Origin of the sequence: Balneola sp., from assembly GCA_003712055.1 — a bacterium.
Lineage (GTDB): Bacteria > Bacteroidota > Rhodothermia > Balneolales > Balneolaceae > RHLJ01.
Map to the genome: position 1 here is coordinate 230,686 of RHLJ01000002.1, position 57,671 is coordinate 288,356.

The 57,671-nt window shown below is 40.2% G+C and carries 55 protein-coding genes, 1 tRNA gene and 1 riboswitch (2 of these 57 only partly in view); of the genes, 27 read left to right on the plus strand and 29 right to left on the minus strand.

Features of this window, described 5'->3' with window-relative positions; translation table 11 throughout:
- Window positions 1-764, plus strand: the 3' portion of a protein-coding gene (locus ED557_05995) for a hypothetical protein (GenBank protein ID RNC84528.1). 526 nt of this gene lie to the left of the window's left edge; 764 of the gene's 1,290 nt are visible here — the last part of the coding sequence; the start codon falls outside the window, past its left edge; its stop codon occupies window positions 762-764.
- Between the two features lie 3 nt (window positions 765-767).
- Here the strand turns inward: ED557_05995 and ED557_06000 are convergent, their stop codons facing one another.
- From ED557_06000 to ED557_06035, 8 genes are all read right to left on the minus strand, one after another.
- Window positions 768-1,472, minus strand: a complete 705-nt coding sequence (locus ED557_06000) for an SDR family oxidoreductase (GenBank protein RNC84529.1) — start codon at window positions 1,470-1,472, stop codon at window positions 768-770.
- A 205-nt stretch (window positions 1,473-1,677) separates the two neighbouring features.
- Window positions 1,678-3,900: a T9SS C-terminal target domain-containing protein gene (locus ED557_06005; GenBank protein ID RNC84530.1), complete on the minus strand. Its 2,223-nt coding sequence runs from the start codon at window positions 3,898-3,900 to the stop codon at window positions 1,678-1,680.
- Between the two features lie 52 nt (window positions 3,901-3,952).
- On the minus strand, window positions 3,953-5,806 hold the full coding sequence (locus ED557_06010) for a T9SS C-terminal target domain-containing protein (protein ID RNC84531.1): 1,854 nt from the start codon (window positions 5,804-5,806) through the stop codon (window positions 3,953-3,955).
- Window positions 5,807-5,902: 96 nt separating this feature from the next.
- Window positions 5,903-6,949: a homoserine O-acetyltransferase gene (gene metX / locus ED557_06015; GenBank protein RNC84532.1), complete on the minus strand. Its 1,047-nt coding sequence runs from the start codon at window positions 6,947-6,949 to the stop codon at window positions 5,903-5,905.
- An 89-nt stretch (window positions 6,950-7,038) separates the two neighbouring features.
- The gene (locus ED557_06020; GenBank protein RNC84533.1) at window positions 7,039-7,569 is read right to left on the minus strand and encodes an OsmC family peroxiredoxin; all 531 of its coding nucleotides are present in this window, start codon (window positions 7,567-7,569) and stop codon (window positions 7,039-7,041) included.
- Between the two features lie 96 nt (window positions 7,570-7,665).
- Window positions 7,666-8,994 carry an O-acetylhomoserine aminocarboxypropyltransferase/cysteine synthase gene (locus tag ED557_06025; GenBank protein RNC84534.1) on the minus strand — a complete coding sequence of 443 codons (1,329 nt, stop codon included), beginning with the start codon at window positions 8,992-8,994 and terminating at the stop codon, window positions 7,666-7,668.
- Between the two features lie 109 nt (window positions 8,995-9,103).
- A riboswitch (SAM riboswitch) is annotated at window positions 9,104-9,225 on the minus strand.
- 284 nt (window positions 9,226-9,509) lie between these two features.
- Window positions 9,510-10,397 (minus strand): GTPase Era, encoded by an 888-nt coding sequence (locus tag ED557_06030; GenBank protein ID RNC84535.1) that lies wholly within the window; start codon window positions 10,395-10,397, stop codon window positions 9,510-9,512.
- A gap of 8 nt (window positions 10,398-10,405) precedes the next feature.
- Window positions 10,406-11,143, minus strand: a complete 738-nt coding sequence (locus tag ED557_06035) for a pyridoxine 5'-phosphate synthase (GenBank protein ID RNC84536.1) — start codon at window positions 11,141-11,143, stop codon at window positions 10,406-10,408.
- A gap of 79 nt (window positions 11,144-11,222) precedes the next feature.
- Here ED557_06035 and ED557_06040 point away from each other — a divergent pair, with 79 nt between their 5' ends.
- Window positions 11,223-11,774, plus strand: coding sequence for a hypothetical protein (locus tag ED557_06040; GenBank protein RNC84537.1), 552 nt, complete (start codon window positions 11,223-11,225; stop codon window positions 11,772-11,774).
- Here ED557_06040 and ED557_06045 read toward each other — a convergent pair.
- Window positions 11,769-12,971 (minus strand): glucose-1-phosphate thymidylyltransferase, encoded by a 1,203-nt coding sequence (locus ED557_06045; protein RNC84538.1) that lies wholly within the window; start codon window positions 12,969-12,971, stop codon window positions 11,769-11,771. The genes ED557_06040 and ED557_06045 overlap by 6 nt on opposite strands.
- An 86-nt stretch (window positions 12,972-13,057) precedes the next feature.
- Between ED557_06045 and glmS the strand changes: the two genes are divergently transcribed.
- Both glmS and ED557_06055 read left to right on the plus strand, forming a co-directional pair.
- Complete coding sequence (glmS, locus tag ED557_06050) at window positions 13,058-14,893, plus strand: glutamine--fructose-6-phosphate transaminase (isomerizing) (GenBank protein RNC84539.1); 1,836 nt, start codon at window positions 13,058-13,060, stop codon at window positions 14,891-14,893.
- Window positions 14,894-15,253: 360 nt separating this feature from the next.
- Window positions 15,254-15,601, plus strand: coding sequence for an Hpt domain-containing protein (locus tag ED557_06055; GenBank protein RNC84540.1), 348 nt, complete (start codon window positions 15,254-15,256; stop codon window positions 15,599-15,601).
- Here ED557_06055 and ED557_06060 read toward each other — a convergent pair.
- On the minus strand, window positions 15,598-16,041 hold the full coding sequence (locus ED557_06060) for a GNAT family N-acetyltransferase (protein ID RNC84541.1): 444 nt from the start codon (window positions 16,039-16,041) through the stop codon (window positions 15,598-15,600). The two genes, ED557_06055 and ED557_06060, sit on opposite strands and share 4 nt — an antisense overlap.
- A gap of 71 nt (window positions 16,042-16,112) precedes the next feature.
- Here ED557_06060 and ED557_06065 point away from each other — a divergent pair, with 71 nt between their 5' ends.
- On the plus strand, window positions 16,113-16,442 hold the full coding sequence (locus ED557_06065) for a phage holin family protein (protein ID RNC84542.1): 330 nt from the start codon (window positions 16,113-16,115) through the stop codon (window positions 16,440-16,442).
- Window positions 16,443-16,510: 68 nt separating this feature from the next.
- Here ED557_06065 and ED557_06070 read toward each other — a convergent pair whose 3' ends face one another.
- Both ED557_06070 and ED557_06075 read right to left on the minus strand, forming a co-directional pair.
- The gene (locus tag ED557_06070) at window positions 16,511-17,518 is read right to left on the minus strand and encodes an isocitrate/isopropylmalate dehydrogenase family protein (GenBank protein ID RNC84543.1); all 1,008 of its coding nucleotides are present in this window, start codon (window positions 17,516-17,518) and stop codon (window positions 16,511-16,513) included.
- 80 nt (window positions 17,519-17,598) lie between these two features.
- Window positions 17,599-18,765, minus strand: a complete 1,167-nt coding sequence (locus tag ED557_06075) for a sorbosone dehydrogenase family protein (protein ID RNC84544.1) — start codon at window positions 18,763-18,765, stop codon at window positions 17,599-17,601.
- A gap of 56 nt (window positions 18,766-18,821) precedes the next feature.
- On the opposite strand from ED557_06075, the gene ED557_06080 reads away from it, so the two are divergent.
- The 3 genes from ED557_06080 (at window position 18,822) to ED557_06090 (ending at window position 19,456) form a co-directional block, all read left to right on the plus strand.
- Window positions 18,822-18,956 carry a hypothetical protein gene (locus ED557_06080; GenBank protein ID RNC84545.1) on the plus strand — a complete coding sequence of 45 codons (135 nt, stop codon included), beginning with the start codon at window positions 18,822-18,824 and terminating at the stop codon, window positions 18,954-18,956.
- Between the two features lie 120 nt (window positions 18,957-19,076).
- Window positions 19,077-19,304 carry a DUF3253 domain-containing protein gene (locus ED557_06085; protein RNC84546.1) on the plus strand — a complete coding sequence of 76 codons (228 nt, stop codon included), beginning with the start codon at window positions 19,077-19,079 and terminating at the stop codon, window positions 19,302-19,304.
- 11 nt (window positions 19,305-19,315) lie between these two features.
- Complete coding sequence (locus tag ED557_06090) at window positions 19,316-19,456, plus strand: DUF2256 domain-containing protein (GenBank protein ID RNC84547.1); 141 nt, start codon at window positions 19,316-19,318, stop codon at window positions 19,454-19,456.
- Here ED557_06090 and ED557_06095 read toward each other — a convergent pair.
- The 8 genes from ED557_06095 to ED557_06130 all read right to left on the minus strand — a co-directional run bounded on the left by ED557_06095 (window position 19,453) and on the right by ED557_06130 (window position 26,042).
- A complete protein-coding gene (locus ED557_06095; protein ID RNC84548.1) occupies window positions 19,453-20,178 on the minus strand; it encodes an SDR family NAD(P)-dependent oxidoreductase in 726 nt (241 codons plus the stop codon). The genes ED557_06090 and ED557_06095 overlap by 4 nt on opposite strands.
- On the minus strand, window positions 20,175-21,413 hold the full coding sequence (locus tag ED557_06100) for a hypothetical protein (protein ID RNC84549.1): 1,239 nt from the start codon (window positions 21,411-21,413) through the stop codon (window positions 20,175-20,177). The genes ED557_06095 and ED557_06100 overlap by 4 nt, the downstream gene beginning before the upstream one ends.
- Window positions 21,410-22,396 carry a biotin/lipoyl-binding protein gene (locus ED557_06105; GenBank protein ID RNC84550.1) on the minus strand — a complete coding sequence of 329 codons (987 nt, stop codon included), beginning with the start codon at window positions 22,394-22,396 and terminating at the stop codon, window positions 21,410-21,412. The genes ED557_06100 and ED557_06105 overlap by 4 nt, the downstream gene beginning before the upstream one ends.
- Window position 22,397: 1 nt before the next feature.
- Complete coding sequence (locus tag ED557_06110) at window positions 22,398-23,075, minus strand: DUF4956 domain-containing protein (protein RNC84551.1); 678 nt, start codon at window positions 23,073-23,075, stop codon at window positions 22,398-22,400.
- 86 nt (window positions 23,076-23,161) lie between these two features.
- The gene (locus ED557_06115; GenBank protein RNC84552.1) at window positions 23,162-23,710 is read right to left on the minus strand and encodes a hypothetical protein; all 549 of its coding nucleotides are present in this window, start codon (window positions 23,708-23,710) and stop codon (window positions 23,162-23,164) included.
- A gap of 78 nt (window positions 23,711-23,788) precedes the next feature.
- Window positions 23,789-24,394: a polyisoprenoid-binding protein gene (locus ED557_06120; protein RNC84553.1), complete on the minus strand. Its 606-nt coding sequence runs from the start codon at window positions 24,392-24,394 to the stop codon at window positions 23,789-23,791.
- 131 nt (window positions 24,395-24,525) lie between these two features.
- Window positions 24,526-25,125, minus strand: coding sequence for a DNA-3-methyladenine glycosylase (locus ED557_06125; protein RNC84804.1), 600 nt, complete (start codon window positions 25,123-25,125; stop codon window positions 24,526-24,528).
- Window positions 25,126-25,133: 8 nt separating this feature from the next.
- Complete coding sequence (locus tag ED557_06130; GenBank protein ID RNC84554.1) at window positions 25,134-26,042, minus strand: YihY/virulence factor BrkB family protein; 909 nt, start codon at window positions 26,040-26,042, stop codon at window positions 25,134-25,136.
- Between the two features lie 165 nt (window positions 26,043-26,207).
- Between ED557_06130 and mutS the strand changes: the two genes are divergently transcribed.
- The 3 genes from mutS to ED557_06145 all read left to right on the plus strand — a co-directional run bounded on the left by mutS (window position 26,208) and on the right by ED557_06145 (window position 30,413).
- Entirely contained in the window at window positions 26,208-28,877 is a 2,670-nt protein-coding gene (mutS, locus tag ED557_06135) for a DNA mismatch repair protein MutS (GenBank protein ID RNC84555.1), read from the plus strand.
- A 72-nt stretch (window positions 28,878-28,949) separates the two neighbouring features.
- Window positions 28,950-29,345, plus strand: a complete 396-nt coding sequence (locus ED557_06140) for an endonuclease domain-containing protein (GenBank protein ID RNC84556.1) — start codon at window positions 28,950-28,952, stop codon at window positions 29,343-29,345.
- Between the two features lie 174 nt (window positions 29,346-29,519).
- On the plus strand, window positions 29,520-30,413 hold the full coding sequence (locus tag ED557_06145; protein RNC84557.1) for a GntR family transcriptional regulator: 894 nt from the start codon (window positions 29,520-29,522) through the stop codon (window positions 30,411-30,413).
- A gap of 93 nt (window positions 30,414-30,506) precedes the next feature.
- On the opposite strand, the gene ED557_06150 is transcribed toward ED557_06145, so the two are convergent.
- Window positions 30,507-30,923, minus strand: coding sequence for an OsmC family peroxiredoxin (locus ED557_06150; GenBank protein RNC84558.1), 417 nt, complete (start codon window positions 30,921-30,923; stop codon window positions 30,507-30,509).
- A gap of 768 nt (window positions 30,924-31,691) precedes the next feature.
- Between ED557_06150 and ED557_06155 the strand changes: the two genes are divergently transcribed.
- On the plus strand, window positions 31,692-32,651 hold the full coding sequence (locus ED557_06155; GenBank protein ID RNC84559.1) for a hypothetical protein: 960 nt from the start codon (window positions 31,692-31,694) through the stop codon (window positions 32,649-32,651).
- A 38-nt stretch (window positions 32,652-32,689) separates the two neighbouring features.
- Here ED557_06155 and ED557_06160 read toward each other — a convergent pair whose 3' ends face one another.
- A complete protein-coding gene (locus tag ED557_06160) occupies window positions 32,690-33,427 on the minus strand; it encodes an SIMPL domain-containing protein (GenBank protein ID RNC84560.1) in 738 nt (245 codons plus the stop codon).
- Window positions 33,428-33,797: 370 nt separating this feature from the next.
- Between ED557_06160 and ED557_06165 the strand changes: the two genes are divergently transcribed.
- Window positions 33,798-34,574, plus strand: coding sequence for an SDR family oxidoreductase (locus ED557_06165; protein RNC84561.1), 777 nt, complete (start codon window positions 33,798-33,800; stop codon window positions 34,572-34,574).
- A gap of 394 nt (window positions 34,575-34,968) precedes the next feature.
- Here the strand turns inward: ED557_06165 and ED557_06170 are convergent, their stop codons facing one another.
- The gene (locus ED557_06170) at window positions 34,969-36,318 is read right to left on the minus strand and encodes a DUF3179 domain-containing protein (GenBank protein ID RNC84562.1); all 1,350 of its coding nucleotides are present in this window, start codon (window positions 36,316-36,318) and stop codon (window positions 34,969-34,971) included.
- A gap of 93 nt (window positions 36,319-36,411) precedes the next feature.
- On the opposite strand from ED557_06170, the gene ED557_06175 reads away from it, so the two are divergent.
- Together ED557_06175 and ED557_06180 are read left to right on the plus strand one after the other, a co-directional pair.
- Window positions 36,412-37,296, plus strand: coding sequence for a DUF488 domain-containing protein (locus ED557_06175; GenBank protein RNC84563.1), 885 nt, complete (start codon window positions 36,412-36,414; stop codon window positions 37,294-37,296).
- The gene (locus ED557_06180; protein ID RNC84564.1) at window positions 37,297-38,109 is read left to right on the plus strand and encodes a hypothetical protein; all 813 of its coding nucleotides are present in this window, start codon (window positions 37,297-37,299) and stop codon (window positions 38,107-38,109) included. It begins immediately after the preceding gene.
- 16 nt (window positions 38,110-38,125) lie between these two features.
- On the opposite strand, the gene ED557_06185 is transcribed toward ED557_06180, so the two are convergent.
- The 5 genes from ED557_06185 to hisF form a co-directional block, all read right to left on the minus strand.
- The gene (locus tag ED557_06185; protein ID RNC84565.1) at window positions 38,126-38,608 is read right to left on the minus strand and encodes a hypothetical protein; all 483 of its coding nucleotides are present in this window, start codon (window positions 38,606-38,608) and stop codon (window positions 38,126-38,128) included.
- A gap of 198 nt (window positions 38,609-38,806) precedes the next feature.
- Window positions 38,807-39,871 (minus strand): galactose mutarotase, encoded by a 1,065-nt coding sequence (locus ED557_06190; GenBank protein ID RNC84566.1) that lies wholly within the window; start codon window positions 39,869-39,871, stop codon window positions 38,807-38,809.
- 571 nt (window positions 39,872-40,442) lie between these two features.
- A complete protein-coding gene (gene hisE / locus ED557_06195) occupies window positions 40,443-40,781 on the minus strand; it encodes a phosphoribosyl-ATP diphosphatase (protein ID RNC84567.1) in 339 nt (112 codons plus the stop codon).
- A 265-nt stretch (window positions 40,782-41,046) separates the two neighbouring features.
- Entirely contained in the window at window positions 41,047-45,486 is a 4,440-nt protein-coding gene (locus ED557_06200; GenBank protein ID RNC84568.1) for a glutamate synthase large subunit, read from the minus strand.
- A gap of 573 nt (window positions 45,487-46,059) precedes the next feature.
- The gene (gene hisF, locus ED557_06205; GenBank protein ID RNC84569.1) at window positions 46,060-46,815 is read right to left on the minus strand and encodes an imidazole glycerol phosphate synthase subunit HisF; all 756 of its coding nucleotides are present in this window, start codon (window positions 46,813-46,815) and stop codon (window positions 46,060-46,062) included.
- Between the two features lie 98 nt (window positions 46,816-46,913).
- Here hisF and ED557_06210 point away from each other — a divergent pair, with 98 nt between their 5' ends.
- From ED557_06210 to ED557_06230, 5 genes are all read left to right on the plus strand, one after another.
- The gene (locus ED557_06210; GenBank protein ID RNC84570.1) at window positions 46,914-47,771 is read left to right on the plus strand and encodes a hypothetical protein; all 858 of its coding nucleotides are present in this window, start codon (window positions 46,914-46,916) and stop codon (window positions 47,769-47,771) included.
- Between the two features lie 71 nt (window positions 47,772-47,842).
- Window positions 47,843-47,916: transfer RNA gene (locus ED557_06215), tRNA-Met, on the plus strand.
- Between the two features lie 186 nt (window positions 47,917-48,102).
- Entirely contained in the window at window positions 48,103-49,263 is a 1,161-nt protein-coding gene (locus ED557_06220; protein RNC84571.1) for a cytochrome P450, read from the plus strand.
- A 6-nt stretch (window positions 49,264-49,269) separates the two neighbouring features.
- Entirely contained in the window at window positions 49,270-49,581 is a 312-nt protein-coding gene (locus tag ED557_06225) for a 2Fe-2S ferredoxin (protein ID RNC84572.1), read from the plus strand.
- Between the two features lie 59 nt (window positions 49,582-49,640).
- Window positions 49,641-50,546, plus strand: coding sequence for an alpha/beta hydrolase (locus ED557_06230; protein ID RNC84573.1), 906 nt, complete (start codon window positions 49,641-49,643; stop codon window positions 50,544-50,546).
- Window positions 50,547-50,553: 7 nt separating this feature from the next.
- Here the strand turns inward: ED557_06230 and ED557_06235 are convergent, their stop codons facing one another.
- The gene (locus ED557_06235; protein ID RNC84574.1) at window positions 50,554-51,408 is read right to left on the minus strand and encodes an AraC family transcriptional regulator; all 855 of its coding nucleotides are present in this window, start codon (window positions 51,406-51,408) and stop codon (window positions 50,554-50,556) included.
- 130 nt (window positions 51,409-51,538) lie between these two features.
- Here ED557_06235 and ED557_06240 point away from each other — a divergent pair, with 130 nt between their 5' ends.
- The 7 genes from ED557_06240 to ED557_06270 form a co-directional block, all read left to right on the plus strand.
- Window positions 51,539-53,611, plus strand: coding sequence for a hypothetical protein (locus ED557_06240; protein ID RNC84575.1), 2,073 nt, complete (start codon window positions 51,539-51,541; stop codon window positions 53,609-53,611).
- A 205-nt stretch (window positions 53,612-53,816) separates the two neighbouring features.
- Window positions 53,817-54,200 (plus strand): hypothetical protein, encoded by a 384-nt coding sequence (locus ED557_06245; protein RNC84576.1) that lies wholly within the window; start codon window positions 53,817-53,819, stop codon window positions 54,198-54,200.
- Entirely contained in the window at window positions 54,200-55,408 is a 1,209-nt protein-coding gene (locus tag ED557_06250; GenBank protein RNC84577.1) for a nucleoside 2-deoxyribosyltransferase, read from the plus strand. Before ED557_06245 ends, ED557_06250 begins: the two co-directional genes overlap by 1 nt.
- Window positions 55,398-56,000, plus strand: coding sequence for a 7-cyano-7-deazaguanine synthase (locus tag ED557_06255; GenBank protein RNC84578.1), 603 nt, complete (start codon window positions 55,398-55,400; stop codon window positions 55,998-56,000). Before ED557_06250 ends, ED557_06255 begins: the two co-directional genes overlap by 11 nt.
- Window positions 56,001-56,004: 4 nt before the next feature.
- On the plus strand, window positions 56,005-56,553 hold the full coding sequence (locus ED557_06260; GenBank protein RNC84579.1) for a hypothetical protein: 549 nt from the start codon (window positions 56,005-56,007) through the stop codon (window positions 56,551-56,553).
- Between the two features lie 8 nt (window positions 56,554-56,561).
- Entirely contained in the window at window positions 56,562-57,044 is a 483-nt protein-coding gene (locus tag ED557_06265) for a hypothetical protein (protein ID RNC84580.1), read from the plus strand.
- Between the two features lie 94 nt (window positions 57,045-57,138).
- Window positions 57,139-57,671, plus strand: the 5' portion of a protein-coding gene (locus ED557_06270) for a hypothetical protein (protein RNC84581.1). Its footprint extends 55 nt past the window's final position; only the first 533 of its 588 coding nucleotides appear in the window; it begins with the start codon at window positions 57,139-57,141; the stop codon falls past the right edge of the window.

Sequence of the window (57,671 nt, forward strand, 5' to 3'; positions counted from 1 at the left end):
CAACTACTGTTATTCAAGCATCGGGAAAAAATGTAGGTCTTGGAGTTGGAAATTTGCCTTCTCCCGGGGAATATGAATTGCCTGCTTTTATTGAATATCCAAGTAAAACGACCACTCTTTCTTCGGTTGTTACATCGTGGCCGCTCACAAATATAACATTGAATCCCTCTGATTACGATGGAGCTTATATACCTTCAATTACCGTTAAGAGCGATTATATCTTAAACATTAACACGGGTTCTGAGGACAGGGTGCTGTATGTAGGGGACTTTAATTTAACTCAAGGTACCGTAAACATAACTGGATCCGGAAATCTTACACTTATTGTGGAGGATGATTTGATTGTAAGTGGAAGCAGTAAGATGAATCAAAATGGAGATCAAAGCAGGCTTTTTACTTACTATGGAGGGGAAGATGCATTGAATTTTTCCGGCTCGACAACATTTAACGGAAGTATTTATGCAGAAACGGCGGATATTACAATAGGTGGTTCCGGAGGGATTCAGGGTCATGTAATAACTGGCGGAAATAATGTGAAGGTTTCAGGTGCAGCTGTAGCAAATACAAGAATCCTCTATGCTCCAAATGCTGACGTGGAGGTAACAGGTTCGGGAAGTATCAAAGGGGCTATCGTGGCAAGTACATTTACCTCTTCAGGATCAGGCGAGGTTGAATTCTCCGGTGAACTTTCTTCCGAATTACCAGAGCTTGAGGTAGAAGATGGTGGGGGATTTAGTGGCTATGCGATTTTATCCTGGCACTAAGAACTACCAGTTAATCTCTTTTCCATCTCTGAAGAATCCACCCGTTGGGTCATTATCTTTCAAAGTTGCAGCCCAAACAATTCCGGAAGCTCCTTCTTTAACAGATCGGGGAGCGGCTTGTCCACCCATATCAGTTCTGACCCAACCAGGGCAAACGGAGTTGACTAAGATACCTTTACTTCTGAGTTCTGCAGCTAGTTGTTTGGTGAGAACATTCATGGCTGCTTTGCTAGCGGAATAGGCGGGGGTACCAGGAGACATATCCAGAAGGGAACCGGCGCCACTGCTTACATTTACAATTCGGCCATGTTCACTTTTTTGAATGAGGTCAAGAAGGCCAACGGCAACTTTCCATGCTCCTATGAAATTAGTATTGATGGCTTCGTTCACAATATCCCAGTTTGGGTTAGTTGCTTTATTGGCCATATCATAATGGATACCGGCGTTGTTAACCAATACATCAAGTCTACCATATTTGCCCGCAATAAATCGGTTTAAACTTGAAATGCTATCCAGGTCGTTCACATCTAAAGGCCGAAAATGAACATCATATCCCTGGGTTCTGAACTGTGAAGCTGCCGCTTCTCCTTTTTCAGAATTCCTTCCTGTCAGTACTACGGAGTATCCAAGGTTGGCAAGTTGATTAACAGTTTCAAGTCCCAGACCACGGTAGGCCCCGGTTACTACAGCTACAGGTTGTGATGACATAATTCTTTTTATTGTTTTTTTATGAGCTGGATAAGTATTCAAGTCATCTCGGACTTGATCCGGGATCTGTAAAGGAATGCTTCAATTGCCTTCACAGATTCCGGCTTATGCCGCGGAATGACCACCTTAGTGTTTGCTCAATTTTTTTGGAATCAATTTAATTCCATATCTGTCATTTCGAAGGAGTGAAGCGACAAGGAAATTATTATTTCACAACCATAAACTTTTTCGTCAGTGTAGTGTGACTTCCGACTACCCGAATGAAGTACATTCCTGATGAAAGATTTGAGGTATTGATTTGAAGAGAAGAACTATGGGTAACTCTTCTGCTAATCACCTTTTGTCCCAGAATGTTATAAACTTGAATTTCTTCTATTCCGGAAAGCCCATTTAGAGTTATTCTCAACGGAGTACCACGTTGAACCGGGTTAGGATAGCTTTGAATCTGGTTGGTACTTTCAGTATGAGGAGTAACTTCATTACTCACCGAAATACCATTAAAAAAGTTTACTGCATAATTGAAGGCCTCAATACCAACCTGCTCCCCAATAATTCGCCCAGGGATATCATCGGCTGGAGGGTGAATGCCACCCCAAATTCTGGATAAACTGGTTTGATCAGAAGCGTCCCGGTAGGTTGCCCATTGCAAGGTGAGGTCCACGCTAGGGCCATCTTCAAAAACAAGGAATTCATTTTTGGGAGCATGAAATTCTCCTATTCCTCCCGGAAAGAATTCATCTCCGGTAAGAAGCGTCATGACTTCAGCCGCTGCTCTCGAAAAAGTGGAATGGCCGGAAATATAACCAGCAAAAGGAGGGGTCACGAAAGTCGGGCGTTGATAGCTCCACCATTCACCCGCAGGTATCCAGGAAACTCCTGCAGTTGATGTATCAGGATCAATGATGTATCCGGTATTATGACCTCTCCATGCTTTCACTTTTATAGTTCCAATAAGTTCTACACTATCTCGAACTGTAACTAAAGAATCTCCTTCTTCTATTAACTCAATAAAACCTTCGATAAGAGGAATTCCATTAGGATTATAATTTGGAAGTTCCGGATCAGAGCTTTGTCCCTGATCGGTCATATGACGTAATGCAGAAATGGGTCTGATGTAATCATACCATCCTTTAATCCCCCAGGCGGCTATAGCAGCATCATGCATAGCTCCTCCTAAAAGGAAATAGGATTTTATATCCCACTCCAAATCACTTAGTGTTTCTCCGGTTCCTTCGAATTTCTTTTCCAGAAGGGGATGATCATTCACGTAATTCAAAATAGTGAACCAGTGCCCTGGTGGAGTTTCAGAGTCTGGACCATCTGCCCAAAACTCGGCAAGGACTCTTGCATAATCTGCACGAGGTACTATTTGCGGTTCATAAGCTTGTCCGGTAGCTGGGTTCATATCCCAACCCGTTCCGGGATCGCCACCTTCAATCAGGTCATAATATTGCTGGTATTCTTCAAAAGTCTCAGGAAATGTCGGATTGTTACCAATGGCCCCCGGAGAAATGTCCCACATAACTCCATCAGAGGGGTCAAGATGAGAAGACCAAACAGAGACTAGAGAAAATGTCCACTTATAACGCTCTGAGTCGTCTACTCCACTTACATCCAAAAGAGGAGCTGGACCGGGATCATGATATACCCAATAGTCAAATCCGTCTCGCTCATAAATGGTGACATCTTCCTGTTGTAATGAGAAAGGAACGACTTGCCCCCATTCAGCTCCCAAAAACCTTGGAGTTTCTGTTGGTATAGGGTTCCCAGACTGATCTATAAAAGAACCAAAGGTGAGAGGTTGCCATCGGTTCGGGTCAATGATATCCGGATTTCCTGGAAAGACGGGATCAAGGGAGTTATCACGATAGGTATTTACAGGTTCGTAGAAGATGTTATTGTAGCCGAATTCTTCATTAGAACCATCTTGTGCACCAAAGTTTATAATCTGTTCTGCAATGAAATTACCTAATGCTGCAGGATTGTTATTACTGAGATCAGAAGATGTAAAGTTTATGTCATAGCCCAGCTCACTCATCAATAAATCAAAAGAAGCCAGAGAAGTATCAGCACCTGGAGAGAACTCGAATCTTTTAGAAAGTATACGATACACGGCATAGCTGATCGCTTCTTCTAACTCTTCTTCAGTGTTAATATTGAAGCCGTTCGGATAGTCGAAATCAAAATCTCGGAAGCTGTTTCCCAGGAAAAAAGGGGTGGCCGTTTCATCATATAAGGCCCAGGCATCATACATCGCAGCAGAAACATGGAATAAGTTCCGGGCGTGCACGGTAGGTCGTGCAAAGTCATTTCGAATGGCATCCAGCAGTACCTCATTCCATTGACGTGGAACACTATGTTGCGCCTGTATTTCCCCAAAGAGAAAGAGAGCTATAAGTAAGAATAGAGCAGGGGTTCTTTTCAAGATTCCAAGTTGAGATGATGGTTCTAAAAGTAGTGTGTGGATGAATAAGCGTCAACTACTTGAGGTACAACAATCTGGAAGTTTGGATATACCCTTTTTGGGTTGAAATTTTGTAGAAATAAACACCGGAAGGAATGGCACCAGGTTGCCAGTTTATTTGTTGCCTGCCCGCATTGAATGAGGAAGTTTGTTGATAAACGACCTGACCCAATGTATTGAAAACCTCAAATCGAATAGTCTGCCTCAAAGGGAGCTCGAATAGAATGTTGGTTCCACTATTGAATGGGTTAGGATAATTACCTATGAGTTTAAATTCCTGAATCTGCTCAGTCTCTCTTTCCGGATTTGTGGAGGTAACAAGCGTTCCCCCTTCTATAATTCTGATCTGCTGGTTTACGTCAACATCAACAAAGGTGTCTGTATTACCTCCGGGCCAAATAACCTGCAAGCTATCTACGGATTCAAATTCTGCCATTCCGAAATGAACAGGTAAAATATTCTGGCCATAGAACTGGGCTCCATGATAAAATTTGGTTTGAGATTCTTCTCCATAAAAAGTGATGACTTTGGAGCCGAAACCATTTCTGTTCGATTCTACTCCTTCTAAAGCCACACTCAGCCAGTTACCTGTTGCATGAGTATTTCGATACAGGATAGGGTCATCGAAAAAGTTGGAGACCAGGATATCCAGAAAACCATCATTGTTCTGATCAAAAATAACATGAGTTCTTGAAACCATGGAATCCGCTACTCCGGCCTCTTCTGCTTTGTTTTCGAACAGAATTTGATCTTTTGTTGAAGTGTTGATGTACAGAAAATTATCATCATCGTCATCGAAATAGCCGTTTGATATAAAAAGATCTTCCCAGGTATTGTTGTTTAAATCGGCGAAGCTTGCTCCCCATCCCCATTCAGCCAACATAGTCCCGGATTCCTGTGCAATATTTTCAAAAGAGTTGTTACCTGAGTTCAGGAAAAGAGGGTTTCTTCGTAGTTCAACACTTCCATCTTCGGTTACATTGGTAACATAAATATCAGGAAAGCCTTTTTTATTGATATCAGCAATAGCTAAGCCCATTCCTTCTCCCTGATCGTTTATCCCATAAGTGTTGGCTGTATCTTTAGAAAAAGTTTTATCTCCATTATTGATATATAATGAATTGGCTCCGAAGTCATTGGCTACATATAAGTCGGGCAGGGAGTCATTATTGACATCAAGAGGTATGGCCATATAAGACAGTCCATTATCATTCAAGAAACTCTCTTGAGATATATCGACAAACACATCGTTGCCCATGTTCTCATACATTCTGTTTGTTCGGTCTTTATTATCAATTGCACGATCTCTCCTTATCGTTACATATAGATCTAAATCGCCATCGAGGTCAAAATCCCACCATAAAGCATGAGAACTTAGCTGTGTTTCAAGTCCGGCAATTTGAGCAAATTCAGAAACATCGCTAAAGCTTCCGTCTCCATTGTTTTTGAATAGTTGGTCTTTCCCCGAATAGTAAACGAAAATGTCAGGATATCCATCATTATTAAAGTCTCCCCAGGAAGCCCCAATGTTATAACCCATTTCACTCCATCTTGTTTGACTAATGCCCTTTAACTCAGATGAAATGGTTCTGTTAACATATTCCCCGTTTTCAAGGGAGAATAATCGATTCCATGTTCTGGCATCTCCCCCCCAGGCAGAATCTCTGACCACAAAATAGATATCTAAAGAGCCATCAAGATTATAATCAGCTATGGAAATCCCGTTAGTACCAATATCTGAATCCATAATGAGACCAATAGGGTTTGAATAGGGAATGTCAATCCTTTCGAATATTTGTGCTTGTGTAGATGGAGCAAGGAATACTCCGGTCACAATAACGAACAAATTGAGAAGCACTTTTTGACTCATGCGTCCAAAATACCAATAAATACTAATGTACACACTGTGTAGCTTCAGGGTTTAATGGCTATACTGCTGTAGGTATTAAGAATTAAAAACTATTCCCTAGGCATCTATAGCATCCACCTCAGATTTAAGAAAAGAAGTTAGGAAGTCATTGATCTGGTCGAACTCAATTAAAAAAGCGTCGTGCCCGAATCCAGAAGTAATTTCCCGGTATATCGAATTTGGAATGAGGTCTACCAGTTCTTTTTGTTCCGATACCGGATAAAGTCTGTCTGAATCTACGCCTATAACTAGTGTAGGAACAGATAAACTCCCAAGCACTTCTTCAAAAGGTCCTCGGTTCCTGGATACATCATGGGTGTCCATTGATTTTGTAAGTCTATCATAGGAAAGAGCATCGAATCTACCTACCAATTTTTGGCCCTGATATTCTAGGTACGATTCTACTTCAAAAAGATCCTTCTCAGTATTTCTATCTCTTGAGAACTTATATTCATAATTGGATGGAGCCCGGTAGGTAAGCATTGCCATTGCCCGTGCAGCTGCTAATCCTGCCTGAGGTGGGTCATTCTTATCATAATCTCCACCATTCCATTTTGGATCAGCGTATAAAGCCATGCGTTGGGCGTGACTAATTCCAATTGCCCATGGTGAGTGTGATTTCCCCATCACCATAAGACATAACTTATTCACCCGATCATCCATCAATGCAAATTCAAGGGCTATCATGCCTCCCATTGATCCACCGATTACAAGTTCAATCCCCTGGGTGCCTAGCCCGTTTAACAGATGTTGTTGAAATCTTGCAATATCACGGATAGAGAATACCGGAAAATCTTTCTTATAAGCTTTCCCTGTTTTCGGGTTGATTGACCAGGGTCCTAAGGAACCATAACAACTTCCGGGAATATTAATGCATATAACGAAATGCTTATTTAAATCAATGGGGCTCTTTTCCCAAAACAAACCTTGAAACCATTCTTCAAGATTGGAATTTCCAGTCAAGGCATGAATGACTAATACCACATTGGATTTATCCTCATTAAGAGTGCCCCAGGTCTGGTATGCTATCTCGGGGTTATCGAATGAAAAGCCCGATTCAGTGATGAATGTGTGTTCAAGAATATATGTATTGAGTTTGCTCATTGATGATTTAAGTATTGGCTTAACAAGGTCAGAAAACTGACCTTGCCAAGCTTTTCATTCATAACGCTACTGCGATGAATGAGTGAGTGTTAATTAACATATACAACCTCTCCATTTACGGGAACCGGATTGGCGATTATATCTAATACAGGGCACCGTTCAGAAGAAAAATTCTTTAAGAGTTGGAGTTTTGCCGGATCTGTTTCATCTGTAGAAATAACAGTTTTGTATTTCACCTGATTAAAACCAGGGCGCTCATCAGAAAGATTAAAAAACCCCTGGAGATCAAGATCACCTGAGGCTGTAACCTTAACAGATTTAAGGCTAATACCGAGCTGCCCGGCATAGGCCTTGATAACTATTTCCTGGCAAGATGCTAATGCACCAAGTACATACTCGACAGGATTAGGTGCTTCATTTTCTCCACCGAGACTTTTGGGTTCATCCACGATAAACTGAAAATCTCTGACGTTGATTTCAGATCTGAAACCCTGCTCTAGTATCGAATCCACAGAAAATGTGACATCCTTCGCGGAAGGGTTTTCTTTTACATGGCTGATTACGTTGCTGATGGTCTCGTTCAGTCGTTCATCCACTTCATTAGTTGTTAAAGTGCTCATAGTGTGTATATTTTAAGGTTGTTGGATCATTTGCAGGTTTCTGCAAGTGGTTTTATGCAGGATGCGGAGGGGCTAACTCCGCATCCTTTTTTTATTTCAAGTAAGTACAGCTGTTGTTTCAAAGGCTTTTTCAAAATCTTCGATGATATCATCTATATGCTCAATTCCTACAGAAACACGGATTAAATCTGGTTTAACCCCGCTCGCTGCTTGCTCAGCTTCCGATAGCTGTTGGTGTGTAGTTGAAGCAGGGTGGATTAGTAGAGTTTTGGCATCTCCAACATTGGCCAGGTGACTTCCAAGCTTTACACTGTTGATGAATGATTTAGCGGTATCGTAGCCACCTTTAACACCAAAAGTAAGCACGGAGCCGAAGTGACCAGGCGTTAGATATTTTTTTGCCTGCTCGTGGTAATCGTGATCAGGTAGTCCCGTAAAGTTTACCCACTCCACAGCTTCATGGTTTTTTAACCACTCTGCTAATTTTAGTGCATTTTCATTATGACGTTCTACTCTCAGAGAAAGAGTCTCCAGGCCTTGTAAGAGCAGGAAGCTATTAAATGGAGATTGAGAAGATCCAAAATCACGAAGTCCCTCAACTCTAGCACGGATAGCAAAAGCTATGTTTCCAAAAGGCCCATCGGTTCCAAATACTTCCCAGAAATTTAGGCCATGGTATCCAGGAGATGGTTCCGTGAATAACGGGTATCGGCCATTGCCCCAGTTAAAATTTCCACCGTCTACGATTACACCGCCTATGGAAGTTCCATGCCCGCCAATCCATTTTGTAGCAGAAGCAGTAACTACGTTTGCTCCATGTTTGATTGGCTGTACAACAGCTCCTCCGGCACCAAAGGTATTATCAACAACGAGGGCGATTCCATATTTCTCCCCAAGAGCAGCAAGACCTTCAAAGTCGGCGATATTTCCTCTTGGATTACCTATAGATTCAACATAAAGGGCTTTGGTATTATCGTCGATTAACTTTTCAAATTCTTCAACAGTATCCTCGGCAGCAAAACGCACATCGATACCTAGTCTTGGAATAGTAACCTTGAATTGGTTATAGGTACCACCATAGAGGTTTTGAGTTGAAATGATATTATCACCGGCCTTGGCCAGGTTAGAAATAGCCAGGAACTGTGCAGCCTGTCCTGAAGAAGTAGCAAGTGCAGCTACTCCTCCTTCCAAAGCGGCAATGCGTTGTTCAAACACATCGGTAGTAGGATTCATGATTCTGGTATAAATGTTTCCAAACTCTCTTAATGCAAAGAGATTAGCTGCGTGCTCTGAATCATTGAAGTTGTAGGAGGTAGTTTGATAGATCGGTACAGCTCGGGAGCCTGTTGTTGGATCTGGTTGCTGCCCTGCATGAAGTTGTAGGGTTTCAAATCTTAGTGTTCGCTCGTTTAGTTCGTTGCTCATGGTTCTATTAGTTTGTGAGTGATGTTTTATTTCGTTTTAAAAATTTCGCGCATAAAAAAAGCCTCATTCGAGATGAATCCGAATGAGGCTTTTGAACCAGTAATTTTCGAACTCATCTTTCCCAGTGCGGCTTAAGTACACTGAGCAGGATGTAGCACCTTTTCTCGATTTTCATCGAGACGGTTGCCAAGGCTTCGCAGGACCTGATCCCTCCACCTTTCTTAATGAGAATGCAATATGTGTTAAAGAACGACTGAGATTAACTCCCAACAAAAAAGCCCTTCTGATATTGCATTCAAAAGGGCTTTTTCGTGTTTATCTAAACATGTATACCAAAACCCTTATGTATGCGATTTACACATACACATACAACGGCATGCGGGTTTGTTTGCGGTATATTGGGTCGAAAATTTCATCGCATAAAGCTTACGAGAAGAATTTTTAGCATGCAATACCAGGAAGGAAATTTTTTACAAAAAAATTTTTCGGGTCAAAAACTGTCAAAAAGGAGAGACCTATTTATACCCTAGATTTCTAACCATATGCTCATTCTCACGCCATTTTTCCCTGACTTTAACATGTAAATCAAGAAAGACTTTGCGGTCGACAAATTCTTCGATCGACTTTCTTGCTTCGGTTCCAAGCTGCTTAATTGCCTTTCCCCCTTTGCCAATAATCATCCCCTTTTGAGATTTACGATTTACAATTATCTCAGCATTGATGTAGTCCAAGTCCTCCCTTTCTTCATACTGAATTACTTCAACCGTTGCAGAATAAGGAAGCTCTTCATGGTATTGAAGAAAGAGTTGTTCCCGAATCAATTCTGAAGCAAAGAACCGTAGGGGGTGTTCACTAAGTTCATCTTTTGGGTAAAACGGAGGGCCGGGGTGCAAGCTTTTTTTGAGCGATTCCATAAGTCCTTCAAGTCCAATACCCGTTAAAGCTGATACAAAAATCGTATCGGTAAACTCAAAATGACTTTGAAGTTCTTTAGCTAAAGACTCGGCTTTTCCTTGTTCATGAAGGTCAATTTTATTAATGATTAAAAGAACGGGCTTTCTAAGGTTCTTTAGTTCAGAAAAAGCGTGATCTGGGAATTTTGAATCGCCTGCATCCACAATGAAAAGTACTATATCGGCGTCCTTTTCAGCTTTTTCTACAAACCGCATCATTGCTTTTTGTAGTTCATACTTGGGGTTGATAATACCGGGGGTATCCAGGAAGATGATTTGGACATCATCTTCAGAAAAAATGCCAATGATTTGATGCCGGGTTGTTTGAGCCTTATGCGTAGCAATGGAAAGCTTGGTTCCAAGGATATTATTCATCAAGGTAGATTTGCCTGCATTTGGCTTACCAACAATGGCTACGTAACCTGATTTATGAACAGTTTCTTTATTCACAGATAGGCTCAGGATTTTACATCGGAGTATATGCTCATGATTTCAAGATAAGCTTTAACTGTTTTAGGAAGACCCCAGAATAAAGACTTACTTATCAAAGCATGACCTATGCTCACTTCATTTAAGTGAGGAACCACGTCCAGAAAAACAGGCAGGTTGTCCAGGTTCAGGCCATGGCCAGCATTTACCTTTATCCCCAGTTCATGAGCTTGAATAGCAGCTACTTTCAAGCGCTTTAGCTCTTCAATCTGTTTTTCTTTACTTGGGGCATTTGCAAAAGTACCCGTATGTAATTCTATTGCATCTGTTTGTAACTTATGCGCGAGCTCAATATCCCTTGGATTTGGATCCAAAAAGAGCGAGATCTCAATTTCGGTTTCTCGTATCGATGAGAATACTCTGTTCTGAAAATCACTAAATACAGTTTCCATATTTAAACCCCCTTCTGTAGTGAGCTCTTCTCTTCCTTCAGGTACCAAGGTACATAGATGAGGGTTTGTGTCTTTAAGAATGGAAATCATTTCATCAGTTGCAGCCATTTCGAAGTCAAGGGTTCCTTTAACTGAGTTTTTAAGCGCTCTAACATCTTCGTCCTTGATATGCCTGCGATCACCACGCAAATGAAAAACGATACCAGCTGCACCGGCTTCTTCACATATTTTAGCTGCTTCGGATGGATCGGGATAGCCTTCTCCACGGGCATTTCTTAAAGTAGCTACATGATCGATGTTTACTAATAGTTTCATAAAAGGAAGTTAAAAAAAATCGAATAGCATTTGGAAAATAAGGATTCGTGGTTTTATTTTTTGCTTCCAAAGTGATGCTATGAAAATTCAAGTCTTGCTAGTACTCATTGTTGGGCTATTCACCACCTCATGCGGGATGGTTAAAAGGGGTACTATACCCTGGGAAGAAAGGGCAAAAAAGGAAGCAGAACGCCCAATAGTAGCAACATCAGATACTCCTGAGGAAACACCGGAGCCTCCAAGAAATTTATCAAAAGATGAAAGAGCTATTAAGAGCTCACTAGATGTAGCATTTAAGGATTGGCAAGGAGTGCCATATTTGTTAGGAGGGACAGGGTATGAAGGTGTAGACTGCTCTGCATTTATGCAGGTCGTTTTTGAAGACTATTTTGAGATTGAATTACCCAGAAATACTCGTCAACAGATGAAAGTTGGAAAGTCAGTGAAAAAAAATAAAATCAGGCTTGGGGATATGGTGTTCTTTAAAACTGGCAGAGATACTTACCATGTAGGTGTAATGGTAAACAATGAGCAATTCATGCATGCCTCAACAAGTTCGGGTGTTATGATTTCCGGTCTTCAGGAAAGATATTGGGCAAATGCCTATTTGACTACCCGTCGTATTCTATAACTCTCTTTCATTAAAAACCTTGAGCATCATTTCCTGATACTCAGAAGTCAAATCTATCCCTCTTCGCTTCATCATAGCTGACATAGCTTCGAGTGCTTTCTCAAATTGGTAAACTTGAAATTCATCCTTTCCGCTCCAGCTAAAAGAGGGAATATATTTCGGAGGAAAACCCGAATGAAAGATATTTGAACATACCCCAATAACAGTTCCGGTATTTAGTTGGGTATTGATAGCCGTTTTTGAATGATCACCCATGATGGTGCCAAGAAACTGAACACCATCGTCATAAAGCTGCTTTGTTCTCCAATTGCTAATAGAAACTTTGGAATAGTTATTCTTCAAATTAGAGGTATTTGTATCTGCACCCAGATTACACCATTGTCCAAAAATAGAATTCCCTACATAGCCATTATGGGCTTTGTTTGAGTATGAATGGAAAATAGAATTATGAACCTCACCAGCTATTTTGCAAATAGGTCCTATGGTTGTCCCACCATAGATTCTTGCCTGCATTTTAACAGTAGCATTATCGCAAACGGCAACCGGGCCTTTGATAATTGATCCGGCTTCAAGAGTAACACCATCTCCGATAAAAACTGGTCCATCATCAGCAAGTATAATACAGCCAGGTTCTATTTTGGCTGAATCAGAAATATAAATTTGGGAAGAGTTTGAATAACTAAGAAGCTTTTCGAATTGAGATGAAGTAGTCGAAAGAAGATCCAGGCGTTGTATATCTTCTTCAATTTGATGCGTGTTAGCAGATAGTAAATCCCATAGAAAAGTTATAGAACTAAGCTCAGAGCTCGTCTCATTTGGTACAAGGCTACTCAGGCTTATTCTGCCATTTTCGATCCAATCCAAAGATTGTTTGGCATCAACTTTAGCAGCTACCAGAGTATCACCGTCAACAATACATTCACTGGTATTCAATGATTGAATCTCGGAGATGAGGCCAGTAGTAGGGAAATACCGTTCATTCACCCAAATACATGCGGACTCTGTAGAGAGCTTATTGGATCCAAAAATATCTTCAAAATAATCTTCATCAAGAGAAGCAGATTTTTTTTGATTGAGGGCTAGCTCCCATTTTTCCTCGATAGTAAGAATACCGATTCTTAAATCACGAACAGGTCGAGTAAGTGTTAATGGTAAAAAATGATCTGAAAAGTCATCTGAAAAAAAACACAGCTGCATGAAAAGAGTATTTATGGAACTTTTAATCAGGGTTTAGTTTTAAAATACATTAATTTAGGCCATCAACTAAGTAAAAAAAGAAGTTTATGTGTGGAATTGTAGGGTATATCGGTGATAAGCAAGCTAAAGATGTAGTAATAAAAGGGTTAAAAAGACTTGAATACAGAGGTTATGATTCGGCCGGAGTTGCCATTCTAAATGGTTCATTGAATGTGAAAAAGTGTAAGGGTAAGGTTGTGGCCCTTGAAAATCTTTTGAGTGATAATGAGGATGGAACTATAGGTATAGGCCACACGCGTTGGGCTACTCATGGAGAGCCTAACGATATCAATTCACATCCACATACCAGTACTTCTGGTAAAATTGCACTTGTCCATAATGGCATTATTGAGAACTATAATATTTTAAAAGAGAAGCTTCAGGAAGATGGTTATGAATTCTATTCTGACACAGATACTGAGGTAGTTGCCAAGCTAATTGAGAGTATCATGAGCATGGACCCTTCTTTAGATTTTGTAAAGAGCGTTCAGCTTGCTCTGGCGCAAATAAGAGGCACTTATGGTCTGGCGATTTTACACTCCGATAATCCAGGAAAAATAATTGTGGCTCGAAAGGGATCTCCACTCCTGATTGGAGTTGGAGACGGAGAAATGCTTATCGCTTCAGATGCTTCTGCTGTAGCTGAGTATACCGATAAAGTTGTTTACCTCGATGATGGAGAACTCGCGATAATCACCAAAGATGATTATCAAGTAATCAATTCAGAAGAGGTTGAGATGACCAAGGAAGTCCATGAACTTGCTATGACTCTCGATGAAATCGAAAAAGGTGGCTTTCCATTTTTCATGCTTAAAGAAATCTTTGAGCAGCCCAAAACAATTTCCGATACACTAAGAGGGAGAATCAATGTTGAGAATGGCACTATTACTTTGGGAGGATTATCAAAAGTAATGGACCTGTTGGTAAATGCTAATCGAATTATTATTGCGGCTTGTGGAACTAGCTGGCATTCTGCCTTGGTAGGAGAATACCTATTCGAATGGTTAGCCAAAACGAATGTTGAGGTAGAATACGCTTCCGAGTTTCGCTACAAAGACCCGCTTATCGGAGAAGGGGATGTTCTGTTTGTTATTTCTCAAAGTGGGGAAACAGCAGATACTCTTGCTGCACTTAGAGAAGCAAAAGAAAAAGGAGCAGCAGTATTTGGTATAGTTAATGTGGTAGGATCTACCATTGCAAGGGAAACGGATGGTGGAGTTTATCTTCATGCAGGACCCGAAATTGGGGTAGCTTCTACAAAAGCATTTACTGGTCAGGTAACCGTACTTACCTTAATTGCTTTATTACTTGCACAACATAAGGGAGTTATTAGTGAGGAATATTCTCGCAGGATTATTACTGCTCTCTCTAAAATTCCTGAGCAGATTAAAGAAATTCTTGAAAATAGTTCCGAAATAGAGAGAATAAGTAACCTATTTACTTATGCTCCGAATTTCTTGTATCTGGGCAGGTCATATAGTTTTCCAGTTGCATTGGAAGGAGCTCTAAAACTTAAAGAGATTTCATACATTCACGCAGAAGGATATCCGGCAGCCGAAATGAAGCATGGTCCAATTGCCCTTATTGATGAAATGATGCCCGTTGTGGTTATTGCCTCAACTAAGCATACCAATGATAAAATGGTTAGTAATGTAGAAGAGGTGAAAGCAAGAAAAGGAAGGATTATTTCTATCACTACTCCTTCAAACAAAGAGGTAAAAGAAATTGCAGAGTTTAACGTGCCAATTCCTGAAACTGAAGATGTGCTATCACCCATTTTAAGTGTTATTCCTCTCCAGCTTCTCTCATATTATGTAGCTGTGAATAGAGGATGCGATGTAGATCAACCTCGGAATCTTGCCAAGAGTGTTACTGTAGAGTAAAAAAAGAAAAATATACGATTCTCCATTAGTTAATATTTAATAAAGCTTTAGATTGGGTCTTTTCCAAAAAAAGCACTTTATTGCCTAATAAAAGCCTGTGGATAACTTGTTTTTGGCTTAAAAATTTAGTTTTATCGCCTTCTCTAATTCTCTGTGAAGGACCAATGAAAAACTGGAAGAAGATAATCTTCAAGATTGTTGTATTAGTACTTGTCGGTATCGTTATTTTTACCGGTTAGTTAACTGATTTCTTTACTACTTTTAATAGCTGGTTTTTAACCATAAGGTGTAGTACGAATATTTTAATATGCACCATGAAATTATTTACCTTATCATTTGAAAAAATTTAAATAGTCAAGAATGCTCAAACTTGATTTGTCATATTTAGAGGATATAACTGGGGGAGACGCTGAGGTTATACAAGAGATGTTAATTCTGTTTATCGAAGACATCCCACAACAGATTTCGGAAATTAAAGAAGCCATACAAGGGAATAATTTAGAGGAAATGGCTTCACATGCTCATAAACTTAAACCTACGCTTCAATATGTCGGTTTAAGTGAGGCTTATGAAATTGTTAAAAACCTGGAGCAAATTGGTAAATCGGGAGAGGGAAAGGAAAATGTAAAAGAGCTCTTTCAGAAGTTAGAAAGAAACAGTGAAGAATTTATGCCTGTTCTTAAATCCCACGCTTCAAGTTTAGACTAATATTTTATGACCATTTGTATATGGTCGATATCATCAACGTCGTAAATTTCGCCCTCTTCTTTAAAACCAAAGCTCCGGTAATATTCTAAAAGAGCCGCCTGAGCTTCGATCCTGATTGGAGATTTAAACATTTCAAAAGTGATGTCAATTCCCTTTTGAATTAATCTCTTACCAATGTCCTTTCCTCTGTAGTCGGGAGAAACAACAATCCTTCCAATTGAGGGTTCTTTGAATTTAATATCAGGCCCAAAAATTCGAAGGTATCCTAACAATTGCTCTTTTTCATAAAAGAGCAAATGATCCGCTCTTGGATCTTCTCCGTCAATGTCATTGTACAAGCACTGCTGTTCAAGCATAAAGACTTCTTGGCGCAATTCAAGAAGATCATAAAGCTGTTTTGAAGTAAGTTGATCGAAATTCGAAAGAGTAAAAGTTGCCATTGCACAATTATTCTAAACAAAAAGTAAAAAGCCCCGTACGAGCACGGCGAATGTTAACAAAATTCTGAAATATGATTTGGGCCTGGTTAATAAACAGTGTATCCGTATTTATAACAGCTAAAGTTTTAAGTGGAGTAGAAATCAAGAATTTTTGGAGTGCTGTTTGGGTAGCTGCAGCTCTTTCAATAGTAACAATACTTGTAAAGCCCATTTTAGTCATTCTTAGTATTCCATTTATTGCAATAACCTTCGGGTTATTCATGCTTGTTATCAACACCTTATTGATTATGCTGGTTGATAAATTTATAGATGGTTTTAAGATCAAAAACTTCTGGTGGGCTCTTGCTTTCAGCATCATTTTATCGATCATAAGTTCAGTACTAATGTCGATTTTTAATTAAACCAATTGTTTTTGTTAAGATGAGAAAAGAGAGCGCATAAGGCGCTCTTTTTTTGTTTAGCGAATAAATTAAATGTTATCGCAGACAGCTTGAGTAAACGTTGAGGTAGTTCCTTCACCACCAATATCAGGAGTACAATACACTTTCTTTTCTACAAGGGTTTTATACACTGCCTTTCTAACATCTTCTGCAACTTGCCTTTGGTCTATATATTCCAGCATCATCAATGATGAGAAGAGTAGCGCAAGCGGGTTGGCTTTGTTTTGCCCGGCTATATCTGGTGCAGAACCATGAACAGCTTCAAACATGGCCGCATTTTCTCCAATATTTGCAGCTCCGGTTACTCCAAGTCCTCCAACTAATCCAGAAGCAAGATCAGATAAAATATCTCCAAACAGATTGGTTGTAACAACAACATCAAATCTTTGCGGGCGCATTACCATTTGCATTGCCATGTTATCTACAATCAAATCTTCAAATTCGATATCAGAATAGTTTTCAGAAATTGTTCGACCTACCTCAAGGAAAAGTCCGGTGGTCAACTTCAAAATATTAGCCTTATGAACCAGGGTGACTTTCTTTCTGCCATTTTCTCTGGCGTATTCAAAAGCAGCGGTAATTATTTTTTTACTCGCTTCCTCAGTTACTACAGCAATACTCTCCGCGTGATCCTGTTGATTCTCATCGACCCATTGCTCTTTTCCAATATAAAGTCCTTGTGTGTTCTCTCTGAAAATAACCATGTCCACATTTTTGAATGGACTGTCGATACTTGGAAGTGTACGAGCTGGTCGGATATTACTGAATAGATTAAACTTTTGACGCAGCGCTACATTTACAGATCTGAATCCAGTGCCTACAGGAGTAGTTAACGGTCCTTTTAAAGCAACTCTGTGCTCCTCAATAGCAGCTATTACTTCGTCAGGTAGTGGATTTCCTTGATCTTGGTAAGCACCAAGTCCGGCACTATGCTCTACCCAGTCTATTTGTGCACCGGCTTTTTCTAAAATAGTAGTAACGGATGTAGTTATTTCCGTTCCTATCCCATCTCCTGGGATTAAAACAACTTTCTTCATGAAGAACTAAAACTTAAAATTCAGGCCGAATATAAGGAAATAAGCTACCTATGTCAGTTAAGGGATATTAACAATGTGCCTTATCCGGAATAAGTAACCCGATAGATTTTACCTGCATGATCATCAGAGATTAACAGAGAACCATCTTCCAGTTCAACAATTGATACTGGTCGTCCTCTAATTTCATCCTCACTTTGTAACCAGCCCGTAATAAAAGGTTCGTAAGTCAATGCTTCTCCGTTTTCATTAAAGGTCACCATCATGATCCTGTACCCAATCTTTTCACTTCTATTCCAGCTGCCATGTTCAGCAATTAAAGCCTGATTTTTGTATTCAGCTGGAAACATTGAACCCGTATAGAAAACGATTCCGAGCGGTGCAACGTGAGGTCCTAATTCCTGTACCGGTATCTTAAACTCAGAGGCTCTACTTTGGCCTTCCTCTCCAAATTCAGGATCCCAAATCGAATTACCATGTAGAAAAGGGAACCCAAAATGCTGGCCTTCTTCAGTAATTTCATTTAATTCACAAGGAGGTATATCGTCACCCATCCAATCTCTTCCATTATCAGTAAACCAAATATTTTCGGTCTCAGGGTGCCATGTGAATCCAACGGTATTTCGAATGCCATGTGCTACTATTTCACGATCTGAGCCATCATCGTTAATTCGAGTAAGGGTTGAAAATATTGGGTTATCTTCTTCATGATTGCAAATATTACAGGGAGCACCTACAGGTACATACAGTTTTCCATCCGGTCCAAATGCGATATACTTCCAGCCATGACTGGTCTCGGTTGGGTATTCATCATTAATAAGTATGGGCGTAGGAGGGTTGGCTAGATCAGATTCAATATCCTCGAATTTCCAAATCTTACTTATCTCTGCTACATATAAATCTCCGTCCTTGAAGGCCACACCATTAGGCATTCTAAGTCCCGAAATAATAGTATAAACGGTATCTGCTTTAAAGTCATTGTCTGTATCAACTACTGCATAAACTTTACCCTTATCTCCTGTTTTTCTTGTCCCGACATATACAACACCAGAAGGGCTAACAGCCAATTGCCGCGCGCCCGGAACCTGGTCAGAGAATTCTTCAATCATAAATCCGGAGGGAGCCTCAAGATAACCGAGCGATATAGAAATTTCGTCTCCTCCCGATCTTCCTGCTGCGTCTCCGTCTTGAGTGGAAGAGGAGCAAGAAATGAATAGTAGTACAAAGCTAATTACACCTAAATATTTCATCGTAAATCTAATTTTTATCCAAGATGAGATTTAAAGAACTAATATTCTGTTAAAGTTTGAGAAGTGTTGATTGTGCATCGGGTAATTCATTTATAGAAGCAAATATTTGGGAATTAAACGAAACAGGATTTATGAGTAACCGTGGAAGGCAAAATGTTTCGAGTATATCTGCCATTGATTACCGGAACTAAAATACGTTCCAAATGAATTTATTCATTGTCCTCACACAATACCTCTCGAACAACAAAAGTTATATGAATTAGAAATGGGAATTGATTATCCTAAACCAATGATCGATTTGGAGCATAGCTATGAAGAAATCAAAGCCAGAGCCTAACGCCAATATTTTACATATCACCCAAAAGCAAGCGGTAAAGAAATCGAAAGAAGCCTCTGAAGTGGCGAGGTCACTTTTTTCTGAAACCTGGAGAGTATATATGGATGGTGTCAACATGGTTTCTGTTAAAATGACAAAGTCTAAAGGTGAAACTAAGATTGATCGTTCTAAGAAGCCTGTTCGTTTATCGCTAGTTGATTAACGGGAACCCACATGGGTAAAATGAAGAAGAAGGCAGATCTTCCTGCTAAGATTTGCCCGATATGTAATCGCCCTTTTACCTGGAGAAAGAAATGGCAGCGCAATTGGGAGCATGTGAAATATTGCAGCGAGAAATGTAGAAGAAGCTCCTAGAACTTTAAACGATCCCAAATAAATTGCGGAGTTAGTTTTGCTACCCAAGCTATTAGTCGCCAACGCCTGGTTATATAAGCGTGGTTCTTTCTGGATTCTATAGCCCTCACCATCTGCTTAACAGCTTTTTCTGTAGTGGCAACCCAAAACATGTTTTTATTTTGAGCGGTCATTTCAGATTCAACATACCCGGGTTTTATATCAGTAATAGCAATATCTAATCCCCATCTATTAGCCTTTTGTCGGAAACCCGTCATGTAGTTAGAAATGAAATGCTTCGAAGCAGTATAGGCAGCAGCTCTTCCGGAAGAGAGGGTAGACGCAATAGATGACATTCCAACAATTTGCCCCCTTTTTTGATCTACAAAATATTGAAAGGCAACATTGGCTCCATGAGCAAATGCAGTTACATTCACATCAATGGTTTGCTTGTCAGAATCCCAGTTCAGCTTCAAATGGTCCCGACCTACTCCGGCATTTAAAATCATAATATCCAGGCCTCCCATCTCTTCAATCAAAGATTGATAAGTGGCCTCTGCTTTTTCAAAATCGGTTACATCAAGAGGACGAATGAATGCAGAATCTCCTATCTCCCTTTTTAACTCGACCAATCGGTCTTCTCGTCTTCCTATCAATCCTACTGCATATCCTTTTTGAGACAATTGTATAGCAAGCTCTCTACCAATTCCGGAAGTAGCTCCGGTAATAATTACCTTTTTCATTCAATAAAACTTAAATCGTTGGCTAAATAGTTTTGCAATGGTAATTGTTGAAGTGCATCGAACGCAAACAAGAAATCTAAATAATGCTGCAATAACCGTTCATTCGATCTGACTACCAGCTCTTCTAATCTAAGTTTTCCCTCTTCAAGGTCAAGTAAAGCTATTGGGTCAAAATCTTCTGATACAGCAAGATTCGAGGTTAATACATCAATATTCAATTTTTCGATTTCGGCTAAGAGCTGATTATGATGTTCGAGGTAATCAGTTAGGAAGCTAGATTCGAGAGCTTTATTAATTGAGTCGCGATAAGCTAAGGTTTCAAATTCACTTTCCTGCTCAATTTCATCCAATATTCGTTCAGCTATCTGATCCTTATTATTTCTAAAAATGGGAATCGTGACACCAAATGAAAATCCCAGTTCATTATCTCCATTGTTCTTGAAAGGAGCGTACTCTGCCTGCACAAAACCTAAATCAAAATCAGCTCTTTCAGTTGATGTTTCTAGTTGTGCTACTTCTACTTGCTGTTCGAGATAGGCCAGTTCAGCAGCGTCAAAGGTAGACGTAATGATGCTATTCATTATCTCCTGAATCTGTGGATGAGCTATTAATTCGAATTCACTCCAATCAACATTATCCGTTACCAGGATCAACTTTATCTGCTGTTGTGCCTGATTAACTTCAACACGGAGTTCATCATAGTCCTCTAAAAACTCAATAGTTTCTAGTTTTGCATCCACGTAATCGCGAGCATCGAATAAATCACTCTGAACGGATTGCTCAAAAAGATTGACCTTTCGCTGAGAGAGCTCGAGTTGCTTTCTACTTAACTCCCTTTTTTGAATAGCTATCAGATATTCGAGCATCAACGTGTATCGTTCGAACAGAGTCTCTTTAAACTCAAGAGATTGTCTAAGCGAAATGGCCTCTTTACGAGCATTAAACAAAGCATTATTTCGTCGAATTTTCCAAGGATTGCCTGGTCTAAATCTAAGTTGATACCTAACATCTTCGAATGTTCGCTCATCATTTGAATATCGAAACTCAACTTCTTCCCCAATAGGTAGTCGAAAATTCCGGGTTTTTAGAAAATTAAGCTGTGCCTGGTATTCATTTAGACTTGGGTCTTCAAAAGCAGTAAGTAGAAAGTCATTCGGGCTAGACTGCGCGGATAATTCGGAAACAATTAATAAGACAGAAGAAATAACAAATAGTATTCGAGGAGTGATTCTCATTTGATCATCACTTTTTCGCCGACTGGCAGATCATTGTTTTCACTTATTTCTATGAAAACTTCCAGGCCAAAAGCTTTTACAGCCGTTGACTTTTGTAGGACTTCAGGTAACTCGGTAATGGAACCAAACCCAATAATTCTACCTTCGGTCTGAATGTATCCTTGCTCCATAGATCGGACTTGAACGATATCACCTAGTTCTCTATTTCTGTCCTTACTACCAACCAGATAACCAACTACGGTAGTAGGGCGAATAGGGTTTATGGATAGTAGCGAGGTGTAGGAATCAACCTGTTCTCCGGGTTTAACACTTACGCTATTAATGATGCCATCAAAAAGAGCATACTTGTTGAGATTTTCTTGTTCAACTTTACGCCAATCCAATTCTTGTTTTGCCAGATCAATAGTAGCCTGAACTTGAGATTGATCAAATTGGTGATCTTGTTGGATATCTTTTATCCTGATATTGACGGCTTCAATTTCTAGTGCGCCTTTTTCAAGAATGGAACTTCTTTGAAGCTGTAAATCTGATAGTGAGTCAGCAGTAGAGGTTGAGTTCACTAGATCTTCGGATAGTGCTCGATTCAATGATATTCTGGAGTCAATCTGTTGAACTTTGTTATCTACTTCATTTTGAACGATTCTCTTTTCTGATTCTAAAAGCTGTAATTCGGATTCTAGCAATTTTTGCTTCTCAACTTTTTCCGTCTCCAGGTTTTGGATTTCTTTTTCGAGCTTTCTGATGTCCAGTTCCAATTCCGGGCTTTCCAATTCAACTAATAAGTCACCTGTGGAAACTGTTTGGCCGGGAACCACATAGCTGTTAATTACAGTGGCGGATTTTTCTGTATTAATCTGATACTTCTTCGCAAAAGTAACCCCAAGAAATGCGTTACTACCTTTAAAATAACGAGTATTAACGGTAAGCAGAGTAACAAACAGAACCCCAATAATGATATAGAATGAATTTAGCTTGAAACGCATATCAGTTCTCCTCCAGCATATCCTTAACTGTAATACGTGTTCTCGATACTCCTTCTATCTCTGCAATGGCATTGGTTAGCTCGCGTTTATCAGCATCAACTTTTAACTCGATAGCATACTCAACTTCAACTGTTCCTGTTGATCTATGGATAATCTGAACTTCATTAAACTCTGAGCAAAACTTTGACAGTGTTTTTTCTATTCCGGAAACAACATCTAAACTGGTTATTCGAATTAAAACCCTTCCGCGATCGCCTGCTTTTGTGCTAAATGGTGAAAAGTGTAGAATTAACGCTCCGGTGCAAAAAATCATGGTTCCCACAAATGAGATGGTATATCCAAATACGCCAATAGAAAGGCCAACACTAAGGCCAGCAAAAATAAAAATGATATTCCGTGCATCCTGTATTCGGGTTCTGAATCGAATGATAGCAAGGGCACCGAATGCACCTAAACCACGAGCTAAACTATCACCAATGGCCATCATAACCATAGCAGCTACAATGGAGCCAAGAGCTATGGCCTGAAAGAAATTCCTAGGGTATTGCGGTCCTGTGAAAGTGACTTTATGAGTAATCGCAATAATCGAAGATAAAACAAAAGCCCAAATCAAAGAATAAAGGACGTTAACTAAAGTAGGGTATTCAAATACCGGTTGATCCGGAAAAAGGTCAAACATAGTAATTAATAAATACTCGAATACGAGTTCTGATCACGTTAGAGCAAAAGTATACTACTCTTTTACAGTAAGATAAAGATGAAGAACTAGACTTCCTCAAGAGCAGGTAATCTGGATTTGGCAAATTCAAAACCACCAAAAAGAACACCTGAATACACTAAATCACCAAGAACGGTATTATGGAAGAAAGGAATAGCCATCTCATAACAAAGGATTAAACCCTGGAATGTAGGAGGATACTTGACGTCTACCATCCAAACCCCAAAGTTGGAAACCAAAAAGAATATTAAAGAAGCTGATAAACTTCCTGCGAGTACTCTTGGAAGAGTTACCTTTTTAAGAAGGAATATACCTGCTACCACTATGAGTGCTATGGCTCCATACGTCCACCAGAAATTCGGAGTGAACAAAGTAAAACCACCGAAATACTCAGCATAGAGAATATTATTAATGAGCAAGTCACTCAAAAACATGGCGAAGAGAGGGAGAATGAACGAAAACTTTTTATCAGCAAAATAAGCTGCTCCAAATAATGACATCGCTCCGATAGGAGCAAAATTATAAGGATGTGGTATCAATCGTGAGATTGCAGCTACGATGATTAGGCCGGATAAAATGATAAATCGTTTATTCATAGAATTCTTCAAATTTCCCTAAAATAAAAAAAGCATCGCCTCAATGAAACGATGCTTTTGAAACAAATAGGTAAATATTTATTTAGACGCGTTCAGCTCTAAATTCAACGTTACTTCCACTTCATTTCCAATAACAGTGTCAGAAACCCAATCACCGGTTCCCACACCAAAATCGTTGCGAAGCAACTGAAATTCAGAAGTGATACCTGCAACCATAGTACCTTCTCTAAAAGGATTGTCCATTACACCTAATAAAGTGAAGGGAAGTTCAAAATCTTTGCTTACATCCTTGATAGTAAGAGTTCCATAAGCTACAAAGTTGTTATCACCTGTAGCTTCAATTCTGTCGCTAGTGAAGGTAATATTCGGGTATGTTTCTACTTCAAAGAAATCTCCTGATTGCAGGTGACCGTCTCTTCTTTCATTTTTTGTATTTACACTAGCAACTGCAATACTAACATCAATGCTGCTTTCGCCCAGATTATCAGGAGAGAATTTTACATCAGCACTATAATCTTCAAATGAACCAGCTACATTAGAAAAGAAGTGGCGTATTTCGAAGTTCACAGAACTATGAGATTTGTCTACCGTCCATGGAGTAGACTGTATGTTAACCATTGCTACTGAAGCAAAAGAAAGAGCAACAAGGCTAAGTAGAGTGAATAATTTTTGAGAAAGTTTCATAATAGTAATTTGTTAGTTTTTTGAAATGACAATCCATTAACCGAATTATCAGATAAATAATTCGTTTAATGTTAAACTAATTTTAGCTTAGCTTGAAATTTGTTTTAATTATCGGTGCAATAGAAAAAAATTTATGAAGCAGGACTAGTGTATCCATTGTCTTTAACACGAAATCTCCAGGGTAATTTCGCGTCCTCTCCGGCATAATCAACACCGACACGAGGAGATGCTATTATTTCTGAATCTTTAATTGCTATTCCCCGATCCTCAATCCAGATTAATTCTCCTGACAAGTCGGTTCCATAATCGTTCGTAGTTATACCCAGGGCCTGGGATGCTATACCAGGACCGCCTCCAACCGCTCGAACTAATTTTGTCTTATTTCTTCTTTCAAGGATAGTGTCGATTCCATCTATCGGTTCAATCCCGCGTATGAGAACGGCATCAGCTAATCCTTTTCTATTGGTTACCACATTGAAAAGATGATGAATACCGTAACACAGATATACATAGGCATACCCAGGTTCTCCAAACATAACTTTCGTTCGTTCGGTTTTCCCATGAATAAACGAGTGACATGCTCGATCAGTCCTTCCATTATAGGCTTCCGTCTCAACAATCATTCCGGAAGTAAACTGCCCGTCAAAGTTTGTGCAAAGTACTTTACCAAGAAGCTCTTTTGCGATTTGTACTACATCATCTCTCTCGTAAAAAGTATGGGGCAATTTCAGATCAGACATCAATCCAATGCGGCGTAGGGGTTTTCTTCATATGGGTCTTTTTCTTCGAGATAGGTTTCCCGGAAAGCACGGGTTAGAATTACTGATATCACAAAAAGCAGAGAGGTGTAGAATGCCCAAATCCCTATCACAATGAAAATTGCATAACCCTGATAGAAGTACTGATAACTGGAGAAAGCATAACTCATGTAAAGACTGACGAGTATTTTAGCGATCGTGAAAAGAAGCGTATAAAAAACAGCACCTACTAAGGAAGTCCGGATTGAAATCCTGCGTTCACTCACAAAACGATAGATGGTGAAAATCAATAAAAAGGTGAAGATGATTGGGAGCGTGAAATCTAGCAGGTCATAAATCCAGGGCAAACGAATCTCAATTTCAGTGTAGGGTACTTTGATTACACTTAGATCGAGAATGGAAATAACTGAAATAGCTACACTAAAAAAGACAAATACGGCGCCAATTACCCCAAATCCAAGGAAATTATAAACCATATCCATTACTGGGTGCTTCTTCTCTTTGATATCAAATACATCAAAGATTACATGCTTAAAGCTGTGCAGTAGTCCCTGGGTAAAAAGGATAAGGATGATTAAACCGGTTATCCCAAAAATGGTGCGAGCACCCACAAGCGGAGTAAGAATATTTCGTAGTGTTTGTTCGCCTTCAATGATATCCGTTTCGGTAGGTTCGTAAGTAAACACAGGAATTAACTCTGTTCCGTATCGTACGATTTCGTTAAAGGCAGCGTCATAGGATAGGATATATCCGATAATTGAAATCAAGATGAGGATAAAGGGGATGGCACAAATAAACAGGTTGAACGTGATAGCGGAAGCATTAAAAAAAATGTCCTTTTCTCCGATCAACGAAAACGCCTTTTTCCAGAAGTCCTTAATGTTCTGCACAGAATGATGTTGTTTCCAATAAAATACATGATGCGATTCTATTTCAAAATAGGGATAGGGTTTAGATTTTAACTCAATTCATTGCTATGTTTGCCTTTAATAATTTGGTCAGCATCTTGTACCAACCGTAGCAATCAGAACTAATTTATAGGATTTCTTTTTTACATGACCGCTCGCAAACAAACCCCATTAATGCGGCAATACAACGAAATTAAGGAAGAACACCCGGGGACTATTTTACTTTTCAGGGTTGGGGATTTTTACGAGACGTTTTCTGATGACGCTATTCTGGTAAGCAAAGAGCTGGGCATAACACTTACCAAAAGAAATAATGGGGGAGATCAAACCCCGCTTGCCGGTTTTCCCTTTCACGCTCTGGATACCTATCTGCCGAAGCTGGTAAAGAAAGGATATAAAGTTGCGGTTTGTGAGCAGACGGAGGCTCCCGAAGAAGCAAAAAAAGCCGGGCGAAAAATAGTAGAACGTGAAGTCACCGAAATCACTACTCCCGGTGTAACGATGTCGGAGAAGCTGCTTGAGCACAAGCGGAATAACTACATCATGTCTTTGTTTTGGACAAAGGATAGCCTAGGTGTGGCCTTTTCGGATATTTCTACCGGGGAGTTTGGGCTTAGCGAAATCCGGGAGCAGGAACTGGATAGCTTGCTTGCTGGCATTCAACCCGCTGAGATTTTAGTTCAAACTAAAAAGAAGAATACCCTGAATGGTAGTTTTACCCCTTTCAATATTACCTATATCGATGATTGGGTGTATGAAGGTGATTACGGGTATAAATTACTGACGGAGCATTTTAACACACATTCTCTAAAAGGTTTTGGAGTTGAAGAGCTAAATACGGCGCAAGTCGCAGCCGGCTCACTGCTGCACTATATGCAGGAAACCCAGAAGGCCTATTTGCGGCATCTTCGAAGACTGTATGCCTATGAGAGCAATGAGTTCATGTCTTTGGACCCATCTACCAAACGTAATCTTGAGCTTACAGCAAGTTTACAAGAGGGTGGGGTTGAAGGAACTCTCATTTCGATTCTCGATAATACTTGTACTGCCATGGGAGGTCGACTCCTGCGCAAGTGGATCATGCGCCCGCTGAAGCTTCTCAAACCAATTCATCAAAGGCTGGATGCGGTCGAGGAATTATTCAAAGCTCATACTATTCGAAGTACGCTTCGCGAGGAGTTGGAGCAAGTAGGCGATCTAGAGCGATTAATCTCAAGAATATGTGTAGGGCGTTCCAATGCAAGAGACCTTGTCCAGGTAAAGCTGTCTCTTCTTCAGTTACCGAGGATAAAGAGTCAGTTCGCTGCTATAGATAATCCATTGTTGCAGGATATTGGCAAAAGAATGCGGTTTTTGATTGATTTGCAGGATCGTATTAGTCAAACTATTGCAGATGAACCCCCCGCAGGTATCCGCGATGGGAATATGATTCGGGAAGGATTTAATGCAGAATTGGACGAGCTCAGGGATATCGCCAAGAATGGAAAATCCTATATCGCTAAAATTAAAGATCAGCTTTCAGCGGAAACAGGAATAACATCACTAAAAATTGGCTATAACAAGGTATTTGGGTATTACATTGAGGTGACCAATGCTCATAAAGACAAGGTACCTGAGACCTTCATCCGCAAGCAAACACTGGTAAATGCAGAGCGGTACATCACTCCCGAACTAAAAGAAATTGAAGAGAAAATTCTTTCTGCTGAAGATCGAAGTAAGAGCCTTGAGTTTGAGTTATTTGAAGAGATTAGATTGTTCACGGCTGAGTTTGCAGACGATATCCAGCAAATAGCTTATGCACTTTCTCAGCTCGATTGTATTCAAAGTTTTGCAGAAGTAGCCTTCCGGAATAATTATGCCAAACCTGAAGTAAGAGATTCAGAAAAGATCGATATCAAAAAAGGAAGGCATCCTGTAGTGGAGCAATCCTTACCCCTTGGTGAACCTTTTATTCCAAATGATATTGAGCTCGATAATTCGGAACAGCAGATTATGATTATTACCGGGCCTAACATGGCTGGTAAGAGTATCATACTCAGGCAGACTGGGCTGATCGTTTTACTTGCTCAAATAGGAAGTTTTGTCCCGGCCGAATCAGCTCATATTGGTTTGGTTGATAAGATTTTCACAAGGGTTGGCGCCTCTGATAACCTGGCTGCTGGTGAAAGTACCTTTCTTGTTGAGATGAATGAAGCTGCCAATATTCTAAACAATGCTACTCCAAGATCGCTCATTTTATTAGATGAAGTTGGGCGCGGAACCAGCACATTTGACGGGTTGAGTATTGCTTGGTCGCTGGCAGAGTATCTTCATAACCAGGCATCAGTAGCAGCAAAGACTTTATTTGCTACGCATTACCACGAGTTGAATGAGCTTGAGCAAATGTACGACCGTGTTAAGAATTTTAACGTGCAGGTGAAAGAGCATGACGGGAAAGTGATCTTTCTTAGGAAACTTATTCGAGGAGGAGCCGATCATAGCTATGGCATCCAGGTGGCAAATATGGCAGGTTTACCGGAGGTAGTGATAAATCGAGCGAAAGAAATTTTGGGGAACCTCGAAAATCATAGCCTGGATATCACGAACAAAAACGGAAGTATTGAGCAAAAAGCCACTGAAGGAAAAAAGGCTGCTCAACATCTTTCTCAGAATTTGGAGAAGCAGGAGTCTATTGAGCAGATGAGTTTATTTACTACTCATATCGATCCTCGATTGGAAACACTCATGAATAAACTTGAAGCTACCGATCCAAACCGAATGACTCCCATAGAAGCATTAATGCTGGTTAACGAACTTAAAAGGGTATTGGGTAATTAAAACTTTCAAAAGTCCCCTCTTGAGAAGCCCGTCCTGAACTCGATTCAGGAGGGATTAGGGGGGGTGAAAAAAATGCCTAGAAGAATAATTATACCATATAACCCGCGACTCAAAGAACTAGCCAGAAAACTTCGCAATAATCCAACTAAAGCCGAAACCATTTTATGGAAGTCACTCAAAGGCAAACAATGTTTTGGATATGATTTCCATCGACAAAAGCCATTGGGCAATTTCATCGTTGATTTCTTTTGTCAGGAGTTAATGTTGGTAATAGAGGTAGATGGAGTTTCTCACAATCTGAAAGATGTCAGAGCTAGAGATCAAGAAAAGGAAAGCTTCCTAAAAGGATTAGGCATATCTGTTTTAAGATTTCAAGATAATGATATTTACCCTGAAAACAGGGATGCTTTGATGGAAATAGAACGCTATGTTCTGAGCTATGAGCAAAATTATGGTACTAAGAATTAATTCTGCACACCCCCACCCCCCTCTCAAGAGGGGGCTTGATATCTTTTCTATTCTTTTGAAATGTGTTGAAAAGAGTTGTGGATATGGTTTGTGCAGTTATTTAAGAATATTATTCGATAAGTCCCCTCTTGAGAGGGGATTTAGGGGTGTGCCCAATAGTGCATCTTTTATTTCATGAAAACCTCTGCCAAACATATCGCGGACCGTATTCGGTTGATGATCTCAACCAAGCAGTTTCAGGTTGGAGAGGTACTCCCATCTACCAGGGAGTTGGGTCAGCAATTGGGAGCCAGCTTTCATACCGTTCGAAAGGCTTATCATATCTTAGCGAAGGAGGGGTTAATCACGGGGGAGCAGGGAAGGGGATTTATTGTGAATCGCCAAACCTCGCTTATGGATAAGGAGGCCCGTCTTGAGGTTGGTGGAGAGAAAGTACAGGCGCTTATTGAAGAATTAGTAGGCTACGGTCTGGATGAAGCTGAAATAGAACTTCTATTCCAGGAACAACTCGACTTTATGGAATGGCCTAACCGGATTCAATCGTGCGCAAGTGTAGGAGAAAACGAGGAGCTGGCAAGTATGCTGGCCAGTGCTATCAAAAAACAGATAGGTGTAAAAAGTAAGGTACTTGATGTAGATCAGTATGAAAGTGCTGCGACTTTTGATGCTCTTTTTGTGCCTATTCACTTGATGCACAAATATAAGTCCTTAAGCGAATCGATCATGATTATTCCTATTATTTATGGCTATGATCCCGAGGTACTGCTCTCAGTAGTTGATCGCTTTGGCATTCAAACTATTGGACTGGTTACAGCTGAAGAGGAAACAATCCCTAAGATTTTAAGCCAGTTAAAGAATACAATCCCTTTTGAGGGATCTTTTGTAGCCGGAAGTATTTATGGGAAATCTCTTCCACTGTTTGTCCGTGAGACAGATTTGATTCTTTATACCCCGGATAGCGCCCGGCTAGTTGAACAGAAAGTGCCACAGAAAAGCCGGATTAGACTGGAATATACATTAAGTGATCGAAGCGCCGAGATGATCCGCTCTGAACTTTGGGATCAGTAACCCTTCCCATTTTGTCATTCTGAGGCTACTGCCGAAGAATCTAAACGAATTTCCAACTGGATCCTTCGCAGGTATGCTCAGGATGACTTTTCCTTATTCTATCTCAAAACCATAGGTGATTTCAGAAACCTTCTCCAACGCTTTTGAGACAGAACAGTATTTAGTAACTGAAAGATCGAGAGCTCGCTTTACTTTGGCCGGGTCTAAATCACCGGACAGGGTGTACTGCATATGAATCGTCTTAAACTCGGAATATCCACCGTCGGTTTTCTGCTTATCCCCATCTACTTCCACATAAAGACTTTCAACAACCTGCTTTTGCTTTCCAAGAATAGATAGTACATCGATGGCGCTACAGCCTGCGGCTCCCGCTAGAAGTAGTTGCATGGGACTTAATCCACCTTCCAATCCACCTATCCTGTTGGTACCGTCAATACGGATATTACCATTGGTTTCATTTCCTGCTTCAAAGTGTAGGTCTGTTCCTAGCCAGTTTAAATTGATGATCATTAGTATAAATTTTTAAACTGAAGGTAGTGGTTTTTGATTTTTGTTGTGGCTTCATTTGCAGTAGTTAGTTCCATCCGCGAACGAAGTGAAGCGGTCTCAGTATGAAAAGCTGGAAATTTCGGGATCACTTCGCTCCGCTCGTGAATGGGCGGGCATCTGCGAGCATAGCGAAGCAGTCTCAGAATTGGGGAGTATGAGAAGCTAGAAATACCGGGATCACTTCGCTCCGCTTGTGAATGGTAATTTAAATGTGGGGAATGATCCCGAGGTATTGAATTGATGGTCTCAGTAACGTAACTTTGTCCCGATCAAAAAAGATTATGAAACAGTTCCGAATAAATACCACCCCAGATTACGGAAATAAGTATTACCCAATACTTAAGGGAAGGAGTTTATCCGGTTTATAATCATTTGTATAAAAAAGAGATTTTTAAAAGCCCGGGTAATCGTTATCCGGGCTTTTTTTATGGGAGTACGCCAACGTTGGAGAGTTGGACCAGACTGTAACTCTGGTGTTTGAAAAAACTTGGCAGGTTCGAATCCTGCTATTCCCACTACTAATAACAAAAACCCAAAAAATATGCGTGTGAATCAAAAACCAACCGGGGATAACCCCTGGTATGATCGATCATTTTTCGGGATAGAAGAAAACAATTACACCTGAATTGATATCTGAATAGCCCTCAGGTCATTCGGCTTCGGTTAGGTTGGTTTTCTTCTTCCCTTTTATAAAAAAACCAATTTAATCAATCCGGAAAGGAAGCTGTTTTGACACCTTCAGAATATCAATTAATCAAAGAATGCCTCGGCATTCAAAAGAAACCTTATTTCTACTTCAAGGATAAATACGCCCTTGATATCGCAAAAATACTATGCGATAGATACCATGAAGTAAGGATAGGCGATTTAAAGAGATCCAGGTTTGCTTTTGTACTCAATAAAGAACCTGTGAAACAGATTGTTTCTGGTATCGGACGAGGTACCATTCGGTCTGACGATCTTGAATATTCGCTAATGCAAGAAGGAAAGGAGTTTTGGTATACACTATCTGAATGGGGTGAATTTAAACGCCACCGCAATGATAGCTACTACCAGACATCCCGACCAGGTGTAAATCTTGTTTTACAACTTAATTTCGATAATGCTCACAACAGGCTGTACAACCAATTAGTAAAGCCTGAAAAAAGTGATCACCCATTCGCTTTTACCTCTCATCCGGTATCAGTAAGAAGAGTGTACACGATGTGTTGGGCACGGTTAGATATTTCGTTAGAAACAGGAGAGGTACTTGTTGAAGAAATCCAAAATGACTGGCTTCGAGAAGTGAAACGAATAATCGATTCGCTGGCATATTGGGAAAAACAAGGCCAGGATGTAAGTGGACACTGGTTGGTATCTCGAACAACTTTAGCAGCCCTCAGAAAATATTACTCTGAACTGCTTAAGCCCTACTACAAACTTTGGGAGGAAGCGATATTAAACCTCGTTCTTAGTTTTAGTAAAGAGGAGTTAGGTATTAACAATATCTATTACCATACCTACGAAAGTGGGGAGTATCTAAAAGGATACTATAGATATTCTCTACCTCCACGGTCCATTTATACACAGCTGCCAAAGCGATTTGGTTTTTCTAAAACGGATAAGGCTCCGGAATTAATCAAAAAGGATAATTATCTGAGAAAGAAACTCCGAAGAAAATCGCTAAGCTGGTTCCAACTTATGCTCTAAAAAAAGAGGCTTCCCGGATGGGAAGCTTCTTTTCTGTTTCATTCTCCAATATCAAACCGAAGACGCATGGTGATGGTGGCGGTCTTCATTTTTGAGGAAGTATTGAACGTACCTCCCCAGCTATAATCATCATTTGAATGCTGAGCAATGATTTGAAAAATTCCCATTTGGGCATGTTTAAGATCCCCAAGGTCAGCCTTTGATCGGGATGCAATTTGTTCTGCACGGGTACGAGCATCTTCCGTTGCAGCAGCTATCATCTCGATTTTAAGTTCAGCAAGCCCGGTATAATAATAGCTGGGTGAGTAGGAATAGAATTCCACTCCTTCATTGATGATTTCAGTAATGTCCCGGGATATTTGTTCTACATGGTCTACCTGTTTTGACTCTATGGTAATTTGCTGGGTTAATCGATAACCAACAAAATCACTTCGGATATATTTTCCATTCTCATTATAAACGCTCTTATTCTCTTTGCTAATGGATACTGATGAAAAGGAAAACTCATTCTGGGTTACTCCTTTATCGGTTAGATAATCACTAATAATATCCTGATCCTCTTTAATCAGATCATAGGCTTCCCCCAGGGTTTTTGCCTGTTTTGAAAAACTCCCGCTCCAAACGATTAAGTCTGATTTGAAATCTTTTGAACCAAGTCCGGTTACAAAAATGGTTTCAGAAGCCTGATTGCGGTTATGGTAGGTGTGTACTCCGATAAGGGTGATGATGATGGCTGTGATACAAAGAATGGAAACAGACAGGATGGTTTTTTTCATAATTATGTCTCTTGATGAATGTTTTGTTTTTCATCCGAAGTGCTGTTTTAGGAAAATGTTCCTGGAAAGGGGGTTAATTGTTTTTAACAGTGTGATGTACTTCTTTGTCACCCTGAGCACCGGGGTTTGTTAAGGTTTCGAGATTAATCGCGAAGGGTATCAAATAGTAGAACTGATTGGTATTCCTGCGCTTGATACCTTTCGCTAAGTGAGACACTACCGATTTTCCTCACGGGGAGCTCAAGGTGACAGCAAATAGTTAGTTTGGGATTCAATTAAACCACTCATCTACTAATTCGACCGCTTGTCTAAAAAATTTTGATAAGCTGATATCAACAAGCTATTCTCAGCAGAATTAAACGGAGGAATCATGAATGAAGTAGCATTAATAACTGGGGCGTCAAGCGGTATTGGAACTGATCTGGCACACATCCATGCAGAAAATGGAAAAGATCTAGTGATCGTAGCTCGCCGAGCCGAAAAACTAAACGATTTAAAAGAAGAGCTCGAATCAAAGCATGGTGTTCATGTAAAAGTAATAGCCAAGGATTTAATTGATCCAACTGCTCCAAAAGAGCTGTTTGATGAATTGAATGAAGAAGGGATTGAGGTAGAATACCTCATCAACAATGCTGGTTTCGGCGGGCAGGGTTATTTCCATGAGCAAGACCCGGAGCTTCATAAAAATATGATCACCCTAAATATCACTGCTCTAACTGAACTAACTCGATTATTTCTGCCTGCAATGGTAAAAAAGAATAGCGGAAGGATTCTGCAGGTAGCCAGTACGGCAGCCTATCTTCCGGGGCCTTTACAGGCAGTTTATTTTGCAACCAAGGCCTATGTGAAATCTTTTAGTATGGGAATAGCTGGCGAATTATTGGAAACCAACGTAACCAGTACCGCACTTTGTCCCGGCGCTGTTGCTACGGAGTTTGCCAAAGAAGCCAATCTTGAAAGTACGAGCATGTTTCAAAGTGCCAGGAGTTCCCGCTCTGTAGCTGAATTTGGATATAATGCTATGATGAAAGGAAAGCTGGATGTGATCAATGAGCCGTGGCTCGGTTTTCAGCTTAAATACATGATGCCCTTTATGCCTACCAAAGTGGGTTTGAAGATGATCAAGAAGATGCAGGAGACTCAGTAAAAAAGATTTTTTCTTGTTCTTTTGGACCGCCAAAAGAACCAAAAGCTCCCGGCTAAGATTGCTTCCGGGCATATAATCCAGTTCGTTCTACATAAAACCAAACGCTCGCAAGCGAGCAGGTTTTATGGTTTGAACTCACGGTATGGATTATATGCTATCCCTCCACCAATCTAAGGCCGGATTATTAATGGCCTTTGAATTCTAGGCGGAACAAGTGAGCTCATGTTCGAGCGTGACCAAAGGTCGAATAATTCCACACAGGCTCGATTAGAAAATATATCCGAATAGAACGAAGACCTTTGGAATTATTCAGCGAAGAAATGGTGAATCCGCCTAGAATTCATAGCCTTGATCTTTTGTTACTTTTGCATCAAGGCAAAAGTAAATAGAAGAATTATTTGATCAATTTAGTATTCGGATACGCCGCTAACCACCCAAACCAAAACGATCGATGATAGGGCAAGCGTGATAGTTCTTCTCCCGAATCAGAAATAAGTGCACTTTCGGTGAGCTTCCAGGTAATACCGGATTCATCAATAGCGGTATTCCCATCAAAAGAAGAAAAAGATCGAGTACCTTTTTCATAGACCCTATTTGCTCCAGACTCATCAGTAAGCACTACAAAAGAAACTCCACCCAATTCATTTTCATAAACGGGGTTTTTATTCAGGAAAGAAGATGAAATAGCCAATTGTTCATCCCGGGTTTCATTGAAACGAAGAGCCAGAACTTCTTCCTTATTCTTCAGCCTTCGATCTTTGAAGGGAGTATTGAACATGAGTTGATCGGTAGAGAAGTACTGTTCATAAGCTTTGCCCTCCCGGTAATCCCGCACGTGACCAGTATTCAACGAAAGTACCTGGCTGTCCGGGTGTCTTTCCTTCCAGGCTCTCCAGGTAGTAGTGATCACACTCAGGTGGTTCAGCTTAATCCCTTTACCCACTAAAGGGCCAAGTACAGGCTCTCCCCAAATGGTATTCCACATAGTCTGAGTAGCTTTATCATACATGAGTTTATTGGAGCGATATAAAAACCCACTGGTGCCCAATTCATAATTGGTACCGTTTAGTTCAGTCTCAAATAAAATGACGGTTCCACACAGGGTGCAATACACTCCGGCTACCGGAACACCACCCACTTCATCCACAAACATCTCATGCCAGGCCAGGATACGCTTAGGATAGGCCCTGGAATCCCCATTTATTTCCATTCCAAACACGACGTGATCATCTTCTAAATAAGAAGCCTCACTGGTAGCTACCATAGCCGGATTACGAAGAGGAGGGATGCCATCTTGCAACACCCCTCCCCAACGAATCTCATCCATCCGAATAGTGCGTTCCTCCTGGTGATCCAGGAAATAGTCTTCAAAACGGTTATCAATGAGGCGATACATCTCCGCTTTAAATTGATGGTAATTGGGAATAAGATCCTCGTCCTTTTCCCACAACCACTCATAGAGCTCATTTAAATCATAGCTGGAAGGCGCATCGGTTTTCTTATACAAAATCTCCAGCAAGCGGGTAGAGACTCCCGGATTTCGTTGAAGTGTGATGCTCTCAATGACCATGGTAGAGTAGCTATCTTCCCACTGCTCTTCAATTTGATCCATTACATTTTCCAGAGCTTTCTCTTCTTGAAACTGGAACAGGGATAGGAATAAGTCTTCCGGCTTTATTTTTTGTGCCAGTACAAATTCATTGCTAGTAAGAAAAAGTATTGAGTAAATTATTAGCTGTTTCATTTTTTTGATCAATTTGAGAAATCTAAGGTCATTTAGAATCACGAAAGGATCACATTTTATGAATCAATAGTTACTAACCGTATATCATTAAGGATGTTTTATAGACGAAAAATACTTTTATCCTTATTACAAGTTTTTGATGGACAACTAGATAAGTTATCATTGAATAAACTTATGCTTATCGTTTCAATGCAGCAGGAAAATCCATCATATGATTTTATTCCTTATAAATTCGGTTGTTATTCATTCTCGATGAAAGCTGATTTAAATAAAATGCAAGAGATTGGTTTGATAATAAAGAATGAAACAGCTTATCAAGGAAGCTCTTCTAAGAATTTCTTTAAAGAATTGAATGATTCTGATAAGAAGATTATTAGAAACATAAAGTCTAAATTCTACGGCTTTGATTCTAGAGAATTGATGGAATTCACGTATAAGGCTTACCCCTACTTTGCTATTAATAGCCTTGTAGCTAATGATGTGTTGGATTCTAAATCATATGGGGAAGTAGTTAAAAAAATACCATACAGGGATGAAATTACATTATTTACAATTGGATATGAGGGCATATCACTAGAATCCTATTTTAACAGATTGATAAAGAATGATGTAAAGCTTTTGATAGACGTAAGAAAAAATGCTACAAGCATGAAATATGGATTTTCAAAAAAAACTCTTTCTTATGTCTCGCAAAAGTTAAAAATTAAATATTTGCATATACCTGAATTAGGTATAAATTCTAGTTATCGAAAGAGCTTAGACTCGAAAGAAGATTATAAGTCACTTTTTGATATGTATAGGAAAGAAAATCTTCCCAATACAAAAAAAGAGCAAGAACATATACTCTCCTTATTAAAAGAAGAAAAGCGTGTAGCATTGACTTGTTTTGAAGCAGATAAATGCGAGTGTCATAGAAGTCATTTAGCGGATTCTATAAAAGGTTTGGAGGGTTTTTCTTATTCAGTTATTCATCTTTAGATGCCTCTTACAAAGGTTCTTATAGCGGTTAAAACTTATCCAACACTTTCTTCAAAGTATGAGGAATTAGTATGTACCGCAGGGTTTCTAGAAAATGGAGATTGGATTAGAATCTATCCTGTACCATTTCGAAAGAAATCTTTTAATGAGAGATACCGGAAGTATGAATGGATCGAATTAGATCTTGTTAAAAATACAGCCGACTTTAGACCAGAGAGTTACAGGCCTTGGAAAGAGGATACAGAAATAAACATTTTCGGTCATCTTGATACAAAAGGAAACTGGTATCATCGAAAGAAATACGCATTAAAAAAAGTCTATACAAACATGAGAGAGCTAATTTCTGAGGCTAAGGACAAAAGTATTGGTACATCGTTAGCGACATTTAAGCCAAGAAAGATTTTAGATTTCACAATAGAACAAGTTGAGAGAGAGTGGAGTCCAGAAAAGTTAGCTCTTCTAAATCAATATGGTCTTTTCGAAGAGACATCTACAAAAGAATTCAAAGTAGTTAAGAAACTACCTTACAAGTTTTCATATAAGTTTGAGGATGAAGAAGGAAAAGTCTCAACATTAATGAATGAAGATTGGGAGATAGGGCAACTTTACTGGAAGATGCTTGCTAAATATGAAGGTGATGAACATAAAGCTTGCATCGATGTTAAGAAAAAGTATTTAGATGATTTTGCTAATACCAAAGACTTATATCTTTTTTTAGGAACTACAAAAGCGAACCATTTTAGAGGTCTTAATCCATTTATTATAATAGGTACTTTTCATCCCAAGATTGAGACACAAGGGTCTCTTTTTTAAACCCAATAAAATTAATTTACTCCCTCCTCATCGAAAACACTTCCGTCCGTACCTCTCCATCATTATTTCTGAGGCGTAAGCGGATTTCCATTTCGGTGTCGGATTTACGTTCAAAGACGAGGCCTTTGAGTTCTATCTTATCTTTGGTATGGTTTACCATTTCAAAGGAGACAAAATCATCTTTCTCTTCCCAGCTGGTGATGTCGGGGTTAAAGTGCTTGAGCCTGAGGCCGGTTTCGTCTAGCAACAGGAATTCGTAGAACACGATCTTTCCATCTTTATAGTGGCGGTACATGCCCATCATCGTGCCATCAACAGGGGTAGACCAGGTTTCTTCTGACTGCCCGCCAAAACCATCTCCGGTCCAGGTTCCAACCAGCCAGCCGAAGTCTTCAATATTGAATTCTGAGGATTCTGTGGTTACAAGTTCTATTTCTGTGATCGTGTTGAATGAAATCAACAAAGAAAGGATAGGGAGCGTTAGTATTGCTTTTAGCATGGCGTTTTAGTTAATGGTTGATGGTAGATAGTTAATGGTATGATCTTAGCTTGTTATTTCGAACGAATGTGATAAATCTAAAGACCACTCTTTGTTTACGATTTGTAGATTTCTCGCTCCGCTCGAAATGACAAAAAGAAAACTGAAATATTCAGCTTTTAATAGAATAACAATCGACCCTGGAAAAGGGAGACATTTTTATTTGCTGATGGAAAACTTATAGATCGTGGTTGTGCTGTACACCTGATCTATATCTAATTCCACAGATGGGAAATGTGGTTGATTGGGGGAATCGGGGAAGTGCTGGGTTTCAAGGCAAAGACCCATATGCTTATGATTTGAGCCCCCCTTTTTTCCTGGTGGTGTATTTGCCAATGCATTCCCGGAATAGAATTGAATACCAGGTTCAGTAGTATATACTTCTATCATCCGCCCGGATTTTTGGTGAGATAGCACAGCCATTGGCTGAGTCATATCTCCGGGATTGTTGAGTACCCAGGTAAAGTCAAAGCCTCCAGCCAGCCGAAGTTGCGGATGATCTTTTTCTATGTTTACTCCTATTTCTTTGGCCGTTCGGAAATCGAAGGGTGTTTCGGATACGGGTTCCAGTCTTCCTGTTGGTATGGATCCTTCTTTTATCTCAACATAGCGGTCAGCATTAATACTTAATTCATGTCCGAGAATGTCTTCTTTCATTCCGGATAGATTGAAATAACTGTGCTGGGAGAGGTTAATGATGGTCTTTTTGTCGGTGGTGGCTCTATATTCTATTTCAAAGGTATCTTCATCGGTGAGCGTATAAATTACGCGTATCGTTAAGGCGCCTGGGAATCCTTCTTCACCATCCGGACTAGTGTAGCTCAGTTCCAGTACTTTACCTTTCTCCGAAGAGATCTCTTTTCCTTTCCACACTACAGTATGAAATCCATGATCTCCTCCATGCAGGTTGTTTTCTCCATCGTTCTTCTCGAGCTGGTAAGTGATGCCATCCAATTCAAAAGAAGCGCCTGCAATTCGGTTTCCATAACGGCCAATTAGTGCTCCCAGGAAATAGGGGGAGTTCAGGTAGTTTTTGAGGCTATCATGCCCAAGAACAATGTCTTCGAATACTCCGTGTTTATCCGGAACAAAAAGGTGAGTGATAATACCACCGTATTCTATGGCCTTCAGCTCGACACCGTTTTTATTGGTGAGTGTGAACTGGTGGATGGGAGTGCCGTCAGGGAGGGTGCCGTAGTGGGTTTTTGTGGAGTGTGTACTCAATGATGTTTTCCTGTGAAAGTAATGATTTTACTTTTGCCTTGATGCCCCGTTTTTCAACGGGGCGGGCGCCAGTACCAAAAGATCAAGGCTGAGAAATTTGAAAGGCGTTCATGAAGCACCTGCTGAATAAATCCGAAGGTCTTCGTTCTTTCTAAACAGTTTTCATACTAATGACCTGAACGGATTTATTCGCACTTCGTGCACACAGGTCCTTCTATTCACTTTCTCCTTTCAAATTTCTAAGGCCGCTTTTTTTAATCCGGCCTTAGATTGGTGGAGGGATAGCATATAATCCATACCGTGAGTTCAAACCATAAAACCTGCTCGCCTGCGAGCGTTTGGTTTTATGTAGAACGAGCTGGATTATATGCCCGGAAGCAATCTTAGCCGGGAGCTTTTGCTACTTTTGTCGGTACAAAAGTAGAAGGAGTTGCCCTAAATGGTTGTGTACTTTTGGCTTGATCCTCCGTTCTTCAACGGGTCGTTCAAAAGGACAAATAGAAAATGGATTAGATTTCCGTGCTCAAAAAAGATCCTGAAACAAGTTCAGGATGACTCATGAATTGAAAGTCTATTCCCCGATATGCTTATGATTCCCTTTATCGTGCCGCTTGCGTAGGGTTTTAACTACTTTGTGGAACGGGATTTTTTTTTCGGCAAGAAGGAGCATAAGGTGGAACAAAAGGTCTGAGGCTTCTTCAATGGTTTCTTTCTTGCCCTTGTTTTTTGAAGCAATAACGGTTTCTACTGCTTCTTCTCCTACTTTCTGGGCGATTTTATCCAGGCCTTTGCGGAACATGGTAGTAGTGTAGGAGCCTTTCGGCATTTCATCCTTTCGCTCGTAAAGCAAATCCTCCAGTTCTCTTAAAAACTCAAGGTCTTTATCAGTAAGTGGTTTGTTTACGCCCATCCGTAGTTTTTAGCTAGCTCAAATTGCGTGGCAAAGTTCTCCATTTTAAACGTACGAATCAAAGATTCGGGGAAATTTAATATTGATTCTACTATTGTCATTTCGAGCGGAGCGAGAAATCTAAAAATTGATCTTTGTTTGCGTTGTGCAGATTTCTCGCTCCGCTCGAAATGACAAAGAGTGAATAACCCGGGCAAAGTTGCCACTGCTTGCGCAACGGCAAGGCTCTGCCAGGGCGAGGTCAGCTACGCTAACGCGCTGTTTCCTATAATGGTGATCCCTTTACGACTCCTTTTTTAGTGGCTTTTTCTCCTACCATCGAAACCGGAACAAATTTTCTTATTTCTGAGGAAGCATTATCCCAATCTGAAAGAAGGTAGGTAGCCTTAGATGAGCCAGTTTCTTTCGCATAATCCTCAAGAATGGATTTCAGGTGGAAGAGATCTGCTTTTGAAATGTTGTCTTCGGCAATATAGTCCTTGTTGATTTTGGAGCCCGGATTCTCATACATATATAAAATACCTCCGGTCATTCCCGCTCCGATATTGTCTGAAGTAGCGCCAAGAATTACCACTGTTCCATTGGTCATGTATTCACAGGCATGCAAACCGGTTCCTTCCACAACGGCAGTTGCTCCACTATTCCGAACGGCAAAGCGGTCACCTGCCTGACCATGCACATACAGTGTTCCTCCAGTTGCACCATATAATGCACAGTTACCGATAATAGCATTATCCTCGGGAGCGTAACTAGCATTGGCCGGAGGAACTATAACCGTCTTACCTCCGTGCATCGACTTACATACTGAGTCATTAGCTTCACCAACAAGCCGAATATCTACTTCCTTGGTTTGGAATACCCCAAAACTTTGTCCAGCACTTCCCTCAAACCCGAGTTTGATTTTTCCGGTATATGGCTTAACAGAAGTTTCTTCCTCTTTAATACCAGCCAATCGGGCGACGCTTTGTCGTTGGGCGAGATAGCCAAATAAGGTAGCCAGAGCCGAGCGATCCGTATTAATGATCTTATACTGCTTATCAGCATCTTTATTCTTTTCAATCACTTTTTCCAGATCGGAAAGCACTTCGGCGTTCAGTGCACTAATAGGTTCCGAAAGTCCTTCCAGAGAAACTTCTTTCTTATATGCAGGTGCATTCAGGAAAAAGCCCAAATCAAGGTTTAGGGTATTGATGAGTTCCAGATGGGTACCGTTAATAGAAAGCAGGTTGGTATCACCACAAATTTCATCTAGTGATGTTTTACCCATTGAAGCCAGGATACGTCGCACATCTTCGGCGATATAAGTAAGGCCTTTTACAATGTGATCTTTATGACCAACATATTTGGCTTTGAATTTTGGATCGTGAGTAGCAATCCCACGAGGGCAGGTATTTTTTTCACAGATTCGCGCCATTACACAGCCTTCAGCAATAAGCAGAAATTTTCCGAAATCGAATTCCTCGGCGCCAAGAATAGAACCAATCACAATATCCTTTCCGCAAGAAAGGCCACCATCTGTTCGAAGAACCACATGATCGCGGAGGTTATTCTCAACCAAAGCCTGATGAACTTCAAGCAACCCTATTTCCCAGGGAAGTCCTGCATGTTTCATAGAGCTTAAAGAGGCCGCTCCGGTTCCACCTTCTCCTCCGGAAACCTGGATGGAATCAGCGCCAGCTTTAGCAACTCCAACAGCAATAGTTCCAATATTTTCACCAGCAACAAGCTTCACACTTACTTTTCCCTCAGGGTGGATTTGCTTGAGGTCATTAATCAATTGCTTTAGATCCTCTATACTATAAATGTCGTGCAAAGGAGGTGGAGAGATCAGGTCAAAACCCGGGTTGGCAAAACGGGCTTTAGCAATATCTGCATCCACTTTAATACCCATGAGCTGGCCACCTTCACCAGGTTTTGCTCCCTGGCATACTTTGATCTGGATTTCTTCTCCCGAAACAAGGTATTCGGCGGTTACTCCAAATCTGCCTGAAGCTATTTGTTTGACAGACGCTCCGATTCCTTCTTTAAAATAGTATGGGTTTTCGCCTCCTTCACCACTGTTACATCTTCCCCCAATTTCCTTCATGGCAAGGAAGATATCTCGTTGCGATTCAGCGCTGATAGCTCCAAAGGACATTGCCCCTGAGCCAAAAGTCTTAAGGATGTGACCAGCTTCTTTGACCTTGTCTAGAGAGGCAGGAGTTTCTGCTTTTTTAGTATTGAAGAGGTGCCTCAGTGCTACGGGTTCGTCTTCGAGTCCAAGTTTGAGGTACTCGTCATAAAGCTCCATATCGTTAAGTTCCAATCCCTGTTGCTGTACCAGGTCATGGATGATTTTAGACCGTGTATTGGTCATGGAATGCTTTTCGCCAACGGTTCCTCTCGTATGTTCTTTGTACTGATAGCTTTTTATGGGTTTAAAAGTAGCTAGTGATTCTTCCGTTAAATCACTGGTTCGTTCTAACACCATTTCTGCAATCTGGTCAATTTCCAGACCACCAATAGGGCTTTGAATGCCCGGGAAGTACTCATTGATAACTCCTTGACCCAGGCCTAAGGCTGAGAATAATTTTGCGCTCTGATAACTTCTTACGACAGAGATTCCAGACTTGGCCATCACTTTAAGCAGGCCATTCTCCATTGCTTTGAGGAGGTTTCTCTCTTTTGTATCAGAATCCAGGTTTTTCAAAGCACGGGCCGGATCATTCCGGGCTATATCAAGTGCCAGATATGGGCATACTGCCTGAGCACCAAATCCAATGAGTGCTGAAGCATGATGCGTACTTTTTACTTCACCGGTATCAACAATTACGGCGGCATTTAATTTGAGACCTTCATCATTGAGGGAGTTAACCACTCTGCGAAGGGTAAGTAAGCTTGGAAGCGGTGTTTGATCCAGGTTTGCAGATCGGTCACTTAAAATTAAGATGGTGTGGCCATCACGTACAGCCTGAATAGCTTCTTCCCCAATTTTTGTAAGTCTGGCTTTAAAGCCAACTACTCCATGTGTTCGCTTAAAGGTTGTATTGATTACAAAGGGAACCACCCGGTCTTGTTCGGTGCTGTTCTTAATACAAGAGTATATATAGTCCATTTGGGCGAGGCTCAAGAATGGGCTTTTGACCTCATAAGCAGGGGCTGGAGGGATGAGTTCTTTTGGTTCGAAGATGTTGGGCTTTTTGCCCAGGTACACCGTCAGGTCGGTAACCACTTTTTCTCTTATATAATCGAGAGGTGGGTTGGTAACCTGAGAGAAATTCTGGAAGAAGAAATCGAAAAAGGGACGTGGTTCGGTCGATAATACAGCCAGTCGGGCAGTGTCTCCCATGGAACCAATAGGCTCTTTACCTTTTTCGGCCATTGGGTAGATGATCTTCGAGAGTTCTTCATCGGTACAGGAGAAGAAAGGCTTTTTGTCCTCAAAGCGCTCTTTGATATCACCCACTTTTTCAGGGATGAGTTCAACACGTGCATCGAAGGGGGCATCATGGTTTTCTCTAGAATGACTTGGATCTCGGAAAAGTACCTTTCCTGAAGCCAGGTCGACGGTGACTCCACGTCCGGCATATAATGTTCCTTTGCCTTCAATAATACCTTCATCAATCTCGAAAGTGCCTGCTTCTGAGGAGAGGTAGAAATGATCAGCGGTTCGGGTCCAGCGACAAGGGCGGAATCCGTTTCGATCTAGTCGTGCTCCAATCGTATATCCATTTGCATAAGTAATGAGGGCTGGTCCGTCCCAGGGCTCCATGGCTCGGCTCCAGAATTTGTAGAATTTATTGCCTTCGGTAGCAGGAGGCATACAAATAGCCAGGATATCTTCTACATTTGGAATACTACTTCGATAGCGTAGTGCCTCCACCATTTCGTTTAAGCTTCCTGAGTCGCTGATGCCATTTCGGGTAAGCAATTCATTCTTTTCAGCACCAATCATTTTTTCGCGCGACTTCGCCCAGGAGCGATTACCCGCAATGGTATTAATTTCCCCGTTGTGGCCGATTAGCCGGAAAGGCTGAGCCTTATCCCACGAAGTAGTGGTATTGGTACTAAAGCGGCGATGGAAGAGACAAAACCGGGTGGTGTATTTGGGGTTCTTTAAATCAAGATAGAACTCTTCCAATGCATAGGACTGAGTGAGGGCCTTATATATAATAGTCTTTGCAGAAAGAGAGGTGAAATATAAGGCGTCTTCAAGCTTTTCATTTAATAGCTTTGATTTGGTAAGCTGTTTAGCTGTGTATAATCTCTTATCAAAAGAGAGCATGGTTTTCGCTCGAGCCGGACGTTTGATTACTGCATGAAGAATATCCGGAACACTAAGGGTGGCATCTTCACCTAATACATCGCTGTTCACTGGTACATCTCTGTATTCCAGAACATCTAACCCAAACAGGGCAAAGGTGCTTTCAAAAACCTTAAGGGCTTTTTGTTGGCGGGATTTATCTTTGGATAAAAAGAGGGTGGCTACGGCTACTGCATCTTGCTCATAGCCGAGCATATCGAAAGGGATATCGGTCATAATCCCGGCGCCATCTCCGGTTAAACCGTCTGCGGCACAAGCACCTCTATGCTCTACACAACGGAGCGCATGCAGACCCTGAAGCAAATGACTGTTGCTATATTCCTGATGCCGGCTCACAACAAATCCTACTCCACAGGCCGACTTCTCTGCTCCTGTATACCTAAATTTTTTCTGATCCTTCATTGCGTGAAAGTTACTTTTTCGACAGTGAGAACCTTCAAAAAGCATAAAAAAATGCAGGATGTCAAACTTTAGATGAGTTGGTAAATCGTGGTTTAAACTAAATAAATAAGGGTTTTAGGGGGTTAATGAGGTGCGAGAACCACTATGCAAAAAGAAAGAGTTTTTAATGCAATTTAGAAAAGCGCTTTCGGGTATATTGGTGTATAATTATTTATTTAGGTATTTAAATCTCATGGCCTAAATAAATAAAATTTAGATTTTTCTCTCTTTTCTGCCGTCATCCCTGTAGATGTTAGACAATTTGATGATAAAAATTATATAAGCCTCTATTCTTGGGATTGAAAAAGTCTCACAAAGAAAAAAATCGTCTTTGCGAAGGACACAGCGATAGCTAGTCCTGAAGCAATCTCGTGATGGAGGCTTTTTCCGGGAGATTGCTTCGTCGATACGAGTACTCAATGAACATATCGCTTTCGAACTCCTCGCAAAGACTCCTTGGATTTAGATAAAACGGCCATTGAATTGTATGACAACTATATGGATGACTTAAGGATAGTTTTACTTAACCAGCAATCAAACCCGAACGGGAATTCCTTGTTTGGTCATTTCTTCTTTAAGGTCGGAGATTTCTATTTCCTTAAAGTGAAAGATACTTGCTGCAAGTACCGCGTCGGAGTTGGAGATAGAAATGGCGTCCACACAATGCTGGATGGTGCCTGCACCCCCACTGGCAATTACAGGGATACGCACCAGGTCATTTACCCTGGATAGCAGGTCGAGATCAAAACCGGATTTGGTTCCATCCCTGTCCATGCTTGTTAAAAGGATTTCACCTGCTCCTCGTTCTTCCACTTCTTTCATCCATTTCAGGGCATCTATCCCGGTATCTTCGGTTCCCCCTTTAATGAATACATTCCAGTTAGATCCCATATTTTTAGCATCTACTGCAGCTACGATGGCTTGTGCTCCGAATGCATCGGAAGCTCGATTTATCAAGTCCGGACCTTTTACGATGCTGCTATTCAGAGACACTTTATCGGCTCCGGCTTTGAGGAGTTCTTCAATTTCATCCACGGTTTTGATACCACCGCCCACAGTGAAAGGGATATTAATTTTTCGGGCGATGCGGGTAACGAGCTCAACAAGGGTTCTTCTCTTTTCGAGGGTAGCAGTGATGTCGAGGAATACCAACTCATCGGCACCTTCTTCTGAATATCGCTGTGCCAGTTCAACGGGATCTCCGGCGTCCCTTAATCCGAGAAAATTGACTCCTTTAACTGTACGGCCGTCTTTGATATCAAGGCAAGGAATGATTCGTTTAGTGAGCATCGTTGTTTTTTGCAGAGATTAAATTTAACACCAAAGTTAACACTTCTTTTACACTCTTTTGAAAAACGAGACGTATTGTTTATTGAAATCATTCAGACATGGACTATGAGATCACATCGCTAAAAGGGTCCGGGAAGGATATTGTAAGAAGAATAAGGAGTTCAGAGAAGTCGCAGCTATTAATCCCACCCAAACTTTCAGGGATGAACCTGGATATACCAGCTCCGCCTTCAGGGGATAAGTATATCGGTTTGTTCTCAAGTGGTACTACTCAACAACCAAAGTGCATTTGGAATACCCTGGATAGGATTGAAGAGAATGCCCGGTATTCAGTGGAAGCTTTTGAGGTAGGCCCGCAGCACCTGGTGTTATTGATGGCCATGCCCTGGCATATTGCCGGATTATCGTGGATGTTAATGTGTGAATCGGTGGAGTGTGATTACTTTTTTATCACCACCAAAAAGGGAGAGCACGATTTCTGGATTAAAACGGTGCAGGATATTTCCCCGGATTATCTCTTTACTGTTCCTGCCGTACTCCGGGCGTTGTATGATGAGCGCTGGTTTGTAAATAATGTGGCTTATGGGGGCTATCCCATCAAATTTGAAGAATATGCAAAGCTATCTCCGCATTGTAGTTTTATGTACCAGGGATATGGACAAACCGAAGCAGGTGGGTTGATTTCCTGCCATAAACGGAGAAGTACGGTACTTCCTTTTGATCTGGAAAATCTGTGCAATGGTAAAGCGATAGAAGGAGTAGAGCTCACGTGCAGTGGCACACAGGAACATCCAACACCTATTTATATCTATTCAAGAACCTCGTGCTTTGCTCAAACCTACGATAGCGGAGATGTAGGATTTACCGATGAAGAGGGGAATATCTATATAGCCGGGAGATCCTTAGCTCCTGAAAGTTCCAAAGCAACTACCAAAAAAGAACTGCTCGGCAATTAAGCTGCTTTTTGAAGTAAAAATTGCTTTCAAAAAGAGGGGAAAGGTCTTAACTTTGCAGCCTTTGCAAAAAAGGGCCCATAGCTCAGTTGGTTAGAGCAGTCGACTCATAATCGATTGGTCGGGGGTTCAAGTCCCTCTGGGCCCACTTCATAAAAACCCATTTCAGTTAACCCTGGGATGGGTTTTTTATTTAAAAATATCTGAATTATCCAAAATTCAGATCGACTGAGGCATAAAATGCTAATATCTGCAATAAACTAGTTTAATTTCGCCAATGTTCTTTTCTGCTGAATAAATAGATTTCAGTAACCAACCAACCTAAGAACCCGGAATGAAGGCGAGCGAATTTTCCTGTCCATTCGAACATCTAAGGAAAGAAGACGGAGTATACCAGATCGAAGATCATGGGGAATCTGTACACATGGTGCTTCGATTAAAGGATTTGAGAAAAGCTGCTCATTCCTGGGAGATATTCAATTCAGGGTCGGTTGACCCTGGTAGAATTGTGATTCCTTCAGAAGTAGATGTTCGGGATATCCGACAGATTCCCGTTGAAATGGATCCCCCACAGCATAAAGATTTTCGGGCTCTTTTGGATCCCTGGTTCAAAAGACCGCTGGAAGAGGGTTTTCAACAAAAACTGGATGTTATTATCGACGAATTGCTAAACGAAGCATGCTCAGGAGAGGAGATCGAGTTAGTGGAGGAATTTTCGCTAAAGCTTCAATCGAGAGCCCTTACTCTATTATTGAATACGGCAATGGATGAGGCCGATACCTGGATTTCCTGGGGAACACATGTTTTTAGAGGAGAAGGTGGCGAATTAGATTCTACCAAAGCAGGGGTAGTGGATGAATACATCCTTCAAAAAATAGAAGAAGCGAGTACCAGCCCTGGCGAGGATCTTTTTTCGGTGTTACTGAATTCTGAAGTGGAGGGAAGGAAGCTGAGCAAAGAAGAAGTTCACGGAATTATGAACCTGACTTTTGCCGGAGGTCGGGACACAGTAATAAACACTCTTACAAACTCCATTGCCTATTTCGCAGAACATCCGGAAGCATTGCAACAAATACGAGAAAACCCGGATATGGTGAACAATGCTGTAGAAGAATTAGTACGCTATTTCAGTCCACTTACCCAATTAGGAAGGGTAGCAGCCGAAGAATCAATGATTGGAGATTGTCCCATAAAAAAGAACGAAAAAATTGGATTGACCTGGGCTTCGGCAAATCGGGATGAATCTGTATTTGAAAATCCGGAGGAAGTTATTCTTGATAGGAAAAGGAATCCTCACGTGGCCTTCGGGTTTGGGATTCATGCCTGTTTAGGCGCCACCCATGCCCGGCAAATATTACGGAAGGTAGTAAAGGCTCTTTCAGAAAGAGTAGACTCTATCGACATTATCAACTTCAAAGAAAACATCGAAAGCATTGGCGAAATCAAAAGGAAAGTAGGTTTCGAAGAAATCAATGTTCGTTTCAATTCTAAATAAATCACAATGGCAAAGATCACTTTTATAACACAATCTCAGGAAGAAATTACACTTGATGACAATTCAGGAAGCGTTATGGAGTTGGCTACTTTTCATGATGTACAAGGCATTGAAGGGAATTGTGGTGGGGTTTGTTCTTGTGCTACCTGTCACGTTCATGTAGCTCCCGAGGATTTTGATAAAGTTGGCAAGCCTGATGACATGGAAACGGATATCCTTGAATTTGAAGATAATGCAACAGAGTTCAGTCGATTGAGTTGCCAGATTGAAATCACTGAAGAGCTCGATGGAATCAGGTTATTTGTAGCAAATGAATAATGGAGCATGGTTTAATTCTCGAAGCCTATAGTTACATTGTCGCCAAAAAAGATCAATAAATGATGGTACCTCAGCTAATTCTTTTTATAGTTTTCATAGTTACTCCTTGGGAAATGGAGGCAAATAATGAACTAATTAGCATTAAACAGTTTGAGTCGAAGTATGTTACCGAAAGGGATATTTTTGTCAGGCTTCCTGATTCATATAATGAAGAAATAAAATATCCGGTGTTGTACATGCACGATGGTCAGATGTTGTTCAGCACTTTGGATACATGGAACGGGCAATCCTGGAGATTGGACGAAGTTATCGATAGCCTGGTACTAGAAGGAGCTATCGAGGATATAATTCTGGTTGGTATTTCTAGTGTTTCTCAGGAAAGGCATTCCAATTATTTTCCCGAAAAACCTTTCAATTCGTTGGAGTCATCTTACCGCGATTCTTTACGAAATATAGACCGATATGGATCGCCTATGTTTGGGATAGATGTCAATTCAGATGACTATTTGAAATTTATAGTCTATGAGCTAAAGCCCTATATCGATAATCGGTTTTCAACTCTGAGTGATGTTTCGAATACATTTATTGCAGGTTCAAGTATGGGTGGGCTCATTTCCATGTATGCCTTTTTTGAGTACCCCGAAATTTTTGGCGGAGCAGCATGTATTTCCACTCATTGGATTGGGAGTTTTTCTGATAACAGCGAAATACCAGATGCCTTTTATTCTTATTTGGATGCACGAAAAGAATCTGTTTCAGGCCGGAAACTATATTTTGATATCGGAACGGCTACGCTTGACCAATACTACCCCGTTCATCAGCGACGAATGGATCAAATTTTTCGAAGTGTAGAGGAATCGATAGATTTTGATTTCTCTACTGAAGTGTATGAAGGTGAGCCCCACACAGAAATAGCATGGAGTAAACGAGTACATGAAGCACTTACTTTTTTATTAGCTGACTAGGGAGTTTTTAATCCCGAAATAAGGCCCTTTTCCTGAATTTGAGCGGAGAGGTGTTTTTATAATTCTTGAAGCACCGGTGAAACTGACTCAGGCTTTCAAAACCTACCTTATAAGCTACTTCGTTGATTGGGTCATCACTGTGAATAAGTAAGTGGCAGGCAATCTCAGTCCTGGTCCTATTCAAATAGTGGACAAATGAAGTTCCTGAAGCATCTTTGAACCATCGACTAAAGGATTCCCGGCTCATATTTCCAACTCCGGCAGCTTCTTCAAGTGTGATCTTTCGGTGAATGTTATTAATCACAAAATCTGTGACGTTCTCATATCGCTGTTGAGATTTGTAATTATAGGTAGGAATCCGGTAGCTCGAGGAAGTAAGGAATTCCGTTGGCTCTTCGCCCTTAAGCTCAAAGAGTATCTCAATCAATCGGGCATACTTCAAAGCATCAGGCAAATCATTGAAGCTTCGGATTTTATCAAGGAGTTGTTCATCAGGATTCGAGAATGATATTCCTCGTGTAGATGTCCTTACAAACTCATCAATAGAAGTTAATTCTCCGGCGCTCTGGAGAACTTTGGCTGAAAACTGGAGAACAAAGGCCTCACATTCGCTTACGGTGTCAAAGCTAATCCAATTGTGTGGAAGGTTGCTTCCCAATAAAACAAGATCCGTTTCATGGAAAGGCTGGATAGAGTCACCAACAATCCGAACCCCTTTTCCTTTAGTTATGAGTGTAAGTTCCACTTCCGGATGGAAGTGCCAGAAAGGGGTGAAGCGTTCTCTCTGAATCCAAAAAGAGTAAATAGAATTGGATGAATGTTCATCCAGAATAATTTCCTTTTGAGCCCGATAATTCTTCAATACTTACTTTATTTACGATTTCCAGGAAGCTTCATGTTAATATATGCGATCAATCGGTTAATTCTCAGCAAGGTTTTATTTCTCAGGTTGGATAGATTTAAATGGGAAATAACTATCAAAAAGCAGAATTATGGCAAAAAAAAGCTTCTCTGTACTAACTCTGTCATTCATTGTGATTATGTGTTCTTGCGAAACCAAGGAAAGCTCACAAGGCAATGCTTTTCTAAATAATGTGAATCAAACAAAGGATACTATTCAGAACGATTCCCATCTGCTCACGTTCTTCAAAAACCCAAGAAGACCAATTACACCAGCCTTTCAGCAACTACCTTCGGGTTCAAATAAACCGGAGGGGTGGTTACTGGATGTGATGAAAGAAGATTTAGAACATGGCTTGGTAGGCGCACTCGATGAACTGTATCCGGGAATTAAAAAAGACGACTTGTATAACACTGCCAGACGGGGCGGGTTAGAAGATGTGCCTGAAATGGGAGATTTGGTTCTTACCGGTGCAGCCTGGGAAGCATCCATTATGTGGTGGAATGCGGAAACCATCGGGAATTGGTGGGATGGATTTGTCCGCCATGCTTACCTGACGAATGATGAGGCCAGTATTAAACAAAGTGAAGCCATCGTCGAGAACTTATTGGCTTCGCAAGATGAAGATGGGTACATCGGTATTTACAAAGAGAACCTTCGTTATCAGCACACCGGATCAAACGGGGAGTTATGGGCCCAAACTACGGCATTCCGGATGCTGCTCGCTTACTATGAATTTACAAATGATGAGAGGGTCCTGGATTCTGTGGAACGAGCAATGGCTGTAACCATGGCAGAATATGGAGAAGAATCGAAGAACCCCTTCGATTTGGAAAATGCCTTTGGTGGAGTTACTCATGGATTAATGATGACCGATGTTTGTGAAACGCTATTCCGAATCACTGGTAACCAGGAGTACCAGGATTATGCGGTGTACCTGTATAAAGCATTTTCGAGTTTTTCTATAAACCGGTCGTTCAACGATTTACGCTATCCGTATTTGATGGAGCGTGACTCGGCCTTTACCGGTCATGCGGTGCATACCTATGAACATTTCAGGACGCTGATAAATGCCTATTACGCCACCGGATATGATGAATTGAAAGAAGCCTATGATAACGCATTGTTTAAATTAGACCCGTTACTTTTGCCTAGTGGCGCTGCACATGGAAATGAATGGATTTTGGGATTAGAAGCTGATCCTACGGTCACATCCACAGAATTTTGTGCGATGTTCGAGCTTCGAAATTTCTTTGGCTCTGCTTTCCAGAAAACAGGAGATATAAGTTACGCGGACCGGGCAGAACGACTCACTTTTAACGCAATGCTTGGTGCCCGAAACGAGAACGGAACAGCCATGACTTATGGAAAACCAGACAATGCGTATGTGCTGGATGGTCATCATCATGGAGAAGGAGAACCTTCAGAGGATACCCGCTATAAATACTCTCCAACTCACTCAGAACCAGCTGTTTGCTGCAGCCCAAATTATGCCCGTAATCTTGGCTACTACCTGGATTATATGTGGATGAAAACGGACGATGGCTTAGCCGCCTTGATGTATGGACCTTCGATTCTAACATCAAGTATAAAAGGGGCGGACGTAGAAATTAAGCAGGAAACGAATTATCCGTTTTCTGATGAAATCCGATTTACTATTTCAGTTTCTGAGCCAACCGAATTCACTCTTTTACTAAGAAAGCCAGGTTGGTCAAAAAGTGTTGAATTAGCAGTTGATGGAGCTTCTGTTACGGAATCGGAAGATTACCTGCGAGTCACGAAGCAATGGGAAGGTTCAGAAGTAATGACTCTTAGTTTCGAGAATGAAATTGAAGTAAAAAATTTTGATTCAGACGATATGTATGTGCAGCGCGGTCCACTGGTTTATTCCTATCCTATTCCTTCCCGACAGGAGACCATCAAAAACTACGAGGGTTCGGAGTTTACTGATTACTATGTGTTCCCAACTTCGGAAAGCTTTTATTCACGCTCACTTTCTCCAACTTTTGAATTCCGGGAAAGTGTTTCTGATTCCTACCCGCATTACTCCGGGGTACTACCTGTGGCTCCACTGATAACCGTGAATCCTGGCACCGAAGAACCCTTCCAGTTGGTTCCTATGGGAGCAACTATATTGAGGAGAGTTACTTTTGAAGGGGAGTAGTTGAGTTGTAATTGATGGGGTGGGGGTAAGTCTTTCTGGGCCTATTTTCTAACCCTGTTAATTCATTGACTTATCATGGTTTATTGTTCTATAGGCTTTTTTTGGCAAAAATTTCTAATCTAAAAGGCATGTTTTGAGTTTGCATTCTATAGTCATGGGTATTATTGTAATAATATCAATATTAAAACTCTAAATTAATAAGCGTATGTCTGGTGGCGGAGGAGGGGGAAGATACTATCCCCCAAGAGATTCTAATAGAAAAAATGGAAATAATGCTACTGGTTCAAGCCAAGGAGGTTCTACAGGTTCAAGTTCGATTGATTGTAAACAAATTTCTTTTCAAACAAATGTTACATCACCTGATCCCGATGTACTTTCTCGAATTGTAGTTGGGAATTTACTTTCTGTTGGGTTAAGTAGTGAAAACGGACCGATAATAGTCTCATTTAATGCTCAGGTTCTTGGCTCAATAACAAACTATAGATATATAGATCTTAAAAGATGTATTAATGAAGGATATTCCTATATAGCTGAGGTGATAAATATAGATGGGGGTACTTGTAGTGTTAGAATTTATAGTACAGATTGATGATTAATGTAATAGGGGGAGTTTACTATGAAAACTGTAGGTATCCCTATTGGGATGAGATTTATGGTTCAGGTTTAAGAGCAGCTATTGCAATTTCTGAGCTATCAGATGAAGTCGTTCTAACATCTCCAATAAAGAATGAACTGATATCAAAAATCTCAGGAATAGCTGATTCTTTTGGTATTAAATTGAACCCCATCTATTCAGAAATATTAGTAGAGTTTTTTTACTTACATGGTTTATCTGCACCTACAATTTTCCCCGATTTAGGTATCATTGAAAAAGAAACAATACATATTGAAGGAGAAAGGATTTTACAATATGGTATACTCGAAAATGATGTTATAGTAGATGGTGAGAAAGTTGTCTATGATCCTCAATCTCCATTATCACCCAAACATTTTGATGAAAATGGATCAAAAGCCCAGGAGCTCGCAATTGTACTTAATGAGTCGGAAGCCAAATTTCTATCTGGTGAGTCAGATATTGTAATTGCAGGAAATAAACTTCTTGAGAGGAGTCAGGTAGTAGTGATAAAACAAGGGGCATTTGGAGCCAAAGTATTTGAGACAGGTAAAGATATTGTTAGTGTTCCTGCTTTTAAAACAGATAGAATTTTTAGTATCGGTTCTGGCGATATTTTTTCTGCTGTCTTTGCCTATTATTGGATTGAACAATCTAGTTCCTCTTCTGAAGCAGCACTTTTTGCTTCCAGAGCAAGTGCTTATTATTGCAATTCCAAATTGTTGCCTCTTGATGAAAAATACTTAATTGATCAATTTAGTTTCGAAGAGTTACACCCAATTCAAAGAGATGATTCTTATGAATATGACATTTATTTAGCTGGACCTTTTTTTTCAATTCAAGAGTTTTGGTTTGTAAATGATGTTCGGCTTTGTTTACTGAATATGGGTTTGAAGGTATTTTCACCAATTCATGAAATTGGCTTTGGTGCTGCTGAATATGTTGCTAAAGAAGATTTAAGGGCTCTCAAGAAGTCTAAAGCTATTTTTGCACTTTGCGATGGTATGGATCCTGGTACTATTTTTGAAATTGGTTACGGAAAAGCTAATAATCTACCAGTTTTTCTTTACTGTTCTCATGAATTGGATCATAATACGACAATGTTTGAAGGAACAGGTTGTGAAATACACGAGGACTTGACTACTGCACTTTATAAAGTAGCTTGGAAAATTTTTGAAGGATAAGTCAATATTACTACTTTCGAGCGGTTTGGAATCAACTGTTCTCGCATATACTCTAAAACCAAAGTATGCACTCACTATTGACTATGGACAAATTTGTGCTGAGTCAGAAATTAAGGCTTCAAGTAAAATTTGTGAACAATTTGATATTCAACACTTTATATATACTTGTAATCTCAAATCACTAGGTTTTGGAGAGTTATTCGGTGAAAAAAAATCAAGTCTTTCTGGATTGTTAGAATGGACCCCTTATCGTAATCAATTTTTATTAACTATTGCTTCGATGTACGCAATCAAAGTAGGTGTAGAAAAAATAATCATAGGCACCGTAAAAGATGATGAATCGTATTCAGATGGTCGGAGTTTATTCTTTGAGCAATTTAATGCCTTATTAAAATGCCAAGAAGGTGGTATTCAGGTTATGACTCCGGGAATTAATTTGTCATCATTTGAAATGATCAAATCAAGTGGGATTTCAATTAACATTCTTAGATGGGGATTTTCATGTACTAAGCATAAGTATGCATGTGGCATTTGCCGAAGTTGTTTAAAAAAGCAACACATACTTGAAAAATTAGAAACAGAACAATATTAAAAAAATGAATCTAGCTGAATACTACGATTTAAAGAAGCAGATAATAGAGATAGGTTTTAAAAGCGATTTGGATTACATAGAAAGTTGTTTGCAAAACCCCTGTTCGAGTTCTGATGAATTTGCATATGAATATATATGGGTTGTTCTGAATTCAGGATTAAAATATCAGGTTGCTTCTAAAATTTATCCCAAGATTATTGAGGCTTTAAATCTCAACATTCCAGTAGAATATATTTTCAATCATTCAGGAAAAGTTTCTGGAATAGATTTTGTTTATAAAAGTAGGAAGAGACTTTTTGATTCTTTCTTGTGTGTTGACGATAAAATCTCATATTTGGAAACACTTCCTTGGATTGGGGCAGTTACTAAATACCATTTAGCTAGAAATCTAGGAATTAACGTATGTAAACCAGATCGTCATTTAATCAGAATTGCGAATAAATTCGACACTGAACCAAGTATATTATGCCAAACCCTTTCTGATTTAAGTGGTGATTTAGTCGGGATAGTGGATTTCGTTCTATGGAGTTGCGGCAATCAAAGATTGTTGTAACAATAGCTATGACTGACGATCAAAGAAAAGAGCTAAGAGATTATGCATGGAACTATTTTATGGTTCATGCAAATCAAAGAATGAGCCTTCTTAGATTTTTTTTAATCGTAACAAGTATTTTTTTTGCCGTTTATATAGGGTTGAAAAACTCTGAAAACTCTTCTTTCAATGCAGGCTTAGTACCATTAGTACAAAGTATAATAACTTTTATTTTTTGGCGATTAGAGAGAAGAACACGGGAGCTAATCAAGGTTGGGGAAGATTCGCTAAAGAAACTAGATGATGAGATAGAGAGTAAAGTAAAAAGTGGTTTTAAACAGCATTATAAGTTATTCGAATCTGATGACTTGCTACGAAAAAATAGAAATAAATTTATTCACCAAGTTTTTTGGTTTACATCATATAGTAATGCGTTAAACATTCTCTATTTGTTAATCTGGATTGGGGCAATTGCCTTAATGTTGCATGAGTATAAATGGATTATTTTTTAAAGTATGCTAGCTAGATTTTATTGTATATAAATATTATATACTCAAATTATTTTATATCAATGCTATAGAATAAATTATAAATAAAATATTATCTATGAATGAAAGGGTTAACAGATTAATAAGTTGGGTATTCGTTTCAATTATTAGTCCAATTGTTATTTATAAAGGAATTGAATGGGCTTTTGATTTATTAAGTGAAAATGAAATTGATATTACAACATATACATTAATAGGGGCTAATATATTCTATTTATTTCTTAGGCTAGTTCAAAAGATTTTAAGTAAAGATGGTATCATTGAAATGTCTGAACAATTCAGACCAAGCTCTGATATGCAATTTTATACGAACCTAGAATTGCACTCGTATAGCAGTAGACCAGGTTGCTTTAGTAATGGGCTAGGTTGCTTTAATGCAATTTTGCAATATTTAGATCACCTTCTATTAGCGTTTGGATCTATTCTAATTATTTTTGTTGTACCAGCATTATTAATAATTGGAGGTTTATATCCAGAAAATCCTACTCGAGCAATAAATTTTGCAACAATTTTTCTGTCTTTTGGCATTGCTTGTGTTTATTACTTTTTTAATAAAGAGAAATTCAAAACTCTAGCTGATAAACTTACATT

Coding starts and splice junctions, on each gene's coding strand:
- ED557_06090 (RNC84547.1), top strand. CDS start 19,316: ATGGGTAAAATGAAGAAGAAGGCAGATCTTCCTGCTAAGATTTGCCCG.
- ED557_06100 (RNC84549.1), bottom strand. CDS start 21,413: ATGAGAATCACTCCTCGAATACTATTTGTTATTTCTTCTGTCTTATTA.
- ED557_06120 (RNC84553.1), bottom strand. CDS start 24,394: ATGAAACTTTCTCAAAAATTATTCACTCTACTTAGCCTTGTTGCTCTT.
- glmS (RNC84539.1), top strand. CDS start 13,058: ATGTGTGGAATTGTAGGGTATATCGGTGATAAGCAAGCTAAAGATGTA.
- ED557_06115 (RNC84552.1), bottom strand. CDS start 23,710: ATGAATAAACGATTTATCATTTTATCCGGCCTAATCATCGTAGCTGCA.
- ED557_06010 (RNC84531.1), bottom strand. CDS start 5,806: ATGAGTCAAAAAGTGCTTCTCAATTTGTTCGTTATTGTGACCGGAGTA.
- ED557_06170 (RNC84562.1), bottom strand. CDS start 36,318: ATGAAACAGCTAATAATTTACTCAATACTTTTTCTTACTAGCAATGAA.
- ED557_06220 (RNC84571.1), top strand. CDS start 48,103: ATGAAGGCGAGCGAATTTTCCTGTCCATTCGAACATCTAAGGAAAGAA.
- ED557_06040 (RNC84537.1), top strand. CDS start 11,223: ATGAAAATTCAAGTCTTGCTAGTACTCATTGTTGGGCTATTCACCACC.
- ED557_06020 (RNC84533.1), bottom strand. CDS start 7,569: ATGAGCACTTTAACAACTAATGAAGTGGATGAACGACTGAACGAGACC.
- mutS (RNC84555.1), top strand. CDS start 26,208: ATGACCGCTCGCAAACAAACCCCATTAATGCGGCAATACAACGAAATT.
- hisE (RNC84567.1), bottom strand. CDS start 40,781: ATGGGCGTAAACAAACCACTTACTGATAAAGACCTTGAGTTTTTAAGA.
- ED557_06095 (RNC84548.1), bottom strand. CDS start 20,178: ATGAAAAAGGTAATTATTACCGGAGCTACTTCCGGAATTGGTAGAGAG.
- ED557_06025 (RNC84534.1), bottom strand. CDS start 8,994: ATGAGCAACGAACTAAACGAGCGAACACTAAGATTTGAAACCCTACAA.
- ED557_06105 (RNC84550.1), bottom strand. CDS start 22,396: ATGCGTTTCAAGCTAAATTCATTCTATATCATTATTGGGGTTCTGTTT.
- ED557_06160 (RNC84560.1), bottom strand. CDS start 33,427: ATGAAAAAAACCATCCTGTCTGTTTCCATTCTTTGTATCACAGCCATC.
- ED557_06260 (RNC84579.1), top strand. CDS start 56,005: ATGAATCTAGCTGAATACTACGATTTAAAGAAGCAGATAATAGAGATA.
- ED557_06240 (RNC84575.1), top strand. CDS start 51,539: ATGGCAAAAAAAAGCTTCTCTGTACTAACTCTGTCATTCATTGTGATT.
- ED557_06000 (RNC84529.1), bottom strand. CDS start 1,472: ATGTCATCACAACCTGTAGCTGTAGTAACCGGGGCCTACCGTGGTCTG.
- ED557_06070 (RNC84543.1), bottom strand. CDS start 17,518: ATGAAGAAAGTTGTTTTAATCCCAGGAGATGGGATAGGAACGGAAATA.
- ED557_06150 (RNC84558.1), bottom strand. CDS start 30,923: ATGATCATCAATTTAAACTGGCTAGGAACAGACCTACACTTTGAAGCA.
- ED557_06140 (RNC84556.1), top strand. CDS start 28,950: ATGCCTAGAAGAATAATTATACCATATAACCCGCGACTCAAAGAACTA.
- ED557_06060 (RNC84541.1), bottom strand. CDS start 16,041: ATGGCAACTTTTACTCTTTCGAATTTCGATCAACTTACTTCAAAACAG.
- ED557_06200 (RNC84568.1), bottom strand. CDS start 45,486: ATGAAGGATCAGAAAAAATTTAGGTATACAGGAGCAGAGAAGTCGGCC.
- ED557_06145 (RNC84557.1), top strand. CDS start 29,520: ATGAAAACCTCTGCCAAACATATCGCGGACCGTATTCGGTTGATGATC.
- ED557_06085 (RNC84546.1), top strand. CDS start 19,077: ATGAAGAAATCAAAGCCAGAGCCTAACGCCAATATTTTACATATCACC.
- ED557_06165 (RNC84561.1), top strand. CDS start 33,798: ATGAATGAAGTAGCATTAATAACTGGGGCGTCAAGCGGTATTGGAACT.
- ED557_06210 (RNC84570.1), top strand. CDS start 46,914: ATGGACTATGAGATCACATCGCTAAAAGGGTCCGGGAAGGATATTGTA.
- ED557_06245 (RNC84576.1), top strand. CDS start 53,817: ATGTCTGGTGGCGGAGGAGGGGGAAGATACTATCCCCCAAGAGATTCT.
- metX (RNC84532.1), bottom strand. CDS start 6,949: ATGAGCAAACTCAATACATATATTCTTGAACACACATTCATCACTGAA.
- ED557_06265 (RNC84580.1), top strand. CDS start 56,562: ATGACTGACGATCAAAGAAAAGAGCTAAGAGATTATGCATGGAACTAT.
- ED557_06110 (RNC84551.1), bottom strand. CDS start 23,075: ATGTTTGACCTTTTTCCGGATCAACCGGTATTTGAATACCCTACTTTA.
- hisF (RNC84569.1), bottom strand. CDS start 46,815: ATGCTCACTAAACGAATCATTCCTTGCCTTGATATCAAAGACGGCCGT.
- ED557_06230 (RNC84573.1), top strand. CDS start 49,641: ATGATGGTACCTCAGCTAATTCTTTTTATAGTTTTCATAGTTACTCCT.
- ED557_06175 (RNC84563.1), top strand. CDS start 36,412: ATGTTTTATAGACGAAAAATACTTTTATCCTTATTACAAGTTTTTGAT.
- ED557_06250 (RNC84577.1), top strand. CDS start 54,200: ATGATTAATGTAATAGGGGGAGTTTACTATGAAAACTGTAGGTATCCC.
- ED557_06065 (RNC84542.1), top strand. CDS start 16,113: ATGATTTGGGCCTGGTTAATAAACAGTGTATCCGTATTTATAACAGCT.
- ED557_06045 (RNC84538.1), bottom strand. CDS start 12,971: ATGCAGCTGTGTTTTTTTTCAGATGACTTTTCAGATCATTTTTTACCA.
- ED557_06180 (RNC84564.1), top strand. CDS start 37,297: ATGCCTCTTACAAAGGTTCTTATAGCGGTTAAAACTTATCCAACACTT.
- ED557_06225 (RNC84572.1), top strand. CDS start 49,270: ATGGCAAAGATCACTTTTATAACACAATCTCAGGAAGAAATTACACTT.
- ED557_06055 (RNC84540.1), top strand. CDS start 15,254: ATGCTCAAACTTGATTTGTCATATTTAGAGGATATAACTGGGGGAGAC.
- ED557_06035 (RNC84536.1), bottom strand. CDS start 11,143: ATGAAACTATTAGTAAACATCGATCATGTAGCTACTTTAAGAAATGCC.
- ED557_06075 (RNC84544.1), bottom strand. CDS start 18,765: ATGAAATATTTAGGTGTAATTAGCTTTGTACTACTATTCATTTCTTGC.
- ED557_06185 (RNC84565.1), bottom strand. CDS start 38,608: ATGCTAAAAGCAATACTAACGCTCCCTATCCTTTCTTTGTTGATTTCA.